The sequence below is a fragment of the Exiguobacterium sp. s143 genome, from assembly GCF_018618895.1.
Taxonomy (GTDB): Bacteria; Bacillota; Bacilli; order Exiguobacteriales; family Exiguobacteriaceae; genus Exiguobacterium_A; species Exiguobacterium_A abrahamii.
Map to the genome: position 1 here is coordinate 1,309,645 of NZ_JACSMX010000001.1, position 57,494 is coordinate 1,367,138.

Annotated in this window: 54 protein-coding genes and 2 riboswitches (1 of these 56 running past the window's edge); of the genes, 19 read left to right on the plus strand and 35 right to left on the minus strand. The window is 49.3% G+C overall.

Going from position 1 to position 57,494, the window contains the following annotated elements:
* Positions 1–73: 73 nt before the first annotated feature.
* Together KNQ03_RS06940 and KNQ03_RS06945 are read left to right on the plus strand one after the other, a co-directional pair.
* Positions 74–880: an SMP-30/gluconolactonase/LRE family protein gene (locus KNQ03_RS06940; RefSeq protein ID WP_214724002.1), complete on the plus strand. Its 807-nt coding sequence runs from the start codon at positions 74–76 to the stop codon at positions 878–880.
* A 126-nt stretch (positions 881–1,006) separates the two neighbouring features.
* Positions 1,007–1,744, plus strand: a complete 738-nt coding sequence (locus tag KNQ03_RS06945; protein WP_149427826.1) for an MBL fold metallo-hydrolase — start codon at positions 1,007–1,009, stop codon at positions 1,742–1,744.
* 264 nt (positions 1,745–2,008) lie between these two features.
* Here the strand turns inward: KNQ03_RS06945 and KNQ03_RS06950 are convergent, their stop codons facing one another.
* Positions 2,009–3,619, minus strand: coding sequence for an alpha-glucosidase (locus KNQ03_RS06950; protein ID WP_214724004.1), 1,611 nt, complete (start codon positions 3,617–3,619; stop codon positions 2,009–2,011).
* Between the two features lie 148 nt (positions 3,620–3,767).
* Between KNQ03_RS06950 and KNQ03_RS06955 the strand changes: the two genes are divergently transcribed.
* The 4 genes from KNQ03_RS06955 to KNQ03_RS06970 all read left to right on the plus strand — a co-directional run bounded on the left by KNQ03_RS06955 (position 3,768) and on the right by KNQ03_RS06970 (position 7,719).
* Positions 3,768–4,955, plus strand: a complete 1,188-nt coding sequence (locus KNQ03_RS06955) for an aminotransferase class I/II-fold pyridoxal phosphate-dependent enzyme (RefSeq protein WP_149427828.1) — start codon at positions 3,768–3,770, stop codon at positions 4,953–4,955.
* Positions 4,956–5,017: 62 nt separating this feature from the next.
* Positions 5,018–5,123: riboswitch (SAM riboswitch) on the plus strand.
* 84 nt (positions 5,124–5,207) lie between these two features.
* Complete coding sequence (locus tag KNQ03_RS06960) at positions 5,208–6,221, plus strand: methionine ABC transporter ATP-binding protein (protein ID WP_050678124.1); 1,014 nt, start codon at positions 5,208–5,210, stop codon at positions 6,219–6,221.
* The gene (locus tag KNQ03_RS06965; RefSeq protein ID WP_023469366.1) at positions 6,211–6,876 is read left to right on the plus strand and encodes a methionine ABC transporter permease; all 666 of its coding nucleotides are present in this window, start codon (positions 6,211–6,213) and stop codon (positions 6,874–6,876) included. The genes KNQ03_RS06960 and KNQ03_RS06965 overlap by 11 nt, the downstream gene beginning before the upstream one ends.
* 27 nt (positions 6,877–6,903) lie before the next feature.
* The gene (locus tag KNQ03_RS06970; RefSeq protein WP_029342601.1) at positions 6,904–7,719 is read left to right on the plus strand and encodes a MetQ/NlpA family ABC transporter substrate-binding protein; all 816 of its coding nucleotides are present in this window, start codon (positions 6,904–6,906) and stop codon (positions 7,717–7,719) included.
* Positions 7,720–7,778: 59 nt separating this feature from the next.
* On the opposite strand, the gene KNQ03_RS06975 is transcribed toward KNQ03_RS06970, so the two are convergent.
* Complete coding sequence (locus tag KNQ03_RS06975) at positions 7,779–8,276, minus strand: GNAT family N-acetyltransferase (RefSeq protein WP_214724006.1); 498 nt, start codon at positions 8,274–8,276, stop codon at positions 7,779–7,781.
* Positions 8,277–8,363: 87 nt separating this feature from the next.
* Positions 8,364–9,242, minus strand: a complete 879-nt coding sequence (locus KNQ03_RS06980; RefSeq protein WP_214724008.1) for a CAP domain-containing protein — start codon at positions 9,240–9,242, stop codon at positions 8,364–8,366.
* A 348-nt stretch (positions 9,243–9,590) separates the two neighbouring features.
* Between KNQ03_RS06980 and KNQ03_RS06985 the strand changes: the two genes are divergently transcribed.
* Complete coding sequence (locus KNQ03_RS06985; protein ID WP_064299344.1) at positions 9,591–9,947, plus strand: hypothetical protein; 357 nt, start codon at positions 9,591–9,593, stop codon at positions 9,945–9,947.
* 14 nt (positions 9,948–9,961) lie between these two features.
* Here the strand turns inward: KNQ03_RS06985 and KNQ03_RS06990 are convergent, their stop codons facing one another.
* Complete coding sequence (locus KNQ03_RS06990) at positions 9,962–12,709, minus strand: chitobiase/beta-hexosaminidase C-terminal domain-containing protein (protein ID WP_214724010.1); 2,748 nt, start codon at positions 12,707–12,709, stop codon at positions 9,962–9,964.
* A 129-nt stretch (positions 12,710–12,838) separates the two neighbouring features.
* Positions 12,839–13,018 carry a DUF2188 domain-containing protein gene (locus tag KNQ03_RS06995; protein WP_035396111.1) on the minus strand — a complete coding sequence of 60 codons (180 nt, stop codon included), beginning with the start codon at positions 13,016–13,018 and terminating at the stop codon, positions 12,839–12,841.
* 599 nt (positions 13,019–13,617) lie between these two features.
* Here KNQ03_RS06995 and KNQ03_RS07000 point away from each other — a divergent pair.
* Together KNQ03_RS07000 and KNQ03_RS07005 are read left to right on the plus strand one after the other, a co-directional pair.
* Entirely contained in the window at positions 13,618–15,648 is a 2,031-nt protein-coding gene (locus KNQ03_RS07000) for a thioredoxin domain-containing protein (RefSeq protein ID WP_251140242.1), read from the plus strand.
* Positions 15,649–15,849: 201 nt separating this feature from the next.
* Positions 15,850–19,434: an SH3 domain-containing protein gene (locus KNQ03_RS07005; RefSeq protein ID WP_214724012.1), complete on the plus strand. Its 3,585-nt coding sequence runs from the start codon at positions 15,850–15,852 to the stop codon at positions 19,432–19,434.
* Between the two features lie 694 nt (positions 19,435–20,128).
* Here KNQ03_RS07005 and KNQ03_RS07010 read toward each other — a convergent pair.
* The 6 genes from KNQ03_RS07010 to KNQ03_RS07035 all read right to left on the minus strand — a co-directional run bounded on the left by KNQ03_RS07010 (position 20,129) and on the right by KNQ03_RS07035 (position 26,392).
* Positions 20,129–21,217, minus strand: a complete 1,089-nt coding sequence (locus KNQ03_RS07010) for a universal stress protein (RefSeq protein ID WP_050678132.1) — start codon at positions 21,215–21,217, stop codon at positions 20,129–20,131.
* Positions 21,214–21,735, minus strand: a complete 522-nt coding sequence (gene kdpC / locus KNQ03_RS07015; protein WP_023469375.1) for a K(+)-transporting ATPase subunit C — start codon at positions 21,733–21,735, stop codon at positions 21,214–21,216. Before kdpC ends, KNQ03_RS07010 begins: the two co-directional genes overlap by 4 nt.
* 14 nt (positions 21,736–21,749) lie before the next feature.
* Positions 21,750–23,819: a potassium-transporting ATPase subunit KdpB gene (gene kdpB, locus KNQ03_RS07020; RefSeq protein WP_023469376.1), complete on the minus strand. Its 2,070-nt coding sequence runs from the start codon at positions 23,817–23,819 to the stop codon at positions 21,750–21,752.
* 17 nt (positions 23,820–23,836) lie between these two features.
* The gene (gene kdpA / locus KNQ03_RS07025) at positions 23,837–25,477 is read right to left on the minus strand and encodes a potassium-transporting ATPase subunit KdpA (RefSeq protein WP_214724014.1); all 1,641 of its coding nucleotides are present in this window, start codon (positions 25,475–25,477) and stop codon (positions 23,837–23,839) included.
* 23 nt (positions 25,478–25,500) lie between these two features.
* A complete protein-coding gene (locus KNQ03_RS17270) occupies positions 25,501–25,581 on the minus strand; it encodes a potassium-transporting ATPase subunit F (RefSeq protein ID WP_071908832.1) in 81 nt (26 codons plus the stop codon).
* A 221-nt stretch (positions 25,582–25,802) separates the two neighbouring features.
* Positions 25,803–25,956: riboswitch (cyclic di-AMP (ydaO/yuaA leader) on the minus strand.
* Between the two features lie 241 nt (positions 25,957–26,197).
* Positions 26,198–26,392, minus strand: coding sequence for a hypothetical protein (locus KNQ03_RS07035; RefSeq protein WP_029342614.1), 195 nt, complete (start codon positions 26,390–26,392; stop codon positions 26,198–26,200).
* Positions 26,393–26,562: 170 nt separating this feature from the next.
* Here KNQ03_RS07035 and KNQ03_RS07040 point away from each other — a divergent pair, with 170 nt between their 5' ends.
* Positions 26,563–27,042 (plus strand): glutathione peroxidase, encoded by a 480-nt coding sequence (locus KNQ03_RS07040; RefSeq protein ID WP_214724016.1) that lies wholly within the window; start codon positions 26,563–26,565, stop codon positions 27,040–27,042.
* 47 nt (positions 27,043–27,089) lie between these two features.
* Here the strand turns inward: KNQ03_RS07040 and KNQ03_RS07045 are convergent, their stop codons facing one another.
* Together KNQ03_RS07045 and KNQ03_RS07050 are read right to left on the minus strand one after the other, a co-directional pair.
* Positions 27,090–27,659, minus strand: coding sequence for a hypothetical protein (locus tag KNQ03_RS07045; protein ID WP_047392959.1), 570 nt, complete (start codon positions 27,657–27,659; stop codon positions 27,090–27,092).
* Positions 27,660–27,722: 63 nt separating this feature from the next.
* Positions 27,723–28,796, minus strand: coding sequence for a glycerate kinase (locus KNQ03_RS07050; RefSeq protein WP_214724018.1), 1,074 nt, complete (start codon positions 28,794–28,796; stop codon positions 27,723–27,725).
* 131 nt (positions 28,797–28,927) lie between these two features.
* Between KNQ03_RS07050 and KNQ03_RS07055 the strand changes: the two genes are divergently transcribed.
* Both KNQ03_RS07055 and KNQ03_RS07060 read left to right on the plus strand, forming a co-directional pair.
* Positions 28,928–29,617, plus strand: coding sequence for a hypothetical protein (locus tag KNQ03_RS07055; RefSeq protein ID WP_064299334.1), 690 nt, complete (start codon positions 28,928–28,930; stop codon positions 29,615–29,617).
* Complete coding sequence (locus KNQ03_RS07060; RefSeq protein WP_149427840.1) at positions 29,614–30,234, plus strand: hypothetical protein; 621 nt, start codon at positions 29,614–29,616, stop codon at positions 30,232–30,234. Before KNQ03_RS07055 ends, KNQ03_RS07060 begins: the two co-directional genes overlap by 4 nt.
* Before the next feature lie 66 nt (positions 30,235–30,300).
* Here KNQ03_RS07060 and KNQ03_RS07065 read toward each other — a convergent pair whose 3' ends face one another.
* A complete protein-coding gene (locus tag KNQ03_RS07065; RefSeq protein WP_149427841.1) occupies positions 30,301–31,212 on the minus strand; it encodes a Gfo/Idh/MocA family protein in 912 nt (303 codons plus the stop codon).
* 172 nt (positions 31,213–31,384) lie between these two features.
* Between KNQ03_RS07065 and KNQ03_RS07070 the strand changes: the two genes are divergently transcribed.
* Both KNQ03_RS07070 and KNQ03_RS07075 read left to right on the plus strand, forming a co-directional pair.
* A complete protein-coding gene (locus KNQ03_RS07070) occupies positions 31,385–32,638 on the plus strand; it encodes an SH3 domain-containing protein (protein WP_214724020.1) in 1,254 nt (417 codons plus the stop codon).
* A 146-nt stretch (positions 32,639–32,784) separates the two neighbouring features.
* Positions 32,785–33,390, plus strand: a complete 606-nt coding sequence (locus KNQ03_RS07075) for an AmiS/UreI family transporter (RefSeq protein WP_050678141.1) — start codon at positions 32,785–32,787, stop codon at positions 33,388–33,390.
* A 238-nt stretch (positions 33,391–33,628) separates the two neighbouring features.
* On the opposite strand, the gene KNQ03_RS07080 is transcribed toward KNQ03_RS07075, so the two are convergent.
* Genes KNQ03_RS07080 through KNQ03_RS07140 form a run of 13 tightly spaced genes read right to left on the minus strand, consistent with a single transcriptional unit; the run spans position 33,629 to position 48,072 of the window.
* The gene (locus KNQ03_RS07080) at positions 33,629–34,525 is read right to left on the minus strand and encodes an LCP family glycopolymer transferase (protein WP_149427843.1); all 897 of its coding nucleotides are present in this window, start codon (positions 34,523–34,525) and stop codon (positions 33,629–33,631) included.
* 29 nt (positions 34,526–34,554) lie between these two features.
* Positions 34,555–35,325, minus strand: coding sequence for a hypothetical protein (locus tag KNQ03_RS07085; protein WP_231681772.1), 771 nt, complete (start codon positions 35,323–35,325; stop codon positions 34,555–34,557).
* A complete protein-coding gene (locus tag KNQ03_RS07090) occupies positions 35,322–36,473 on the minus strand; it encodes an aminotransferase class I/II-fold pyridoxal phosphate-dependent enzyme (RefSeq protein WP_251133279.1) in 1,152 nt (383 codons plus the stop codon). The genes KNQ03_RS07085 and KNQ03_RS07090 overlap by 4 nt, the downstream gene beginning before the upstream one ends.
* Positions 36,470–37,543, minus strand: coding sequence for a lipid II:glycine glycyltransferase FemX (locus KNQ03_RS07095; RefSeq protein ID WP_149427844.1), 1,074 nt, complete (start codon positions 37,541–37,543; stop codon positions 36,470–36,472). The genes KNQ03_RS07090 and KNQ03_RS07095 overlap by 4 nt, the downstream gene beginning before the upstream one ends.
* Positions 37,524–38,144: a sugar transferase gene (locus tag KNQ03_RS07100; RefSeq protein ID WP_149427845.1), complete on the minus strand. Its 621-nt coding sequence runs from the start codon at positions 38,142–38,144 to the stop codon at positions 37,524–37,526. The genes KNQ03_RS07095 and KNQ03_RS07100 overlap by 20 nt, the downstream gene beginning before the upstream one ends.
* Before the next feature lie 15 nt (positions 38,145–38,159).
* The gene (locus KNQ03_RS07105; protein ID WP_149427846.1) at positions 38,160–39,269 is read right to left on the minus strand and encodes a glycosyltransferase family 4 protein; all 1,110 of its coding nucleotides are present in this window, start codon (positions 39,267–39,269) and stop codon (positions 38,160–38,162) included.
* Positions 39,257–40,600, minus strand: coding sequence for a nucleotide sugar dehydrogenase (locus KNQ03_RS07110; RefSeq protein ID WP_251133646.1), 1,344 nt, complete (start codon positions 40,598–40,600; stop codon positions 39,257–39,259). The genes KNQ03_RS07105 and KNQ03_RS07110 overlap by 13 nt, the downstream gene beginning before the upstream one ends.
* Before the next feature lie 12 nt (positions 40,601–40,612).
* Positions 40,613–41,962 carry a phenylacetate--CoA ligase family protein gene (locus KNQ03_RS07115; RefSeq protein WP_214724022.1) on the minus strand — a complete coding sequence of 450 codons (1,350 nt, stop codon included), beginning with the start codon at positions 41,960–41,962 and terminating at the stop codon, positions 40,613–40,615.
* Positions 41,952–42,986: an NAD-dependent epimerase gene (locus KNQ03_RS07120; RefSeq protein WP_149427849.1), complete on the minus strand. Its 1,035-nt coding sequence runs from the start codon at positions 42,984–42,986 to the stop codon at positions 41,952–41,954. The genes KNQ03_RS07115 and KNQ03_RS07120 overlap by 11 nt, the downstream gene beginning before the upstream one ends.
* Positions 42,976–44,262 carry a glycosyltransferase family 39 protein gene (locus KNQ03_RS07125; protein WP_149427850.1) on the minus strand — a complete coding sequence of 429 codons (1,287 nt, stop codon included), beginning with the start codon at positions 44,260–44,262 and terminating at the stop codon, positions 42,976–42,978. Before KNQ03_RS07125 ends, KNQ03_RS07120 begins: the two co-directional genes overlap by 11 nt.
* A 12-nt stretch (positions 44,263–44,274) precedes the next feature.
* The gene (locus KNQ03_RS07130; protein WP_023469399.1) at positions 44,275–45,534 is read right to left on the minus strand and encodes an oligosaccharide flippase family protein; all 1,260 of its coding nucleotides are present in this window, start codon (positions 45,532–45,534) and stop codon (positions 44,275–44,277) included.
* Positions 45,535–45,549: 15 nt separating this feature from the next.
* Positions 45,550–47,415 carry a polysaccharide biosynthesis protein gene (locus KNQ03_RS07135; protein ID WP_214724024.1) on the minus strand — a complete coding sequence of 622 codons (1,866 nt, stop codon included), beginning with the start codon at positions 47,413–47,415 and terminating at the stop codon, positions 45,550–45,552.
* 21 nt (positions 47,416–47,436) lie between these two features.
* A complete protein-coding gene (locus KNQ03_RS07140) occupies positions 47,437–48,072 on the minus strand; it encodes a YveK family protein (protein WP_231884634.1) in 636 nt (211 codons plus the stop codon).
* 338 nt (positions 48,073–48,410) lie between these two features.
* Here KNQ03_RS07140 and KNQ03_RS07145 point away from each other — a divergent pair, with 338 nt between their 5' ends.
* Both KNQ03_RS07145 and KNQ03_RS07150 read left to right on the plus strand, forming a co-directional pair.
* The gene (locus KNQ03_RS07145) at positions 48,411–49,679 is read left to right on the plus strand and encodes an O-antigen ligase family protein (protein WP_214724026.1); all 1,269 of its coding nucleotides are present in this window, start codon (positions 48,411–48,413) and stop codon (positions 49,677–49,679) included.
* A 28-nt stretch (positions 49,680–49,707) separates the two neighbouring features.
* Positions 49,708–50,466 carry a homing endonuclease associated repeat-containing protein gene (locus tag KNQ03_RS07150; protein ID WP_029342637.1) on the plus strand — a complete coding sequence of 253 codons (759 nt, stop codon included), beginning with the start codon at positions 49,708–49,710 and terminating at the stop codon, positions 50,464–50,466.
* 64 nt (positions 50,467–50,530) lie between these two features.
* Here KNQ03_RS07150 and KNQ03_RS07155 read toward each other — a convergent pair whose 3' ends face one another.
* Both KNQ03_RS07155 and KNQ03_RS07160 read right to left on the minus strand, forming a co-directional pair.
* On the minus strand, positions 50,531–51,526 hold the full coding sequence (locus KNQ03_RS07155; protein ID WP_214724028.1) for an ATP-grasp domain-containing protein: 996 nt from the start codon (positions 51,524–51,526) through the stop codon (positions 50,531–50,533).
* A gap of 16 nt (positions 51,527–51,542) precedes the next feature.
* Complete coding sequence (locus KNQ03_RS07160; protein ID WP_050678156.1) at positions 51,543–52,067, minus strand: VanZ family protein; 525 nt, start codon at positions 52,065–52,067, stop codon at positions 51,543–51,545.
* A gap of 208 nt (positions 52,068–52,275) precedes the next feature.
* Between KNQ03_RS07160 and KNQ03_RS07165 the strand changes: the two genes are divergently transcribed.
* Positions 52,276–52,695, plus strand: coding sequence for a helix-turn-helix domain-containing protein (locus tag KNQ03_RS07165; protein ID WP_064299317.1), 420 nt, complete (start codon positions 52,276–52,278; stop codon positions 52,693–52,695).
* Positions 52,696–52,734: 39 nt separating this feature from the next.
* On the opposite strand, the gene KNQ03_RS07170 is transcribed toward KNQ03_RS07165, so the two are convergent.
* The 4 genes from KNQ03_RS07170 to KNQ03_RS07185 form a co-directional block, all read right to left on the minus strand.
* Entirely contained in the window at positions 52,735–53,046 is a 312-nt protein-coding gene (locus KNQ03_RS07170) for a hypothetical protein (protein WP_064299316.1), read from the minus strand.
* A 141-nt stretch (positions 53,047–53,187) separates the two neighbouring features.
* The gene (locus KNQ03_RS07175) at positions 53,188–53,925 is read right to left on the minus strand and encodes a class I SAM-dependent methyltransferase (RefSeq protein ID WP_244290062.1); all 738 of its coding nucleotides are present in this window, start codon (positions 53,923–53,925) and stop codon (positions 53,188–53,190) included.
* Positions 53,918–55,123 carry a hypothetical protein gene (locus tag KNQ03_RS07180; RefSeq protein WP_214724030.1) on the minus strand — a complete coding sequence of 402 codons (1,206 nt, stop codon included), beginning with the start codon at positions 55,121–55,123 and terminating at the stop codon, positions 53,918–53,920. The genes KNQ03_RS07175 and KNQ03_RS07180 overlap by 8 nt, the downstream gene beginning before the upstream one ends.
* 76 nt (positions 55,124–55,199) lie before the next feature.
* Positions 55,200–55,346, minus strand: a complete 147-nt coding sequence (locus tag KNQ03_RS07185) for a hypothetical protein (RefSeq protein ID WP_156323178.1) — start codon at positions 55,344–55,346, stop codon at positions 55,200–55,202.
* Between the two features lie 147 nt (positions 55,347–55,493).
* Between KNQ03_RS07185 and KNQ03_RS07190 the strand changes: the two genes are divergently transcribed.
* Positions 55,494–56,369, plus strand: a complete 876-nt coding sequence (locus KNQ03_RS07190) for a helix-turn-helix domain-containing protein (protein WP_133207769.1) — start codon at positions 55,494–55,496, stop codon at positions 56,367–56,369.
* A gap of 23 nt (positions 56,370–56,392) precedes the next feature.
* Here KNQ03_RS07190 and KNQ03_RS07195 read toward each other — a convergent pair whose 3' ends face one another.
* The gene (locus tag KNQ03_RS07195; RefSeq protein ID WP_047392874.1) at positions 56,393–56,668 is read right to left on the minus strand and encodes a hypothetical protein; all 276 of its coding nucleotides are present in this window, start codon (positions 56,666–56,668) and stop codon (positions 56,393–56,395) included.
* 292 nt (positions 56,669–56,960) lie between these two features.
* Entirely contained in the window at positions 56,961–57,134 is a 174-nt protein-coding gene (locus tag KNQ03_RS07200; RefSeq protein WP_023469413.1) for a hypothetical protein, read from the minus strand.
* Positions 57,135–57,213: 79 nt separating this feature from the next.
* Here KNQ03_RS07200 and KNQ03_RS07205 point away from each other — a divergent pair, with 79 nt between their 5' ends.
* Positions 57,214–57,494: the 5' end (the start) of an LOG family protein gene (locus KNQ03_RS07205; RefSeq protein WP_214724032.1), read on the plus strand. Its footprint extends 301 nt past the window's final position; only the first 281 of its 582 coding nucleotides appear in the window; the start codon lies at positions 57,214–57,216; its stop codon lies off the right edge, out of view.

A 57,494-nucleotide genomic window follows, 5' to 3' on the forward strand; every position in this document is an offset into this window, starting at 1 on the left:
TCAAAACAGGTATACTAAATTGTTATTATCTGGACTGCTCGTAAAAGGTGTCCACTTAGGAGGAAGAGTACTTATGACCGTTTCCCTATTCATTGATGTCGCATGTAAGACAGGCGAATCTCCTGTTTACGACGCAAAAACAAAGCGCTTTTATTTCGTTGATATTCCGAATCAACTTCTCTTTTCATATGACCTCGTCACAGAAGCACTTAAACCGTACACGTTACCAAGCGCCATCACATCGATTGCCTTGACCGATGCACCGGATTTATTACGTGTCACGGCTGAACACGGATTCGGGACGTTTGATCTCAAAGAAGGACACCTGTCTCTTGAGCATCAACTGTCGCTCCCCGATTCCGACCGAATGAATGACGGAAAGCTTGATCCAACCGGTCAATATGTCGCTGGTAGCATTAATGAAGAAGACGGTAAGACCGCTGGATTGTTCCGTCTGCGTCACGATGGCTCCATTGATGTCTTACATGAAGACTTGACGAACTCCAATGGACTCGTCTGGTCAGAAGATGGCAAGACGCTTTATCACATCGATACACCGACGAAAAAAGTCTATGCCTTTGACTACGCTCCGGACGCACCACTTTCGAATAAGCGTGTCGCCGTTGATCTCGAAGAAGAAGAAGGGTTCCCGGATGGTATGACGAAGGACGCGGAAGGTCACGCTTGGATCGCGCATTATGCTGGATCATGCATCACCCGTTGGAATCTTACGACTGGTAAAAAACTCGCTCATGTCGACTTCCCGGTCGCAAATCCGACGTGCCCGATTTTCTACGAAGATCGATTGCTCGTCACGACGGCTGCAAACGGAGATGATGCGCCACACGCCGGTGCCGTCTTCGCTGTAACATTTGAATGATTCGTAGAGGAGGGATCATCTTTTTAGAGGTGATGCCTCTTTTTCCACACAATTCGTCTAGACGCCTATTCAAAAACAGACGATACTAAAGAAGAAGACTATTCATTTTTTGAAGGAGTGAAGCCGATGCGTGTCACGACAATCGAACGTTTACACCAATTGCAGACGACCCCATCCTTTTTCCCGGTCAACTGCTACCTGTTTGAAGAAGCAGACAGTTTAACATTGATTGATGCTGGACTCGGAATCAACGCAAAGGCGCTCTATCACTATATTCGAAAGCAAGAGAAACCACTCGGTGCGATCATCCTGACTCATGCGCACGCCGATCATGTCGGCTCACTGGACTTCCTTGCGAACGCCTTCCCTCTCGCTCAAGTCTGTATCAGTTACCGAGATGCTGCATTGCTCAGCGGGGATGAGACGCTACGAGAAGGCGAAACGACACCCTTAAAAGGGGGTATTCCGAAAAACATCAAAACACGACCAGATCGATTGCTCGAGAGTGGTCAACAAGTCGGAAGTCTCAGTGTCATCGCCTCACCCGGTCATACACCTGGTTCGATCTCGCTTTGGCATGAAGGAAGCCGGACGTTGATCGCCGGGGATGCTTTTCAGACACAAGGGGGACTTGCCGTCTCCGGTGATGTCCGTTGGCAATTCCCGTTCCCCGCACTCGCAACATGGGATCCGGACGTCGCCCTTCGTTCGGCTGATCAACTGACGGAACTATCTCCAGATATTCTTGCCGTCGGACACGGTCCCCTCATTCTCGGACCGAGTTACGAGATGCGCCAAGCTGTCGATCGATTCTCTCAGGTCTTACAGACGAAAAAATCATCTCCATTCAAATCACACACTTAAAACGGGACTGTATCATAAGTCAGTCTTTCCAAAGATAAGGGTGGCAGATTTTCATTCTGCCACCCTTATCTCATAACAAAAAGAATGACGCGTCGCACGCCATTCCTACAGGAATAAGCGCATTTATGCGCTTCAGAGACAAACAAGCCCCGTTTTCCTGCTTGAATGAAGCAGGAAAACGGGGCTTGTGTCTCGCCTGAGGAAAGGGCGTGAAAAGACGCGTCATTCTTTTTTTGAGTTAACCCCATTTTTTCGTCCAGTGGTTCAATTCTGTTCTGCAACAGAATAACGATAGACGCGTGCTTCATAGGGACGCAAGATATCCGGGCTATCCGGATAGTTTGATACGAACAATTTTTCATGCGGTAAAATGAGGGCGGTCTGCATCGGTTCATCATGTACGTTGAGGACGATCCGCCAGACCTCTCCCTCTAGTTCCCGTTCATAAATATAGAGATACGGATCATGGAGTGCCAAGTCTCGGTACGTGCCGTAAACCATGATCGGATGTTGCTTTCGCATCTGAATCAGCGACTTGTAAAAAGCAAGCACGGACGATGGATCGGCTTCTGCCTGCGCGACATTGATGTCCGTATAATTCGGGTTGACGGCTAACCATGGTTTCCCACTCGTAAAGCCAGCTGCATGTGTACCGTCCCACTGCATCGGTGTGCGGGAGTTATCACGGGCAAGTAACTGCATCGACGAGAGTACGACCTCTGGATCCTCTCCACCAGCGACGCGCTCCGCGTATCGATTTCGAAAGGCGACGTCTTGATAGAGCGACGGATCCGAGAAGCGAATCCCCGTCATCCCGATCTCTTCTCCTTGATACACGTATGGAATGCCCGGTAACGTATGCAACATCAAACCAAGTAGTTTCGCACTCTCAACGCGGTATCGTTCACTGCCGAAGCGCGTCACTTGTCGTGTATGATCATGGTTGTTGAGGAACTGTGAATTGACACCTAATGGATATAAGACGTCGTACCAGCGTTTTTGAATCTCCTTGAATCGTAAGAGATCCATCGCCTCCATGTCATCCGCGATCTCGAAGTGAAACAGCGTCCGGAGTTCTTCTCGGTCCTCACTGACATATAACAGCCCGTCTTCTGGACCGACGAACGGAATCTCACCGACTGTAAACAAGTCTTTACCAGCAAGAACATTCGCATGCATCTCCTGCAAAAAGTCATGCACGCCGGGCTGATTTCCAAGGTACGAGAGATCAAACGGATTGGCGACATCTTCAAACGACCGTTTTTTGATCAAGTTGATGACATCCATCCGGAAGCCGTCGATCCCTTGAGCGATCCACCAGTTCATCATATCGTAGATCGCTTGCCTCACAGCTGGGTGCTCCCAGTTTAAGTCGGGCTGTTCTTTGGCGAAGGAATGAAAATAATACTGCCCGCGTTCTTCACTCCACGTCCACGGGCTTGGCGCAAAGTACGAGCGCCAGTTGTTCGGAGGCGTCTCTTTCGTGCCGTCTTTCCAGATGTACCAGTCATCCTTATCGTTAATCCGCTCTCGCGACTGACGGAACCAGTCATGCTGGTTACTCGTGTGGTTCACGACTAAATCGAGAATGACCTTTAATCCACGGGCATGAGCGGTCGTGATCAACTCCTGGAGATCTCCCATCGTTCCCGCTTTTTCCATGATCTCGTAATAATCGGCAATATCATAGCCGTTATCGACGTCCGGGGAACGATAACACGGATTCAACCACACGACATCGACACCAAGTGAAGCGATGTAATCAAGCTTATCGATGACACCTCGTAAATCACCGATCCCATCCCCGTTCGAATCTTTAAAGCTACGCCAGTAGACTTGATAGACGACTGCCTCTTTCCAGTTAGCTCGCTTCATCTTCCCACTCCTCTCCCTACTCTTTATTCCCGCTCCACTTATCTGTACCTGTTTATCCGACAATTTTTTTGAATTTCGAAAAAGTTCTTTTCTTTTGACTGAATATTCGTTATCCTTGACGACAATACCACGAAGGAGGCATTCATCCATGAAACATTTCGCTCCATCCATCGCCATTGATCGGCTTCCTGCTCCTGTCTTCGCTGAACTCGCGAACCGAATCGGTGCTGTGAAAGCTGCCGGACACGATGTCATCACACTTGGTCAAGGAACACCCGACCAGACGACGCCTGTACATATTCTCGATGCCTTAAAACAAGCCATCGACGAGCCAACGAACCTTCAATATCCACCGTTTCGTGGACATGATTTTCTAAAGCAAGCCGTCGCGCGCTTTTATGCGACTGAGTTCGGTGTCACAATCGATCCGGCAACGGAAGTCGCAATTCTCCTCGGCAGTAAAGCCGGCATCGTCGCCTTACCGCAGACGATCGTCAACCCTGGAGAAGGTGTCATCGTTCCGGATCCAGGATACCCGGATTACCTGTCTGGCGCAGCACTTGCTGGCGCATTCCCGATTACGCTTCCGTTACTTGAGAAAAATAACTTCTTACCGGATTACGACTTACTTGATACGACGGACGTCGAGCGTGCCCGGATGTTGTTCCTCAACTACCCGAGTAATCCGACGGGTGCGACCGCGACGGCAGAAGCCTTCGAACAGACAGTCGCTTTCGCCGATGCCCATGATATCTGTGTCGTCCATGACTTAGCATACGGCGGCATCAGTTTCGATGGTCCGACGCGAAGCTTCCTGCAGACGGAAGGGGCAAAAGACGTCGGGATCGAGCTATTCTCACTCTCAAAACGCTTCAACATGTCCGGCTTCCGGATTGCCTTCGCGATCGGAAATCCGTCCGTCATCTCAAGCATCGAAACATACCAAGAACATCTCTACGTCAGTGCCTTCACACCGATTCAGCATGCGGCGACCGTTGCCCTCACGAGTGACCAAACGTGCGTCCGCGAGTTAAGTAGCTTGTATGAAACGCGACGCGATGCGTTGTTCGCAAAACTCGATGCGATTGGTTGGAGTGGACCACGCCCGGGCGGTTCCTTCTTCGTCTGGCTTCCTGTTCCAGAAGGTTACACGTCCCAAAGCTTCACCGATCACCTGCTTGACGAAGCACACGTCGCCGTGACCCCTGGATCATTCTTCGGCGAATACGGTGAAGGCTACGTCCGGATTAGCTTGATTGCTGACGTCGAACGTCTCGAAGAAGCCGTCGATCGAATCGGAACGCTCAACCTGTTCCGGACACCTGTTGCGGAATAATTCTGAAAAAACATTTGACAGATGGGAATCATTTCCGTTAAAGTAAATCCCAACAGCATAACTACTTATCGAGAGCGACCGAGGGATTAGGCCCAACGACGTCCGGCAACCACCTGTAAGGAACGGTGCCACATCCTACAGAATGATTTTCATTCTGAGAGATAAGTTACGAAATCTTACACTTTCGTCGCTTTTTTCTGGTTGCTCCGCTACTAGGAAAAAGCGACTTTTTTTGTATGAGGAGATGAGCGGATGATTGAATTCAAACACATTACAAAACGGTTCGTTCGAGATCGGACCCCGATTTTTGCATTACGGGATGTCGATTTGACGATCCAAAAAGGAGAAATCTTCGGGATCATCGGTGAGTCCGGTGCCGGTAAGAGTACGTTACTTCGCCTAATCAACGGACTCGAGCATCCGACACAGGGAACCGTCAAGGTCGACGGTGTCTCGCTTGGCGGAATGTCAAAAGCAGATTTGCGTCAACTTCGCTTACGGACAGGAATGATCTTTCAGCATTTCCAATTGATCCAGTCGCGCAACGTCGCGGATAACATCGCTTTTGCGCTCAAGGCTGCTGGAGTCAAACGAGCAGACTTCCCGGAGCGAATTCGCGAACTCGTCTCGCTCGTCGGACTTGAAGGATTTGAGACGAACTTCCCGAGCCAATTAAGCGGTGGGCAGAAACAGCGCGTCGGGATTGCCCGGGCACTCGCGAACGATCCGACCGTCTTGTTATGTGACGAAGCGACATCAGCTCTTGACCCCGTTACGACACTACAGATCCTTGAACTGCTGAAGGATTTGAATGAACGACTCGGATTGACGATCGTCCTCATCACGCATGAGATTGATGTCGTCAAACAGATTTGCCATCGCGTCGCGGTCATGTCGCAAGGTGAAGTCGTTGAAGTCGCCTCAACCTATGACCTGTTCAGTCAAGCCAAGCATCCAGTGACGCAACATTACGTCGATACGGCACTACAAATCGAATTGCCGGAACGCATCTTACAGGCAACTCCAGGCAAGATCATCCGCTTGCAGTTCACGGGCGAGAAGACCGGTGAGAGTACGTTATCAGAAGCAATCCGCCGTTACGATATCTCAGTCAGCATCTTGCACGGCAAGGTCGACTACATTCAAGACGTCGCCTTCGGTGTCCTGATTGTCAGCTTGACGGGATCATCCGACCAAATCGCTCCTGCCCTCGACTGGCTCGCGACGGAACTTCATGCACTCGAGGTGATTCAGGATGTGGCTTGATCGTATTCAAACGATGTTACCTGAGCTCTTGAAGGCACTCGGCGAGACGGCGTGGATGGTAGGAATTTCACTTGCCTTTGCATTGGTCGTCGGGATTCCGCTCGGGATTCTCTTGTTCGTCACCGACCGGGGATTATTTTTTCAAAACCTTGCCGTCCGCCGTGTCCTTGACTTCGTCGTCAACATCGTCCGGTCGCTACCGTTCATCATCTTGCTTGTTGCCCTCATTCCGTTAACGAAGTTCTTACTCGACAATACGATTGGTCCGACGGCAGCATCCGTCAGTCTCAGTGTCGCAGCGATTCCGTTTCTCGCGCGACTCGTTGAGACGTCACTGCGCGAAATTCCGCCTGGTCTAATCGAAGCAGCGGAAGCATGTGGGGCGAAACCATTACGGATCATCGTCAGTGTCCTCTTACCGGAAGCACTCCCTGGCATCATTCAGGGCATCACATTAACGACGATCAGCTTGATAGGCTTCTCAGCGATGGCTGGTATCGTCGGCGGTGGAGGTGTTGGTGACCTCGCGATCCGTTTCGGTTACTATCGCTACGATAATCTCATTATGATCGTGACGATCGTCGTGCTCATCGTCATCGTTCAAAGTATTCAAGCACTTGGCAATCAACTGGCGCGAAAAACAGATAAACGCTAATCATACATACAAAGGGAGAGTGGAATCATGAAAAAACGATATGCCTTTTTAGCAACAGCCTTACTCGGTGCAGGAGTTCTCGCGGGATGTGGAGACAGCAGTGCTGACGAAAAAGACAAGACGATCAAGATTGGTGCGACGAGCGGTCCGTATAGCGACATGGTCAAACAAGCGATCCAGCCGCAACTCGAAAAGAAAGGCTATAAAGTCGAAATCGTCGAGTTCAGCGATTACATCCAACCGAACATCGCCCTCGGTAGCGGGAACATCGACGCCAACTTGTTCCAACACTCGATCTATCTCAAGACGTTCTCTAAAGAAAAGAACCTCGATTTAAAAGGACTCATCACGGTTCCGACAGCACCGATGGGACTATACAGCAAGACAGCGAAGACACTTGACGACGTCAAGACAGGTGCTGAAGTCGCGACGCCGAATGATCCGACGAACCAAGCACGGGCACTGAACTTACTTGCGGAACAAGGCTGGATTGAACTGAAGCCGGATGTCGATCCACTAACTGTTTCAGAGAAGGATATCGTCAAGAATCCGAAGAAACTCGTCATTAAACCACTCGAGGCGGCTCAATTGCCACGCGCCGTCGAAAGTGTCGACATTTCAGCCGTTCCAGGGAACTTCGCACTTGCTGCGAAATTCGACTTACTTGATGCGTTAGCGCTTGAGACGATGGACGAACAATACCGTAACCTCGTCGCTGTCCAAACGAAAGATGCGGACAAGCAAGTCGCAAAAGACTTAAAAGCAGCCGTCGAATCGGACGCTTTCAATACAGTCATCGAAAAATCATTCAAAGGCTTCAGTAAACCTGAATGGGCAAACTGATGTAAAAAACGACCGGATTTCAAGGAGAGATCATCTCTTTGAAATCCGGTCGTTTTGTGTTAGAACCGATACCACATCAGTTCTTCATCATGATAGGTATCATCGATTTTCAGCGCCCGCGGTTCAATCGCGTATGATTCAAAACCAAGTGATCGATACAACGCTTTAGCAGCTTCATTCGTCCGGACGACCGAGAGATGGACTTGCTCAATCACAGGATGCTGCTTTAATGTACGTAATGCCTCTTCTACGAGTTGTCGTCCGACCTGTTGCTTTCGGGCGCGTGGCGCGACGTACATCGCAAATAGATTCGCTCGATGTCGCATCTTGAACGGCTCTAAGTTGACGATCGTGACGACACCGACGAGTTCATTTTCATGAAACGCACCGAACGTCATCGACTGTTCGCTTTCAAGACGAGTTGCGTACCGTTCGATGGGTCGATCTTTTTCTGCTTCATAATCAGAGCCGAATGCCTCAGGATGGTTTCGTAAGGCTTCTAACCGCAATGCTTTGTAACGAGTTGCATCTTCTGCCGTCAATTGACGTATTTTCAACTGCTCCACCCCCTGTCTGTAGTATAGTACAAACCGTTCCATGAAAAAGAGGACGACATCGAGCGATATCGTCCTCCATTCTTCTATTTAAGGTGTCCGGAAATTAATCGTAAAGTACGGTGCGTTGTCTCGGAATGCTACACCGACATCCGCCTGCTTGAAGCTCTTTTGAAGGATGTTATCGCGGTGTCCTTTCGAGTTCATCAAGCCCCAATGCGCCGCAAAGACATTCGGATAGCCCATCGAGAGATTCTCACCGGCTCCCATGAACTTGATACCGCCTTGTTTCATTCGATCGAACGGGTCACGCCCTTGTGGATCCGTATGCGAGAAGAAATTATTCTTCGCCATGTTTTCGCTGTGACCTCGTGTGACCGGCTTCAGTGCCGTGTACGGTGCTAACGGATTCAACTTATAGTCGCCCCGTTCCCAGTTCATCAACCGAAGCATGAGTTTCTCATCTGTCGTTCGTAACGCATTCGACGCCGTACCGTAGAAGCCTTTTTTCTTCGCTTCGACGTCTTTTGGAATCGCAAGCGTCGCTTTGACTTTATTGCCGTCATGTTGATCGAAGAAATATGTCACGTAATTGCCTTTCTTCTCATAGACGGCGGCATGATCCAGATTCAACATGTAGTTCGTATTGCCTTTACGGTAGGACTTCACTGCGGTCCAACCTTTTTTCTTCAAGGAAGATTCCGTATCCTTATTCAAGACCGCGCCTTGCGTCGTCACCCCGTTCTTGAAACGATACTTCCCATAATCTTTTCCATCCTTCGTCAAGGCGACGAATTCCTCCGTTGATGTCCGTCTGACTTCCCAGTCGTATCCCGGATACTCACTGCTATATCGATCAATCAGCTTGCCGCCGCTTTTCGGGTAATCGGCTTCTGCTTGTTCCATTGGAATGTTTTCGTAGCCGAAAAAGGCTACTGCTGCTACTCCGATGATTAGCCATTTTTTCATGCCCTCGTTTCGCCTCCTTCTATTTCATTACCTTTATTTTAAAAGAAAATCATTCCTTCGAACAGTCATCGGCTCTCATTTGTCTAAATCACATCTTTCGTCCACAAATCCGACATATTTCATGAGAGCGCTACCATTTCAAAAAAGCTTTTGTTTAAACGATTCTTGAAAGTATTTAATACACATACTAAATGATTTTCCCCTTTTATTAAAATGTGTGAACATTCTTTTATTTCATTCTAAACGATTTTTGATTGCTCTCCGATTCTCGACTCGGTATCATTAGAATTCGTAAGCCAAACTTTCAATGCTTTTCCAAATAACATAATGATATAAAGGAGTTGACCTATGGTTTTACTGTATTTCATTTATGAATCCATTGCTTTTTTACCGATTCAACAATACTTATTTTCCGGCTGGATGATTCTTGTCGCGTTGACCGTATCGTTTAGCTTGGCTAATGCACATGAAGATGTTCGGCTGAATCAACGGCTCGGTTTTGAGTTGCTCGTACCTGGATCAGGTATGCTGCTCTCTAAGAAATTCATTCCTGGTCTTGCTATCATCCTTTTTTTAATCTTGATCCACTTCACGTATATGTTCCGCGCCATCCCTCTACCGATTGCTTTAATTTCGACACTCTCGATCAGTACACTCTCACTTCTTTCGCTTTTTATACCAGCACGCAAAAAAGCGGACCGCTAAGTCCGCTTTTTAATTTATTGATATTTTGTTGTTTCAGTTAGTTTATATTTGTTCGACAGTTCGAGCCAAATCGTTTTGCCTTTTTTCGTTTTCACTTGAATGTACGGACGTCCTTGCGAAACACGAAGTGCGAGCAATTCGCCTTGTTGATCACCATGCGTCTCACTTGCTTTTAACCAATGACGACCTAATTTACGCTCAATGAAGATATGCTTCCCTTTTTGGACAGCACGCCAGATGCCGACTTCTGCTTTTCCTTTGACCGGTACGGCCGTCTCTGCACCTTGAATCGAGATGATCGCTGGATCGTGGTCACTCGCGCTACCGTCTGCTTCCATATACTCTGAGTTGATGTTGACGATATCTGAAGACGTATAACGTTTTAAGTTGTTCGAGATTAAGATATGGTCGAGCACTTGAGCGTTTCCGTTGTAGACGTACGAGTACCGCTCTGATTCCGGCAGATCGTCAACTGTGTTCCACAAGTTATCACCTTTTAAGATATCAAGCGTCTTCGAGAACTGGAAGTCGTTTAAGTCACCGAGAACGACAACGTTTGAGCCTTTGACTTCCGTCTTCAATTCAGAGACGAAATCTTGGACGATGTTCGCGATCGCATGACGCTGGACTTCACTTTTACGTACGACCGGTTGGTTCTTACCGAAGTCAGCTCCGTCGCCACCTTTTGAGTTGAAGTGGTTGACGATGACATGGTACGAATCACCGTTGAAGAGGAATTCCGCGACGAGCGGTTTCCGTGAACTCGCGAAGTTCGGATCCGTCGGTTGGATACGACCCGGGTTTTTCGTTAACTTACCATTTTCCACCGTAACGGCTTCCGTCGCGCCACCTTTTTCACCTGGTGCGAGCGATACACGTGCTGGATTGTAGAGGAATCCGACACGGATGTTTCCGCCCGGCTGTCCACCATCCTTCTTGTCTTCTGGTGCGATGTCCGTATAGGCATAGCGGACACCCGTTTTCGCTTCGATTGCTGCAATCAATGTCTCGAATGATTTCGAAGCATCGACTGTGCCGCTATCCGTTGCGCCATCGTTATCCTGCATCTCTGTCAAACCGACGATGTCCGGTGTCTTGAGGAATGTCGCAATTCCTTCTGAGACGCGATCGACTTTTCCTTCGTCTGCTGTTGAAGCAAAGTTCTCGACGTTGTATGAAGCGACGGTCAAACGAGATTTACCGGTTTCGATATTCGTTGGTTGACGATCTGCTTCGCGCGCGACGAGTGGCGGAAGATCCGCTGCTTTTGAAAGGACTTTATACGCCGAATAGTTATAGCTCATGACACCTTCAATCGTTCCATTGAACGTATCACCAGCTTTTGCACGGTACGACGAGCTTCCCATCTCGACGAAGAGACGCTCCGGGTTGACGTTGTCTTTCGTCAGGATCGGCGTTCCACGTTTCGTATAGACCTTATCCGCTGTCTGCGTCCGAACTGGAATCGTCCGGTTCGCTTGTGGTCCTGTAACGATTGCATTCGGTAAAGCGACACGCATACCTTCTAAGCTTTCGTATAAGTCAATTGCATCTTCTTTTGGATCAAACTGAGCAAACGAATCGTTGTCGACGACTTGTGTCGGAATCAAGACGCCTTTATCACCAAGAACGATGCTTGCTGGTAATCCTTCGTTGAGCGCACCCTTTACGAGATTGACCGTACTGATTTCCGTGACCGCTAAGTCTGTATCGAACTTATCGCTGTAGCCTCCAAGTAACCACTCTTTGACATATCCTGTCGTCGCGACTTTTTGTCCAACGGCAGCACCATGGTTTTTCGCATAGACGAGAATCCCTTCTGATGTCCGGCTGTCGTTATCCGGATTTGGATCCTGCATGTAGAAGTTGTTCGCATCGACGACGTACGTGACGACACCTGTCGTCCGGACGAGTTGATCTGCGTAAGGCGACGTATGCGCAACGCCTTGGATGTTGCTGATTTTCGTGATCGGTGGTGCGATATAATACTTGAATGTCGAAACCGCTGACGTTTTACCGTCCTTGACGGCAACTGCTTGAATCGTCACTTCATCGTTGATCGTGATCGGTGACGTATACACCGGACTGTCGGCAGTTGGTGTCGTGCCATCGACCGTATAATGAATCGTTCCTTCACCTGACAATGTCACTTGATCTCCACGTTCAACTTCACCGACTGGAGAAGCTGTAGGTGCTGCAAGAACGTCGCCCGCTTCTGTCTGATGACTACCGAGATTCGTCAGTGTATCGACCGGGAAGCTCGTCCACTGTGATGGTTCGTACGTTTTAGCACCAGACGTGACGCCCGCATTCCGCACGAGTGTCGTATCTTTTGCGAAATCCGTTGATGAACCGAGTGGTCCGATGATATCAAGAACGACGTCGCCCTTTTTCAGTGCAATTGGATCATTTCCGTTAAAGTTCAATGATCCCGTCGTCAATTGTGCTTTTGCTTTGATGTCCGCATTCGCACTCGAGTTCGCGATGACGAACGTCTTTCCTGGATCCACTTTCCCCGATAGTGTGATTTTCGCTTCTGATGGTCCACCGTTCGTATATTGAACGAGGGTATAGTCTGCTAAATCAATGATTTGCCCCGATCCATTGTACAGCTCGATTGCCTTGTTATTGCTTGTTCCTTCTATGTATTCAGACAAGATGACGCCTTCGCCTTCTGCCCCGACAAGACCCGCTTGTGGAAGGATTCCTGCAGTCAATACTCCGGCCAATGCCCACTTTCCAAACGTACTGCCGTATTTCATGATGAGACCCCCTATTGAATTTTCTGACACTTCTTAATAATATCAGATTATATTCTCAATAGTGTATGTTTTTCGTAAAAAAAGATACCATCCTTCGTAAATGAAAGAAATGGTATCGCTTACAACTTTTTATTGTTCGTCTTTGTGACTTTCGTACCATTTTTCAGCTTGCGATGTCGCGATCGGAATGGCGCGTCCCTCTTCATACCCGTCTTTTAATAACGCGTTCGCGATCTCGATTGCTTTCTTTCGAAGTGGCGGATCAAAGTTCTTGAATGACTCCGGATAGTCGTTCTCATTCCATGGCATATCGTCACCCCCTTCTTTCAGCATTACCCGAAAAAAGGCACAAAAAAAACGCCTCATCAGCGTGTCGTTGTTTTGGTTGTCATGAGAATCGAGGATTACAGGTGATCAAAACACCTGAAACGACGAAAGCCCTACCTCTCTTTCGTTGTTACGGCTCCTTGGCCGCGCCAGCTGAATCAAGCATTTTAGCAAGAATCGTGATGCGTCTGCAACGGACGCATGATACTGGGAATTTTAGAAATAGCTCGGGAATGAGCGGAAAAGTATCGATTGGAAGGTTTATCTTGCTGGGTCAACTTCTCCTCGTAGTATGAAGAAGGACAAAATAAAAGCGATGACTTATGTCTGACTCATTTGTCAGTAGCGGTCTAAAAATCCTGACCTGTCGATTTAATTGTATGATATGGATTGAAGATTCTCACATGAGTGATCATCCCCGATTCATGACTTATATTAATCTATCACACTTTCTTTTATAAAGTCAATCTTTCTTTTGAAAAATCGTTTTCTCCTGTCTCAGAATTGGAGTTGCACCTGCCGTAAAAGCCGAGTATCGTGAAGAGGACTCATTACTATAGAAGAAACGAGGGAAATCCATCATGTCGAATCGACTTATCCATGAAACGAGTCCCTACCTATTGCAACACGCTCATCAGCCTGTCGATTGGTACCCGTGGGGCGAAGACGCCTTCACTGCCGCTCGGGAAAGCGGCAAGCCGATCTTTTTATCGATTGGTTATTCGACGTGCCATTGGTGCCATGTGCTGTCTCACGAAAGCTTCGAGGATGAAGAAACGGCACGCCTCTTGAACGAACGCTACATCGCAATCAAGGTAGACCGGGAAGAACGTCCTGACATCGACCATGTCTACATGACGGCGGCTCAAATCATGAACGGACAAGGCGGCTGGCCACTGAGCGTCTTCATGACAGCGGACCAGCAACCGTTTTATATCGGTACGTATTTTCCGAAGACGCCTCAGTTCAACCGCCCGAGTTTTCGTCAGGTAACGCTTCAGCTCAGCGAGCAATTCCGCCGTTCACCAGAAAAAATCGCGCAAGCCGGTCAGAACATGTCGCAAACGCTTCGCGACGTATTGCAGCCTACGACGTCTACCCATACTTGGAATGAATCCATCATTCACGAGACGTTTGATCAAGCGATGCGCCAATTTGACCGTCAACACGGTGGATTCGGCGGGGCACCGAAGTTTCCGTCGCCAGCCCTGCTTCGTTTCTTGCTTGATTATTATCAATACGCGGAAGACGAAACAGCGCTCCATATGGTCATGCGATCGCTGATTGCTATGCGTGACGGTGGGATGACCGATCAAGTCGGCTACGGTCTATTCCGCTATACGGTCGATGCCAAGTGGGAAATTCCTCATTTCGAGAAGATGCTGTACGACAATGCTTGGTTTGCGACCTTATGCATCGAGACGTACCAAGTGACCGGACAGATCCGTTTCCGACGTTACGCGGAAGAAATACTTACATTCGTAGAGCATGAGTTGTCTGCACCGGACGGCACATTCTACGCCGCACTAGATGCAGATAGTGAAGGCGGCGAAGGACACTATTATACCTTCACGGCAGCTGAACTGACGGACTTACTCGGACCAGACGCACTGTTCCCGCGCTTCTATCATGCTTCACCATCAGGAAATTTTGAAGGACGAAACGTCTTTTACCGGACGGGACGAACACTTGAGGCATTCGCACGTTCTGTTCACTTGTCGCCTGCTGAGACAGCGGCGCAACTCGAACGCGAGCGCCAGCTTCTTCTTCGTGCGCGAAATGAACGTCCGCGTCCGTTTCGTGACGATAAGCGCTTGACATCGTGGAACGCGATGATGATCTCGACGTTCGCTAAATCCGGTCGTGTCTTTGATGAACCGCATTATACACGTGTTGCAACGCGTGCGATGACATCACTCGAACGATTCGTTCGTACCGAACAGCAGCTTGCCGTTCATTACCGCGAAGGACAAGCGACCGGACACGGATTCCTCGATGACTATGCTTATTTGATTGACGCACATCTTGAACTGTTTCAATCTACACGACGAGCGCTTCATCTAGAGGAAGCTTTAGTACTTGCAGATGTGCTACAAGATCAGTTCCAGACAGTAGATGGCTATTTTTATCTGACATCTTCACGCTCCGACGAGCTACTCGTTCGTCCACTTGATCTGTATGATGGGGTCACACCGGCTGGAAACAGCGTTGCCTTGCATGCCTTCTTCACGCTCAGTCGCCTCACCGGGCGTCTCGTCTATCAGGAAAGTGCCGAACGGGCTCTTACGGCATTAGTAGAAGAAGTCGAGCAACAACCAACGGGCTTCGCCTCACTTGTCAGTACGTTCACCTATCGGCAGATGGAACCGAAGGAATTGATCATCTTGATTCCTGAAGAGTCGGAAATCCCAATCGAAATCAATCAACTGCAACAGATGCGCTTACCGGAAGTCGCCTTATTGATTGGGACGAAGCGTGACCTTCTACCGCTTGTACCATTGATCGCAGATTATCCTGAACCAAACGTACCTACCGCTTATCTCTGTCATGATTTTTCGTGTGAACGACCAACGACGAATCTGACAGAACTCCTCGCTCGTCTCAACATCTGATCATTTCCCCTCTTGTTTAAACAAACAGGAGGGTTTTTCAAAAAACCAGACCCCTTTTTTCAAAATAATTCAATATCTTATTCATAAAAATCCGATATTGTCGATAGTAAGGATAGGCAATAGATTCCACAACTTAGACTTAGACATCCTAGAAGCCGATTCCGTCCATCCGGACGAATATCTACTAGGAGGAAAGATACTTTGAACACGACATCATTCTCGAAGACCTTGAAGGTGTTCGCGAGCTTTCTCATCGTTTTCAGCATCGTTTTAACATCTTTACCCGTAGCTGAAGCAGCGACGACGAAAGCGACGACCTACCGTCTGTCTACCGATAGTTATCTGTACGACAAGACGGCATCTTCTCGGAAACGCTTGTTGACGATCAAGACCGGAACTGTCGTTTCATCCACGTATGCTTCTGGCGCATTCAGAAGAGTGACATACGCTGGAAAAACGGGATATGTCGCGTCGAAATACCTCACGCTGTACGAAAAGAAACAAACCGTTTCTGGACAGCGCTACCTCGTCCTCAAAACAACACCGATCAAAAAAACGGCAGTGGATACTGCAGTGACGATCGGTACGTTGAACGAAGAGGATGTGTACTACACGTCACAACGTGTGACGAATCCATATGGCGAAACATGGTACCGCGTCAAATATGACGGGAAGACGGGCTATGTCGCTGCTGGTGCAAAAGCAGTTGCCTATAAAAAGGTGACGAACACGACGTCAAGAACGGTCGACGCTTATATCTTGCGCCAATACGCTGGAACCGGTTATCCAAAAGTTCAGACCATTCCATCTGGAAAAGACGTCAAAATCGTCGGTCGGATCGAGGACTGGGTCAGCGTCGAGTACGATGGGAAAAAAGGCTACATGCATCAAGATGCGTTCGCCTCTTCTGAAAAGCAAAGTGTGACCCTGATCCCACAAACACGGTATCAGACGAAAAGTGCGACACCCCTTTACAATCAAGCGGAACCGAAGAACAGCTTAGCCAGTCTTCCGAAAGGCACGATTGTCACATCAAGCGCTAAGACGGCAACGTATCATCAAGTCACATACGCTGGTAAGACGGGTTATGTCTTATCCGCTACATTGGCAGAGTACACAGAAAAGACGAAGCTTCCGTCTTCACGCTTCCTGTTGACAGCATCACTCGCCATCAAGACGACACCTGCAACAAACGGAAAAACACTTGCGACACTAAGTGCCGGAAACGTCTACTACACGAAGACACGTGTGACGAATCCACTCGGTGAAACATGGTATCAAGTATCGAAGGAAGGTAAAACCGGCTTCGTATTAGCGAATCAGGCAACACCTATCGCTTACGAGTCACAATCAAACCTTTCATTGAAAACGACAGCCGCAACAACGATCCGCTCGTATGCAGGTCCATCATATGCAACAGTACAAACGATCCCGAACAATACAGTCATCAAGATTTCTGGACGGATCGGCAATTGGTACCGGGTCAGTTATAACGGTAAAACGGGATATGCTGCTTCTAGCACCTTTACGACGCTTGCAACGAAGCAGAAAATTGCAGGTGCACGCTTTGAACTTGAAAAAGCGGTTTCGATCAAATCTTCACCAGATGCAAAAGCATCCACGCTTGCAACACTTCAGAGCGGTGACATCTACTACACGACACAACTCGTCACATCAAACGGTCAGCAATGGCATCGTGTGAGCAAGGATGGAAAGACAGGCTACATTCCTGTCGGTCAAGGCAAGAGTGTTCGTTATCAATCGGACCGGATCGTCATGCAGACGACGACTTCGACTCCCCTCCGTTCATATGCTGGAAACACTTACGCGACCGTCAAAACGATTCCTTCTGGTACGAGCATCACGGTCACTGGAATGATCGATGATTGGTATCGTGTGACGTACAACGGGAAAACAGGTTATATCGCTTCACGTTACGCTAAGGAAAAAGTCATGACGCAATCGATTCCATCTTCTTCTTATCGCCTTGGACGTACCGTCGAAGTAAAAACGTCGCATCAAGCGACAGCTGACACTCTCGTTCGCCTCTCTTCTGGAGACGTCTACACGACGAATCAAGTCGTCACGACTGGTCGTTCGGAGCAATGGCATCGCCTGACGGTTGACGGGAAAACCGGTTACATTCAAATCAATCAAGGTTCACCTGTCACATACGAAAGTGTCAATAACCACCGCTATCAAGCAACGACGGATACGACACTCCAGTCGGATGCCGGTTCAGCTTATGCGACGGTGACGAAGCTGCCAAAAGCAGCCGTCGTTCAAGTAACAGGTAGTCTCGATCAATGGTTAAAAATCAGCTACGCTGGTAAAAACGGCTATGTCTTAAAATCAACACTGACACCGTACACGGAAACGAAAAAGATTACGGGTGCACGCTTCTTGGCGAACCAATCACTTGTCGTCAAACAAGCACCGGACGATCAAGCAGCAACTGTAACGACACTCTCGTTCGGAAATGTCTATTACACATCTTCTTTGATCACGTCCTACACGAACACCTCGTGGCATAAAGTGACGATTGATGGCAAAACGGGTTACATCCGGACGGGACAAAACACGTCATCAATCAAATACGAAGCAAAACAAAAATTGTACGTACGGGCTACATCAAACGTTGCGTTACGCTCTTACGTCGGTAGCTCATACAATGTCATCAAGACGATTCCTCAAAATCTCGTCGTCACTGTCTCTGGTCAAATCGGTGATTGGTATAAGATTTCCTACGATGGCAAAAGTGGATATGCATATAAGGGGGCGTTCGTGACGACTTCTTCTAAATTAAACGTCTATAACTCCGTCGCGACACCGTATACGTTCGATAGCTTCATCAGCGCACAGATGAAACTGAATCCACCACCGCAAACGGATATCTACAAAAACAAATTGATGTACGTCAGTACGGGTTACGTCCGTCTCGGTGGTGCACTCGATCCAGTCAATGGAACGATTGCGACTGTCACAGCGACGACACCGCTCAACATTCGTTCAGGCGCTTCGACAGCAAGTCACGTCTACGGTCAATTCCAGCCTGGTCGGATGATTCGTGTCTATCAATCCGTCAGTGGCTTCTATACGACGTACCCACGTGTCTATTCGAACGCAACGAATTACTCGACGATCCAGTGGCTGAATGCACTCGAAACAGACGTCCGTAACGCTGCTGACCCACTCAAGGTCGACCGAAATTCTTCAGACTTCTATCAGTTCCTTGATCTATCGAAAACAACAGGTGCGACACCTGCGACACTCGATAAGATGTTAGCGAACGTGACGAAAGGCGAAGGAATCTTTAACAAGTGTAGCAATGGTAGTTGTGGTCAAGCGTTCATCGATGCTGGTCAAAAGTACAGCGTCAACGAAGCTTACTTGATCTCCCACGCTTTGCTTGAGACAGGTAACGGAAAATCGACACTCGCAATGGGTGTGACATGGAATGGACGCAAAGTCTACAACATGTACGGCATTGGTGCGTATGATTACGATGCAATCAACACCGGCGCTGCTTATGCGTACAGCCAAGGTTGGTTCACTCCGGAAGCCGCGATTGTCGGTGGTGCTGAATTCATCAGCACGAAGTACATCCACAATGCCTATGGACAAAATACGCTTTACAAAATGCGTTGGAGTCCGATGCGCCCTGGTAGCCATCAGTACGCAACAGACATGGGATGGGCGGTCAAACAGACGTCACGGATCTATTCACTCTATCAACAGATGGATAGCTATACGGCAACCTTCGATATTCCGGTCTTCGCTCGCTAAGAGATAGTTAAAAGCATACACATAAAGGAGTAGTTCTTCTCTTGATAGAGAAAGACTACTCCTTTTTCGTAATGTTGATCCATTTAAAATTCTTCAAGAGTGAGAATCGAAAATAAATGACGTCACTCTCGTTTTTATGACAGACGTTCCCGACATCCTCGCTTTCCACAGGCGGGAGGTAAGCCGCGACATCTCGCACTCCATGCGATTTGTCGGGTCTCACCCATCCCTGACGGAAGCGCTAACCGCACTTCCTTTTCCTGTAGGAGTCAAGGATGTACGGTTGCGTCCTACTAAAACATAACGAAATGAAATCGATAAGCGCATCATTTTTACGGCTAAAGTGGTCCTACAAAACAAGGTGTGCTGATGTGATGATGATCTCTCTTATCTATCAAAAGAAGTCCTTCTCCTTCTTCGTTTCTACTTTCTATACCCGGAAGAAAAAACGCGATTTGTTCACTCGACATCGCTTCCTAGGGAAAAACAAGCAGGAGCGACCCTGCAACGAAGTGAAGCGGCGCGACGCTTGTCCCAGGAAAACGATGCGAGGTAAACAAAAAAGTGCAATCTTTCTCACTAAGAGAAAAACTACACTCTGCCTTCAGTATGAACAATGCTCCGAGATACTACGAAGCACTGTTACCTTTGAATGATACGAAGAGAACCCCTGCATTTACGCGGAAGGGCTCCCCTAGCGTTCCATGTCATCGGCAACGATTTGAATATCGATCCCGCGGACATGACGCATGATTTCATTGATGATCGATCCACGCCGGACTTCCTGCCAACGGGTCCGTGCAGATTGACCGAGGACGATTTGGGTGATGCGATGATGCTTGGCAGCTGCCGTGATCGCTTGGGCGATCGAGCGCTCCCCTTGGATTCGGATCAGCACCTCTGCTCCGAACAAGGAACCACTCTCGCGTACCATCGCTAAGACTTCTTTTTGTTTCGCATTCAATTGATTCTCTGCCGTCGGTAAAATCGTCAGCACATAAAGATCCGCTTTTAGACGACTCGCCATGCGAAAGCCGCGATAGATCAACTTCCGCGCGTTGTCGTTGAGCTGGATGCAGACGAGAATCCGTTCTTGTAGCGACGCTGGATCCTTTTCAATCAACAAGCGTGATTGATAGACTTGATCGTCGACTTCGTCCGCGACCTGACGTAGCGATAACTCACGTAAGCTCGCAAGATTCTGAAGCGAAAAGAACGAATTCAAGCTCTGTTCAATCTTTTCCTTCTTATAGATCTTTCCTTGCTCGAGTCGTTCCCGTAACGTTTGTGGCGTGACATCGACGAGTAGAATCTCATCGGCTTCACCGAGAAACGGATCCGGGATGCGTTCCCGCACTTCGACACCCGTCACTTCTTTGACTTTAAAGAGCAAGCTTTCGAAATGCTGGATGTTGACGGCCGAATAGACATTAATTCCTGCTTCAAGCAATGCTGCGACATCTTGATAGCGTTTCTTTCGTACCGATCCTGGCGCATTCGTATGCGCCAGTTCATCGATCAGTACGATATCGGGGCGACGGGCAATGATCGCGTCCACGTTCACCTCGGGGAATGTCTTGTCCTTATAGACGACTTCAAGTAGTGGAACTTGTTCGAGTTGCCCGACCATCTCCGCCGTCTCTTTTCGACCATGCGTCTCAATCAGACCGATGACGACATCCTTGCCTTCAAGCGTCAATGTTCGTGCATCGGCAAGCATCTTATACGTCTTTCCGACACCAGGAGCTGAGCCGATGTACAGCTTCAGCTTTCCTCGTGTCATGATTTACTCCGATCAAGTGCTAAGTTCAAGCGCAGGACGTTGACGTAATCATGTGTTCCGGCTTCCTTCGTGATCAACTTCCGTACTTCTTCACGCGACAGGTCGCGCGCGGTTGCGATACGCTTCGCCTGAACCAAAGCATAATCGACTGAGATGTGCGGATCGAAGCCAGAACCGGATGTCACGAGGGCATCGTCCGGAAGCGAAGCGCCGTCCACTTGGTTCTGTTTCTGTAATTCCGCCATCTTCGTGCCAAGCTCCGGGTTCGATGCTGCTAGGTTATCCCCAGCAGACGCTCCCGCTAATTGATCGACCGCTGATGGACGTCCATGAAAATACTGTTTCGACGTGAACGGCTGGGCAATCAATTCCGATCCGATGAATTTTCCGTTTTCTTGTACTAAAGAACCTTCAGCTTTATCCGGTACGAGTAGTTGACCGAACAGGGTCAATAAAGCGGGAAAGACGATCCCGCATAACGCCGTGACGAAGACCGTCACACGAATGGCTTGTTTCATGATTCGTTTTCTCCTTAGAGGATGCTTGCAAGCAAGACATCGATGATTTTAATCCCAATGAATGGAACGACGACACCGCCAAGACCATAGATCAGTAAGTTACGACCGAGTAATTGATCCGCCGTCATCGGTTTATAGGTAACTCCTCGCATCGCAAGCGGAATCAACATCGGAATGATGATCGCATTGAAGATCAAGGCAGATAAGATCGCGCTCGTCGGGGAATCAAGACGCATGATATTGAGTACTTCCATCTGCGGGATTGCGACCATGAACATTGCCGGGATGATCGCAAAATATTTCGCGACATCGTTTGCGATCGAGAACGTCGTCAAGGCACCCCGTGTCATCAAGAGCTGTTTCCCGATTTCGACGACTTCGATGATTTTCGTCGGGTTCGAATCAAGATCGATCATGTTCGCCGCTTCTTTTGCGGCTTGCGTTCCGCTGTTCATCGCGAGTCCGACATCGGCTTGAGCGAGTGCTGGTGCATCATTCGTTCCGTCTCCTGTCATGGCGACGAGGTGACCGGCTGCTTGTTCCTGCTGGATGACACGAATCTTGTCTTCCGGTTTACATTCCGCGACGAAATCATCGACGCCTGCTTCGCGGGCGATCGTTGCTGCCGTCAATGGGTTGTCACCCGTACACATGACCGTCTTGATACCCATCTCACGCAACCGATCGAATCGTTCGCGCATACCCGGTTTCACCGTATCTTTCAAATAGATGACGCCAAGGATCGTTGCGTCGATCGCAACGACGAGTGGTGTGCCGCCAAGACGAGAGACCGCATCTACTTTCTCTTGCAAATCATTTGGAATGGTGCCGCCTTGTTCCTTGACCCATTCTTGAATCGCTTGCCCCGCCCCTTTACGCACACGGCGTCCATCTCTTAAGTCGAGTCCGGACATCCGTGTCTCTGCTCGAAACGGTACGATTTCCGCGCCATCTAACCAATGTTGTTCAACCGGCATCGCGCGAAGTTCCGCGAGCTCTAAGACCGATCGTCCTTCAGGTGTCTCATCAGCGAGTGAGGCGAGGATCGCCCCCTCGAACGCCTGCTCGGCAGTACGTCCGCCGACTGGCGTGATCTCCGACGCCATCCGGTTACCGAACGTGATCGTTCCTGTTTTATCCAGGATGATCGTTTGGATATCGCCTGCTGCTTCGACCGCCTTCCCGCTCATCGCGATGACGTTGAAGCGGGTAACGCGGTCCATTCCGGCGATTCCGATCGCGGACAGCAAGCCACCGATTGTTGTCGGAATCAAACAGACGAGTAAGGCGATCAAGATTGGACCCGAAAGATCAAATCCAAGATAGTTCGTAAAGACCGGTAGTGTCATGACGACAAGTAAGAAAATCAACGTCAAGCTCGTCAAGAGCGTTGATAACGCGAGTTCGTTCGGTGTCTTCTGACGACTTGCGCCTTCGACGAGGGCAATCATCTGATCGAGGAATGATTCACCTGGATTACTCGTGATCCGGACTTCGATCTCGTCACTGACGACGAGTGTGCCGCCGATGACCGAGGAGAAATCACCGCCCGCTTCCTTGATGACGGGTGCGGATTCACCGGTGATCGCCGATTCATCAATCGAAGCAAGTCCTTTGATGATTTCACCATCACCCGGTACATACTCCCCTGCTCGGACGAAGACGATATCGCCCTTCCGGAGTGTCGCGGACGAGACACTTTGAATCAGTTGCCCGACACGTTTACGTGCCATGACGTCTGCTTTTGAAGCTTTCAGTGAGTCCGCTTGTGCTTTCCCGCGTCCTTCGGCGATCGATTCCGCGAAGTTCGCGAATAAGACCGTCAAGAAAAGAATGATACTGACCGTCAAGTTAAAGCCCCGCATCTCGTCAATGAAGATCGTGTAACCGATCGCGAGCAAGCAACCGATCCAGACGACGAACATGATCGGTTGTTTGACCATGTTGACGGGATTTAATTTTTTAAAGGCATCGATCGTCGCTTGACGCGCGATCGAGCCATTGATTGCTGATTTGGATTGGTGTTCCGGCTCCCCGTTCGGTTGGTGTTCCTCGGGCGTCGGATGCATGATTCGTTCCATCATATGCTTTTATCTCCTGTTCACATCGTCAGCCAATCCGCGACTGGTCCAAGTACGAGCACTGGCAAGAATGTCAATGCACCGACGAGTACGACCGTACCGAGGAAGACTGTTCCGAAGAGTGGTGTGTCTGTCTTAAACGAAAATTCATCTTGCGGGACGGATGGCTTCGCTTTAAGCGAACCAACGATTGCAAGCATCAAGATCAATGGGATGTAGCGTCCGAAGAACAACGCGAATGACGTCGAGACGTTCCAGTAGACGTTTGCGTCGCCGAGTCCTTCAAAACCTGATCCGTTGTTCGCCGTCGCGGACGTGAACTCATACAAGACTTGCGACAGTCCGTGATAGCCTGGGTTCGAGATGCCGGCGACGCCTGGTGCAGCGTACATCGAGATTGCCGTTCCGACGAGAATCAGGAATGGCGGCACGAGTAGCGCAATCGCGATCATCTTCACTTCGAACGTCTCGATTTTCTTCCCGAGGAACGTCGGTGTCCGACCGATCAAGAGACCTGTCAGGAAGACGGCGACGAAGGCATAAAGTAAGACGTTCAGGAATCCTGCACCTGCTCCACCGTAAACGACGTTGAGCATCATATTGCCGAGTTGGATCAATCCAGCAAGTGGATGCAGTGAGTCGTGCATAGCGTTGACCGCACCAGTTTCAGCTGCCGTCGTGATTGAACTGTAGAGCGCCGTTCCGATTTGACCGAACCGTAGTTCCTGACCGTGTGCCGTTGGATTCGCAAGCAAGCTCCCTGCCATCCCGACCGTCATCATGATGAAGAGAAGCGTCATGACACCAAGGAACAGTCGTCCTTGTTTCGCTGAACCGATGATTTTTCCGTAAGCGATTGGAAGTGACATCGGAATCAGCAACATCAAGAACATCTGGATGAAGTTGACGAACTGGTTCGGGTTCTCGAATGGATGAGCACCATTGACACCAAAGAAACCGCCACCGTTGTTCCCGAGCTGTTTGATGACTTCAAACGCAGCAACCGGTCCACGGTAAATCAACTGCTTCGCTCCTTCGAGCGTCGTGACGCTGACCGCCCCTCCGAACGTCTGTGGTACACCGAAGACGATCATGACCATCCCGAACACGAGTGAAATCGGAATCAGGATTCGCAAGATGAAGCGAACGAAGTCGGCATAGAAGTTACCGAGTGGTTTGTTCGCAAGACCACGAATGACAGCGATACAGACCGTGAACGCCATCGTTGGAGCGACGAACAACATCGTTCCAAGGACGAACGTTTGCGAGAGATATGAGAGTGCCTCGCCTGAATAGTGTTGTTGATCGGTGTTCGTCATGAAACTGATTGTCGTATGCAACGCTGTCGACCAATCGAGATTCACAGCACCGTTCGGATTCAAGGGTAGACTGCCTTGGAAACGAAGTAGCAAATAACCACCGATGAAGAAGAAAATATTTACAAGCAACAAACTTTTCGAGTAACCGACCCACGATTGATCGTGTTTCTTTTCATCGACGCCGAGTAACAAAAGAAGTCGTCGTTCGACCTTACCGATTTTATCGACCCGACGCTCTGCGACAGGTGCGAAGTATATCCCGATGTAGCGACCAAGCAAGACCGCCGCGCAAAGTGCGATGACGAGTAGGATCCAAAATTGGATCATGAATTGAGTCCACATGTTTTTCTTTTCTCCCTATGCGATTAGAATTTTTCTGGATACATCAGACAATAACCGAGATACAAGAAGACGAGGCAGCCCGTCGCTAGTAAAAACCATGTCATTTACGGTCACCTGCTCTCCACTGGACACGTTCGATCAGATGAATCATCCCGAACGTCGTACCGAAGAAGAAGGCAAGCAATACGATACTCCACAGCTCTCCCATTATGAAATTACCCCCATATTATTCAATATTTTTACAATTAGACACGACAAAAAGACGATGTGAGGCAATAAACGGCCCCAGCATCGCCTTTATACTTTGGCATACTGAAAAAGAGTCGTTCCCTCCTAAAAACGCCTGCGAGGTTAGCTGTCGGATTCGGGCATACCTAGGAATTCGCCCTACCTTTCCCGTTCGGAAAGGATTCACCCCGTGTCACGTGTCGTGACGGTTGGGTCCCCCGCTTCAATCATGAATTCGGCGTACTTTGAGATCGAAGCATTAACATGTTAGTGTTCGTTGATGAGATGGATATTACTCCGATTTTTTCGGGTTGTAAATAGAAAAGTTGAAAAAAAAATAGTCTGATTTTTTAATGACTTACTTTCGAAAAATAGCGTTTTTCACCTCTATGCTATAGAAGAAAAAAAACCGCAGAAATCGATTCCTTCATCTAAAATGGAGGAGCTCCATTTTAGCGAGAATCGTTCCGCGGTTTCATGAACGAACAATGATTATGATTGCTGATTCATTTTGGCATGGACCGTCAAAGGAGCTAGCATCGTCACCCATAGGGCAACCACTCCAGAAACAAGAATCACAATATCGCGTTCGAACCCAAGCGTCAGTAAGGTAATACAACTACTGACCAGGACGAGACAAAGCGTCGCGATCATAACGAACCGCGATTGTTTCAACATTTTTCTCATGTGGCATCTCTCCTTTCCTTCCATATTCCTTTTCATCGTAACAAAGATTCATCGAAAAAGCGTCGCTGACACCCGATTGTGATGTTTCTGTCATCTCGCAAGTAACGATAGAAGACGACGAGAAAACGGATTTGTTACACTGGAGAAGTACTTAAAAAGGGGGAATCGATATGTTACAAGATCATTCATTTCAACGCGTCGACGGAACGTCGGCATCCTTAAGTGACTACCCAGCTCAAGCATGGCTGATCGTCAATACAGCCAGCAAATGTGGCTTGACGCCACAGTTCGAAGGACTCGAGCAATTGCATCAAGACTATCGTTCGCAAGGGTTGACCGTACTTGGTTTCCCATGTAATCAGTTCGCGAATCAAGATCCGGGAACGGACGAGGAGATCCAGTCGTTCTGCCAAGTCAACTACGGCGTGACATTCCCCGTCTTCTCAAAAATTGATGTCAACGGTGAGCAAGCGCATCCGTTATTTGAGGAACTGAAAGCACAAGCACCAACGACGGACGGTGCAACAGACGTCGAGTGGAGTTTCACGAAATTCCTCGTGACCCGTGATGGAGAAGTGACGCGGTTCTCACCAAAAACGAATCCAACTGATTTGACGGCTGCGATCGAACGATTGCTCGTTCAAGTCTAAAAAAATAAGCTTCCTTCCTTCTCTCTTGAAGGAACGGAAGCTTATTTTCATGTTGTTCCCGGCTCAAGATGACGGCTGATCATCTCTTCCGCCAATCGTTTGACGTCATCGATGTCGCGCATTTCCGTGAACGGATGTCCCCAGACGATCAGCTCTTCGATTTCTTCAATCGGTTGCGTCGTATAGCGTGTACCATCGGCAACGAACTCTTGCGCAATCGTAGATTCAAAAGCTGCGTATTTCAGGAGCCACGGCTTTTCACTTAAGATTTTTTGCGCATGTTTTGCTTGCTTGAACGCAACATCGCCGACGAGGACGACCGGATCGAATCGTTCATGGAGCGGATGCGTATATTGAACAGAGATCAGCAATCCATGTTGGTTCGTTTTTTCTTGTTGCCGGACATACGTCCGTGTTAAAAAGTGCGGCACGAGTGACTCCGCACTCTCCTTCGTCTGATGGATGCTCAAACCATGTTCCGTTTGGACGACTTCCGGGAGAACCGGTTCGTATCCACGGTTTGCTAATTGTTGATCGAGCTCTTTGAATAATAGCAGGGTATGTTCGACCAGTGCTCGGACTTGGCGAAACGATAATTGAATCGATTGATTGATCATACGATGACCTACCTTCTCTAAAAGTATGGCAATATACAGTTATTTACCCAAACTTTTCCGACTTCATCCCTGTTTCAGTGAAAGTTCCTCGAGCCACTTACGTGCTTGCTCGCTCATACGAGCCATCGTCTGTTCTCGCTCCAGCGTGATTGCTTGTCCGGCATGGATCGAGCGACAATCGAGTGCGTGCGGCATGTTTTCTTCGACGATTCCGGCAAGGATCAGACAAGGAACGTCAGCTGCTTTCGCCATCCGCGTGACCTCACCTGGTAACTTACCGATTTGACTTTGACGGTCGACGCGTCCTTCTCCTGTCCAGACATAATCGGCTTGCTCCATCCGCTCTGCTACGCGAAGATGTTGCAGGATCGTCTTGGCTCCCGGAACGATCGTGCCGCCCAGCGCATAGACCGCTCCCCCGAGTCCACCGGCTGCTCCAGCTCCTTTAACATTCTCTAGTCCAAGTAACCGCCCGATCCGTTCAAGTTGCTGATCGAACTTTACGATGTCTTCTCGAAGCAGTCCTTTTTGGGGACCGAACAGATACGCTGGACCATCTGGACCATGATAAAGGGCTGTCACATCGACGAGCGCTTCCAGTTGAACAGGATACGCCGGGCATTGAATAGCATACGTCTCAAGTAACGGATTCGTTTGAAACGAAATCGGATCACCAGACGCATCTTCAAGCCGACAACCGACTTCCGCGAGTAAACCGAGTCCGCCATCCGTCGTACCAGTCCCGCCTAAAGCCAGTCGGATATGCGTGATTCCCTGATCGCGTAACTGAGCAATCAAACGACCGACACCACGCGTATTCATTCGAACGGGATCATCCTCGCTTCGCCGCATCGGCAGTCCACAAATACGCGCGACTTCGATGACGGCATCTGTCCCCTTGACAGCGTACTCTACTTCACACGGACGACCTGCTAGATCGATCGTCATCGCCGTCTTCACGTCATATCCGAGTGCAAGATAGACATCGAGCGTTCCCTCCCCGCCGTCCGCAACAGGCAAGGAATCGATGATCGCTGTCGGATCATACGCCCGGATACCGGAGGCGACAGCTTCTGCCGCCTCGCTCGAAGAAATACTCCCTTTGAATGCATCCATCAAAATCAAGTGACGTCCCATCTGTACGTTCCCCCTAAAAAACTCATATCAAGTTTTGATTGCGTTTCCAATTAATGTTACGATGATACTAATTTTAAATTACCATTACCTTATCTGACATTTCATTTTACATACACAGGAGGTCTTATTTCATGGAACGCTGTTCGTTATGTGGTACACCACTTCGTCAACACGATACGACTTGTTCTCATTGCCAACATCCTGTCATCAAGAAAGAACGACCAGCTGAACCACCCGCTCCGTCCTCTTCACGCACTTGGCTCATTAGCACCTGTCTTTTGCTCTTTCTCGTCGGAGGAGCCGGTTTCCTGTGGTATTCGTTAAAAGATCCCGTTTCGCCGGAAGCCAATCAGACGCCTAGCGTCGAAGCACTCGCTCTTTCTGAATGGTCCGATGAACAAACGGCTTACAATCAAACGTATTCGAAAGATCGGCCTCCGACGTCCTATGATGTCCTTCGTTTCGTCCGCCAATACACACGAACGATTCCAGAACTAGCGACGTATTCGAAGAAATACGATTCCATCGAGACATTTTCCGCCATCCAGTTTACGACCTTGAAGGTGTTCGAATCCGAGTTCGACCATCTCGAGCGATTGACGAATGCCGCTGATGCCCCTGTCGCTCCAAGTGTTCTTGCCGTGACATTCCAAAAATTTACGTCAAAAGGTACCACGTATCACTTGCGTACACAGGAAACGTACCAAATCGCGACAGCAACGGGTTCAAAGCCTGTGACCTACCGCGTTCATTATCGTTTGAAAGTGCATACGGATCATCTGCAAATCATTGATGTCAATCGAACGGAGGTGACCTCATGAAACGAGTGCTCCTCTGTCTGCCCCTTTGTCTCCTGATGGCGTGTTCGCCCGAAACATCCAAGATTCAAGATCAGCTTGAACAGCAAACTTACACCCGCGCCGTCGAACAATCGAAACAAGACATCGACGAACCGGCTGCTCGGCTAATGGTTCAGCTTGAGCGACAGCTTGCCGGTTATCAACTGCGTGATGTCTTAAAAACGGCGGAGGCGATCGAACGTCTTCAACTCGCAACGGATCACCCTGTCCGAAAACGAGCAGAAGCCATTGCCCTCAGTGCAAGAGAGACGTTGCAACAGGTCAAACAGTTCGAAGGTACGTATGAAGTTGAACGAAGCACGCTCGAAGATGAGCCGTTCGACGGAACCGGGCGCATCCATGTCTCTTTTGATGAGCAAGATACGTTCATCGCGACGCTTCGCTTTGATCAATTCGGTCTCCCGGACGCGCTCCGAAACGATGAAGAAATCATTCGTTTTGAACCCGATCTCTCCGCTCGTGTCAGTTTATCTGGAGGACAAGTCAGCTATCGCTTCGTCCGTTCGACACTCCGCGTGACGTTCGAAGGACCAGGCGGTAAGCGAATCTATCAACTCAAACAACTGTCAGATAAATAACCAGTAAAATGCCGCTTCACTTGAGACAATCCTCGAGGGAAGCGGCGCTTTTTTTATGATTTGAATTTAACGTGTTGCTTGAACCTGCTCATACACCTGTTGGCATAATTCATGTGTCGCGAGGCTGTCAGAAGCTACGACCGACTCGGACGTTTCCCCCTTGACTGTCCGGAGGAACGCGTCCAGCATATCGACGAATCCACGGCGCTTTAATGTCGCTTCCCAGTTATCGAGCGGATATCGAAGCGTGCCTTGTTTCGTCAATTGATCGAGTGTCGTCACGTCCGTTGCGATTCGTTTTTCTTCCGGTCCCATCACTTCGACGCGTTCTTCCGTAATGCCGTTATTGCGGTTCATGACACCGATTGCCGTGATTCCGTTTGAGACGAATTGAATCGTCACGTGATGCAGACCGCTTGCGTCTTGCTTACTCTTGACGTGTAGGTCTTCAATCTCGCCGCACCCTGTCAAGAAACGAAGCGTATCTGCGACATGGATGAAGTCGTCGAACAGAAACGGCTTAGCATCTTCGATGAACGACGTTCGATTCTTTTGCATGAGGACGAGATTTGGATCGTTCACCTCAAGCAAGCGCTGATGCGCCGAAGCGAAGCGTCGATTGAATCCCGTGATGAACGGTAACTGTTTCTCCTCTGACAGACGTGTCAATTCACGAATCTCTTCGATTTCCATCGAGACCGGCTTATCAACATAGACGGCGATTCCTGCTTCTAACGCTTGCCGTGCTTGCTCCGCATGGACGATCGTCGCTGAATGGATCATGACCGCATCGATTCCCTCCTGTACGGCGTCAGCAAATGTCGCGTATGTTCCTGCAAAGCGATACGCCGCTTGCAATCGTTTTGCTTTCTCTTCATCTCGCGAGATCAGATACACCTCGATATCGGATCGTTCGGCATAGACGGGTAAGTAGGCTTTTTGTGCGATGTCCCCTAGACCAATGACTGCTAATTTCATGTGAACTCCTCCTTTTCCTCTGTTGCTTACATTCCCTATGATACGTCAATTGACACGAAAAGATGGAAATTGGCTCGTTACAGGATTCGAATTCCTTTTTTTGAAAAGAAGTGAATTTCCTTTTTTTGTTTTATGATAAAACCATATTTGAACAAGGAGGGAATGAGTTTTTATGAAGCGCTTGCTCCGTACTAGTCTTACGCTCTTATTATTGTTCGCTTTATGTCTTCCTGCCATACCTGCAAAGGCAGCCAGTTACCAAGTCGTCGTCACTTCGACGATTGGGGCGAACATCCGCTCAAAGCCGAGTACAGCCTCGTCTGCGACAATCGTCCGACGTGCCGCGTACAAGGCAAAATTCACAGCCGTCTCGTATACGAATGGCTGGTATAAGATCAAGGACGGAGGTACATATCGTTATCTATCGAACCAAGTCGCTAAAAAAGTGTCGAGTAGTTCCGTGAAGACGTACAAAATCGTCGTCTACTCGAAAGCTGGAGCGAACGTCCGGACATCACCAAGCACGGCCTCATCAAAGAACATCAAACGACTCGCATCCTACAACTCGAAGTTCAATGCAGTCTCTTACTCAAACGGTTGGTATAAGGTCAAAGGGAAAGTCAATTATTATTACGTCTCTAGCCAAGTCGCCCGAAAAGTGACGACGAGCAGCCCTAAACCGTCAAGCGGGAGTTATCCGGTTGCCTCGATGCGGTATTTCAAGCTTGGATCGTCAAGTTATCAATTGACGAAAGAAAGCTTCGTCCGCCGTTATCCAGCGAGTACGACTAAACTGTTGACGGGAATCGTCGCGTATGACGAAGCAGCACGTAAAGGCACGCTCGATCAAACGTTCACCCTGACGTCTTCGATGTTATCCGTTCCTGCAGGTAGCAGTGTCGCTGGCTTCCGTGCTGGTGATAAAGTCACGATGCGTCAACTCTTGAACGGGATGCTGATCCGTTCTGGTAATGATGCAGCAAAAGCGATCGCTGTCCGGACAGCAGGTTCTGAATCGAAGTTCGTCTCGTACATGAACAGTCGCGCCCGTTCGATCGGGATGAGTGCGAGCCATTTCATGAACCCACATGGCTTCTATCATCCAAGTCATTACACGACGGCTGCTGATATGCAAAAACTCGCGAATACATATGCGAAGTACAGCGCGCTCATGACGATCAGTGGACGAAAATCATACCAGACGACCGTCAAAGGACCGTATGCACGGACGTTGACGTGGTATCACACGAACACCTCACTTCCAGGTGATACACGTGTTTATGCGAGCAAGACCGGTTACACTCCGGAATCTGGCTACACACGTGTCTTCTTCATCAAAAAAGGCTCGACGCGATATGGTCTTGTCACACTGAAAGGATCGTTGTCTCAAACCGAGACGACACTCCGTTCTGTCTTGAACCAATGATCTTTTAATCAACAACCTGATTCCCTTTCCAGGAGTCAGGTTGTTTTTCGTTTTGTCTCTAAAATTATGCTTGCGCTGAAAACGAATTCATCTTAGAGTTAAGTTTAGAATCAGACGTCTGACGTCTTAATGAAGGAGAGTTTTACGTGGGAAATGTCAGTTTGTTATTTGGGGGCGTCGCGCTCTTTTTAAATAGTTTGACCTTGTTCGGAAAAGTCGATCTCCGTAGCGCGGGTGTCTTCAGTCTCATCACCGGTTTATTGCAGACGTTCATCGCGACCTATCTCGTCATCGGTGCCGCTGGTGATCCGGCGTTGACGTTCGGATACGCGAGCATCTATCTGTTTGCCTTTACGTACGTTTACGTCGGGATCACGTTCTTGTTCAATCTCGACGGGAGCGGGGTCGGTTGGTTTTCCTTGTTCGTTGCGATTGCCGCATTGTTTTATGCGTTCGTCAGTTTCACGACGAATGACATCATCGGTGGTGTGACCTGGTTGTTCTGGGCATTGCTCTGGAGCCTGTTCTTCCTCGGCATGGGAATGAATCGTCCGATTGATGCGATCACTGCCCGTGTTGCTCTCGTCTTGAGCTGGTTGACGTTGATCGTACCGGCACTGATAGGGCTTCGATTCGGCTACTTCAGTTCGGCATACCAGTGGTTATGGAGCGGCGCTGCTGTTCTGACTGCTGTCTATTTCCTCTATACGATGATGAAATTCTCGATGCTTCGGACGATTCGGTCGTCGTGATACGCTAATCGATTCATCAAAAAAAGATGTCCATTTTCGGTTATGAATCGGAGATGGACATCTTTTTTGTTCTATTTGCAGTACACGTCAAACGAAAAGCAAAGTAATTTGTTCGCTCGACATCGCTTCCTAGGGAAAAACAAGCAAGAGTGACCCTGCAGCGAAACGAAGCGGCACGATGCTTGTCCCAGGAAAACAATGTGAGACGAACAAAATGTACGTTCGTTCTTCCCTCATGTCATTTCAATGCTTCCTGCAGTTGAGCCTGAACTTCTTTCAATGACTTATCCGTCGGATGCCAATAGTAGATGCCATCCGATTCGATGCCACCTTTTCCGTCGAGTGATAAGGTCTCGACATTTCGTAAAGCATCCCGGTAATCTGTCGCGACGGTCCGGGCAACGGAAAACGGTACGTTCGTCTTAACGTTTTTCCCGAGTGCTTCCAGGACAGCATTGAAGCGACGAATCGAAAAGTCCTCCGTCATCTTATCAGCGACCGCCTGAACGACTTGCCGTTGACGAATCTGTCGTCCGAAATCTCCGCGTGGATCATCATAGCGCATCCGCGCATAGGCGAGTGCTTCCTTCCCGTTCAACGACAGTTCCCCTTTTGGAAATTGCATCTCATAGTACGAGAAATTGATATCGTTCTCGACGGTGACACCATCGACGGCATTAACGAGATCCGTGAAACCATCTAGATTGATTTCTGCGAAATAGTCGAGTCGGATATCAAGTAGATGACTGACCGTATCGAGTGCCATCTGTGGACCACCGAAGGCATAGGCATGATTGATTTTATCGTTCGAACCATTGCCGATGATTTCTGTCTTTAAATCACGTGGGATACTGATCATCTGGCTCTTATTCGTCTTCGGATCAATCGTCACGACGATGATCGTATCACTGCGTCCCGTTTCGTTTTTTCGTTGATCCACCCCGAGTAAGAGAAACGAGAGTCCTTTTTTCTGTTCGACGGCCTTCTCTGTCTCGACGCTTGCCTTGACGGGCACCTGTACTTGGACTTCTTGCATCGTCCGACTCGCTTTTTGATAAACGTATCCGCCTGAACCGAAGAGAAGGAGCAGGCATATCCCCGTCAGTGTCAACACGATCCATTTCCACTTCTTCATCATCCATTCTCCTTTTCTTCGATCTGAATTCAGGACGGTCTCTGCGCTTCAAGTACGAGCAAAGCATTGCGCCAGCTACCGAACAAGGCGGTGATGACACCGATGCTGGGTGCATCACGACCGATGCTGAACCGTTGGTAACTTGCGATCGTCAGATTTTCCGTTTCTTGCGCGGCTGTAGCAAGTACGTCGAGTACTTCCTCTTCTCGCCAGCGTTTCCGCGGGAATTCGATGCCGATGATTTCAAGGGCGTTTGACCAAGAGCCGTACCGGCGGGCAATCGTTGCGACGGTCGGACGATTTTGACCAGCCGCCCACTTCGTGTAGGTCTGGCTCGTCAAGACCGGCAAGGCACCTTGCGCTTCAAGTAATGACTCGATGATCCGCTGTTCCATTTCCTGGACGCGTTCCTTCAAGATATCTGCTTCTGACAATGCCTGCTGCCACGAGTTGAATTGATGGACGATATCCGTCAGGCTTGGTGCTTGCTTTTGTTGCGCCCATTCGCGGTACGTCGCGCTCGTGAAAGGATCGAGTTCCTCCCGTGCCTGACGCAAGGCGTCAATGATTTCCGACTTCGTGAACGTCAAGCGGGCATGTCCGATGCCAGCTCGTTCCAAGGCGATCTGCCACGACCCAAACAGCATCAGGATTTCCGCGACGCTTGGATGAGTGGTGTTTAGTTGCCAGCGGAAATAGGTATTGGCCGTCAATTCATTTTTCCCGTTCGCAGCGAGACGGAGTGCGTGGATCGCTTCCTCCATATCGCGCATGACGATGTCCCCTTCCCATATATTCATGACTGGACGTTCCGGCGTACGGTCGTCTGCAAGGCGTGACGAACGTTTCGGATGACGACGGCTTGTTCGGTGAACGTCATTTGTGAAGCAGACGGAAGGCAGATTCCGTCTTCAAATAGGCGACGACTGATATCATCTCCTTCTGCTGTGACGAATGGTACGTCGCGATAGACGGGCTGTAAGTGCATCGGCTTCCAGACCGGACGGGATTCGGCATTCGCTTGTTGGAGCGTCTGGATCATTTCGTCGCGTTGCACTTGACCGCCTGGTAAGAGAAAAGCACTGAGCCAACGGTTGGCGAATGTTCCGGTCTGCTCGACTTGCGACGTGACGCCGTCCGGTGCAAAGGCACGATCGTAACGATCAAAGATTTTTCGCCGTGCGTCGACGCGTTGATCGATCACTTCGAGCTGTCCGCGTCCGATCCCAGCAGCGACGTTGCTCATCCGGTAGTTATAGCCGACTTCCGTATGCTCGTAATGGATGACCGGTTGCCGTGCCTGTGTTCCGAGATAGAAGGCACGTTCGATCAAGGCTGGATCATTTGCGACGAGCATCCCGCCGCCTGACGTCGTGATGATCTTGTTGCCATTGAAGGAATAGATCCCGAACGTCCCGAACGTTCCCGTCATCCGTCCGTTGACGCGTGTTCCGAGTGACTCTGCCGCATCTTCGATCAACGGAACATCGTATTCTTCACAGAGCGCAGCGATCTCCTCAATCTGCGCTGCAACGCCGTACAGATGAACGACGATGACGGCTTTCGGAAGTTTTCCTCGTGTTGCCGCCTGGATCAACGCGCGTCGGAGTGCGACGGGTGACATATTCCACGTCTCTTCTTCCGAATCGATCAGGACAGGACGGGCACCAACGTAGCGAATCGGATTCGTCGAAGCGATGAACGTCAAGGACTGACAGAAGACATCATCCCCCGTCGTGACACCAAGCGTCGCGAGTGCCAAGTGAATGGCTGCAGTACCACTGCTCGTCGCAAGCGCTGCGCGAGCTCCCGTGTAGGCGCGCATCTCTCGTTCGAAGGCGTCGACGTTCGGTCCAAGCGGTGCGACCCAGTTCGTCTCGAGTGCTTCCGTGACGTAACGTGCTTCTTGACCACTTAAGTGCGGGATGGAGAGCGGGATGTGTTTCATGATGTTTCCTCCCTTCGAGGTGACAGCTGACGGAGCGGCGTCCGGTAGATCGGGAACCACTGTCCTGTCTCGACTTCCGGATGTTGTCGTTTGATTTGTCGTGCGAGCCGGTCATAAATCGTCGGATCAAGAATCGATGTCCCGAGTCCGAAAAACGTTCGATTCGCTTCACCAAAAGATCGTTTGTAGGCGAGTAAGCTATCCTCATCGGATCGTGTCGTTCCGCCACCGAGATGCAGCGCTTGAAGACCAGCTTGTTTTGCCCAACGAATCATCTCCGCAAATAAGAGGTGATTCGGGCGAAGCGACAAGTAGGCAGGATCTGAAGCACCGAGATGATAATGTGCAAACTGGCGACCCGTCAAGACGATGCATCCAGCGATGATCCGTCCCTCTTGTTCGGCAAGCAACAGGACATTTTTGATCCGTCCTTCGGCGAAGTGATCGAAGTAGGTCTGATTAAAGTAATACCGCGCATCGGCTTGGTGTTTATCCATCGTCATCTGGTAAAGACGGGCGAAGTCCGAGTACTCTTCCGGACGTCCGAGGCGAATCGTGACCCCTTCGCGGCGCGCCTTCCGGATGTTACGGCGTGTCATTTGCGAGAATCCACCTTCGATCGTCTCGAACGGATCCGTCAGCTCAAGGGTCACGGTCGGCTGCAGGATATCCGTTTGATGACACCAGTGTTGACCAAGTTCCTGGTTGTGTAGCAAGGGGTGGAAACGAACCGTCTCGGTGACGATTCCAGTTTCACTACAGTATTGTTCGAATCGCTCACGGGCTTCGCGAATCTGATCGAGTGACCAGATACCCGTGAAATAAGGACCACCGTAGCCGTACGGTGTCGTGATGTCTTCAAAGCGTGTGCCTGGAATCGGTCGCCGCAAGTACGGATAGATCAACGTTCCGAACTCCGTCGGATAATAAAATAATTCAGGAATCTCACCTTGCTCTTTTGCGAGTTCGAAGTAAGCATGTTCGTAGTAACAATCGAGTTGATAGGTTGCGACGAGCGCGTCCCATTCGCGCGGATCCCGAATCAATCGTTCATCGCTTAGCGACATCATGGGGAACACCTCCGTCGAGACCCTTGAACTCACCCATGCCGGTCTGGTGAGCTGTTGAGTTCCCTTCTGACGAGATGACCATCTTAAACGTCTTAAACAGGATGTAGAGATCGAGTCGGAACGTATGATTCGCCGCATACCATTGATCTTGCTCGAGACGTTGTTGCCACGTCGTTGCGTTGCGGCCGTGAATCTGCGCCCAGCCTGTCAGACCAGGCAGGACATCATGCCGTGTCATCTGCTCCTTCGTATAGTGATTAAGATAACTGACGAGCAACGGACGCGGTCCGACGAAACTCATCTGTCCGCGGAGGATATTAACGAACTGCGGAATCTCATCAAGGCTTAAGCGACGGATCCACTCGAGCGATGCTGGAATCCGGTCCGCATCCGGAAGGAGATTCCCCTCGGCATCTGTTTCGTTCGTCATCGTACGGAACTTGTAGATTTTAAATAACTCGCCTTTATAGCCAGGGCGGACTTGATTGAAGAAGATCGGTCGTCCGAGTTTCGTATAGATGACTAAGGCGACGACGGCATACACAGGAAGTAGAATGAGGATGGCGATAAGACTAACCGTGAAGTCGAATAGGCGTTTCATGATGACGTCCTCCTTTTACATGGCTGAAAAGAGATCAAGTTGTCGTTTGATGACGTCGGCTTCGTTGAAATGTTTCATGGCACGGTCAAATCCATTCCGCCCCATCTCATTGGCACGGTCCGGATGTTCGACAAGCGTGTTCATTCGTTTGGCGAGCTTCGCGATGTCGCGGACTTCGACGAGATAACCTGTTTTCCCCTCGACGACCTCTTCGCGGCAGCCACGAATGTTTGTCGCAATGACGGGCTTTGCACTCGCCATCGCTTCAATGATCGATCGTGGGACACCTTCGCGATGCGACGGTAAGACGAAGGCATCGACTTGTTGGAACAAGCTCGGTACATCTTCGACGAATCCGAGGTAATCGATATTCGGAATCTCACGGATCCGCCGTAAGAAGAGATGTTTCGTCGTCTGATCGCGCTCGCTTGCCATCATCTCACCGGCAATGACGAGACGGGCTTCCGGATGACGATAGACGACATCCTCGAACGCATCGAGCAGTTCGAGAATCCCCTTCTCTTCGACGATCCGACCGATGAAGAGGAACGTAAACGGTGCGCCTGCTTCACGCGGGCGTGGATAGAAGCGCGTTAAGTCGATCCCATTTCCAAGGTGCATCAGACGCGTATTTGCTTTGAAGCGTTTGCGCTGGGCGAGTTGATAATCTTCCTCGCTTTGAAGGAGCAGATAATCGGTTGCGAAACGCGCAAGCCACTTCTCGACGGAGTATGTCAGCTGATACGTCATCCGCCCCATCTTCTCGTGGAAGTAAAAGCCGTGTGCCGTATAGACGATATGCTTCGTTCCGGCCCGTTTCGCGGCAACGCGTCCGAGGGCGGCTGCGACCGGTGTGTGGACATGGACGGCGTCGTAGCCGTCCTCCTTCAAGATTCGCGTGATTTCACGGATCGTCCGCCAATTACTCGTCCAGTCGATCCGGCGCTCGATCGGAATGTCATGCATCCGGAATCCCTTCGCTGCGAGTTTTACTGAGGTACCGGTGTCGGCACAGGCGATACCGACGTCGTGCCCGGCGTTTTGTAAAGCGAGTAAGAGCGGCTGCAACATCGTCTCTGCCGTCGTATCAAGAGCACAGACTTGAAGGATTTTTAGAGGCGCCATACGTGGACCCCCTCTGGCTGTTCTGACCGTGGCAACATCCCTTTGATGTCGACGACGATGCCGCGTCCGACTTTGAGTAGATGTTGTGCAAGATTCCAACCGCCTTCGACGTATTCTTCGTGTGAGACAGCGAAGATGACGACGTCGGCTGGTTTGAGTTCGCTCATCTCGAGTAGATCAATCCCGTACTCACGTTTCGCTTCACTCTTTTCGACGAGTCGATCCGTCACCTGGACGTCGATGCCGAACTCTTCGATTTCGCGGACGAGGTTCGCGACTTTCGAGTTCCGGATATCGCTGACGTTCTCCTTGAACGATAAGCCGAGGATCGTGACACGGGCGCCGAGGACCGGCATGTTTTGTTTAATCAAGTTCTTGACGAGCGCTGTTGCGATGAAGCGTCCCATCGTATCGTTGATCCGGCGTCCGGCAAGGATGACTTCCGGATGATAGCCGAGTGACTCGGCTTTCATCGTCAGATAGAATGGATCGACGCCGATACAGTGACCACCGACGAGACCTGGACGGAACGGAAGGAAGTTCCATTTCGTACCGGCGGCTTCGAGAACTTCGAGTGTATCGATGTCCATCCGGTCAAAGATGATTGCTAGTTCGTTCATCAAGGCGATGTTGAGATCGCGTTGTGTGTTTTCGATGATTTTTGCCGCTTCCGCGACCTTGATCGACGACGCACGGTGGACTCCGGCTTCAACGACCGCTTCGTAGACTTCTGCGACGATGTCGAGTGTCTGTTCATCCTGGGCAGATACGATTTTTTTGATCGTCTTGAACGTGTGCTCATGGTCGCCCGGGTTGATCCGTTCCGGTGAGTAGCCGACGAAGAAGTCAACGCCAGCGCGTAAGCCGGATGCTTCTTCAAGAACGGGGATGCAATCTTCTTCCGTCGCTCCCGGGTAGACCGTCGACTCGTAGACGACGATGTCGCCTTTATTGAGCTGGCGACCAACAAGATGTGAGGCCCGCAAGAGTGGCGTTAAGTCCGGCTGGTTCTGCGCATTGATCGGTGTTGGAACGGCGATGATGATGAAGTCGCTTGCTTGAAGAGCAGAAGGATCCGAGACGTAATCGACGGTTGCGTTCTTCAACGTAAACGGACTCAGTTCGAGTGTTGCGTCGATGCCTTCTTGCAGTTCTTGGATTCGTTGTTCCTTGATGTCAAAGCCGACGACGCCTGTTTTTTCACCGAACGCGACGGCGACGGGAAGTCCGACATACCCGAGTCCGACGACGGCAATCGAACGGTTGGCAATGGGAAGTGAACCAGTTTGGGCTGCTGTCGTATCTACGATGTGTTTGACTGCCTTGTTCATGGTGGGTTCCTCCTATTTCATCGACTGTTTGACGATCAACGTTTTTCCGTTTGGCTCTTGTTTCACTTGTTCGACCGGCTCAAGGACGATTTTCATCTCGGAGCCGAGTAGCTTGCGCATCTCGTTTAAAAGAATCTGTTCGTGTTTCGGATGGAAACGTTTGGCGTCTGGAATATACCGGAGTGTCACGTGATTCAGCGCGTGCTGCTCGACTTGAAGTCGCAAGACTGAGTTCGGTAGTTCGCGGGCAATCGTCGTGATGTCCCCTTCGAACACTTTGCCCCGCTTTTCGCTGACGATGTAACTCGTTCCCCGACCATCAATTGAAGCGATGACCGGTCCGTTTAGTCCACAACTACATGTCTCGTCACTCAGTGTCATCCGGTCACCGATCCGGTAACGAATCAGTGGCGTGCCGCGTGTCGTAAAACACGTGACGACGACTTCGCCGTCCTCTCCATACGGTTCGATGATGCCCGTCTCGTGGTGGAGATGTAGTTTTCGATGACTGCATTCTGAGATGATCGGTGCGCCTTCTGAGGAACCGTATTGATCGAAAACTGGAACGCCGAACGCTTCCTCAAGGATTGAGCGCATCTCCTCCGTCACCGTTTCCGATGTCGGGAAGATGGCGATCAGTGGAATATCCAGTCGAATGTGATGCTTTAGCATATAGCGGGCGATTTCGACCATCGCCGTCGGTGTGCCGTCGAGCGCTCGTGGCTGAAAGCGATTCAGCTCCTCGATATAAGCTGGGAAGTTTTCTTCCTTCATGTGAAAGATGGAAACGAGCAACTGATTGAGTGGTCGGTTCATCCGCCAGAAGATTGGTTTCTTTTGATCGACGGCCGTCAGTGTCCGACCGGTGAAGCTCGCTCTGCGCATCCCGGCATGGAAGCCATGACGTTCCTTGAAGTAGTCGAGATGAGCCATTCGTTCCTGGACGTCCTCGCGCATGAACGCGACTTGGAGCGACTTTCCGCTCGTTCCGCCCGTCCGTCCTCGAACCGGCGCATCGACGCGGGACATGAACGCATCGTTTTTTTGGCGAAGCGTCTCTTTTTCAAGGATCGGAATCGTCTTCAGCTGCTCGAGTGACGTCAACGGTAACTGGATGTCATGTTCGTGAAAGAGTTGCGTGTAGTACGGTGTATGCGTCACGACGAAAGCGAGAAAGGCATTCAGGCGATCGAGTTGTTCCGCTTTATAATCCTGCGTCCGATCCTTCATCCGAAGTTCCTTCATCTTCTGTTCATAGAAGGGACCGTATCGTTCTTGCATCAACTTGCGTCCGTATAACGATGTCAGCCAATTTTGGATGAAGATCGGAGAGCGGTAGTAGAATTCCCCCTTAAGCGCCATCTTGGATTTCCTCCTTCAGCAAGTAGTGACTCTCATACCAGTCGATGAATGCGTTGACGCCGGCTTCGACCGTCGTCTGTGGTCGGTACCCGATCGTCTCGAATAGCGAGGAGACGTCGGCGAAACTTTCCGGGACATCCCCCGGCTGTAACGGCATCCCATTCTTGATCGCGGTCTTACCGAGACGTCGTTCGATCAAAGCGACGAATTCATTTAAGCGAATCGGGCTATGGCTACCGATGTTGTAGACACGATACGGAACGTTACTGCGATCCGGTAAGGGATTCGAGGCATCGAACGCTTCGTCGACTTCCGGTTCAGTCTGGAACAGGCGATAGATGCTTTCGATGATGTCGTCGACGTAAGTGAAGTCCCGTCCCATCTCGCCGTAGTTGTAGAGATCAATCGGTTCGCCCTTCGCAATTGCCTCCGTGAACTTGAACAATGCCATATCCGGGCGTCCCCACGGACCGTAGACGCTAAAGAAGCGAAGTCCTGTCGTCTTGATCCCGTAGAGACTACTGTAGGTGTGAGCCATCAGTTCATTCGCTTTCTTTGAGGCGGCGTAAAGACTTAGCGGATGATCGACGGCATCCGTCGTCGCGAACGGCATCTTCGTATTTGATCCGTAGACGGAACTGGAGGAAGCGTAAATCAGTTGTTCGACTGGGTAATGCCGACACGCTTCTAGAATCGAGAGAAAGCCGACGATGTTTGACGTCATGTAGACGTCCGGTCGATCGATGCTGTACCGTACCCCTGCTTGTGCTGCCAGGTGGAGAACGAGATCGATCGATTCCTGTTCGAAAATCTGCGCGACGGCTGCCGTCTCTTCGAGTGAGACTCGGTAAAACGTGTAGTTCGTTCCGAGTTCAGCGAGCCGTGCTTCTTTTAACGTCGGGTCGTAATAATCGTTCACTTCATCGAGTCCGATAACCCGGTAACCCTCCCGGATGAAACGACGTGCGGCGTGAAATCCAATGAAGCCTGCGATACCTGTAATTAAGATCGTTTTATTCGGCACGGTGTTCGACCTCCTCGAAGTAGTGGCGCGCTTGCCAGCGCAAGTAGTGAACGGATGTGTAGACGATGAGTAACATCGGGAACAACTTATACCGGTGTCGGATGGCCGTTCCGACATTGCCGGTTCCTAGACCGAAGATGACGGCGTTAAGCGCAAAGAGAAGGAAAAAGAAGAAGAGGACGCTGCCGAACGGATGCTGACGGATCAGTTTAAAGGACCGGACGATCGCAAAACAGGCGATGAAGTAGAAGATGGCGTCAAGGAAGAAAATCAGAATGTTCATGACGCTCGACCATTGCCACGGGAACGGTGAGAACAAGAAGTAAATCGTCCGAATCGGCGAGTAGAGAATCATGTCAGCTGGACCTGTCACCATCAATCCGTTCAGATAAGCGGAGCCGCCACGGTCGTAACTCATCCCGCTGAATAACTGTCCGTTTTCTGAGACGTGAGTGAACTTCGCGAACAAGACGTCCTGGAAGCTGTAGACGATGAAGCCGACGATCAGTACTTGAAAGATCAGTCGCTGTACCTTAGTCGGTTCAAAGTCCATTCGTCGTGTCTCATGGCTATAAAATGAGAAATAGACGAGTAAGACGATAATCCCGACAGCAAGACCGGAGTGGAACATCGTACTGACGAAGTAGCCGAGATACGCGAGCGCCATATACCATCCGGACTTCTCTTCCGTCCAGCGCACCATGTAGTAAAGTGTGTAGACGATGCCAAGGGCGACGATCTGGTCACGCAAGAGAATCGGTGAGAGCAACAATCCTTGTGGGAAGAACGCGAAGATCAGTGTTGCTGCAAACACGTAGCGTTCCGGTAAGCGTAACCGTTGCAGCGTCTTCGCTAGGATGACGACAGCGACGACACCGAGGATGACGTTCAAGAACTGAGCGAGAATCCGTTCCGGACCGAACATCAAGTAGAAGATTCCGAGAAACTTGGAATAGGTGCCGCGAACGACATCATTGAAGGTCGACGGATCGGTGAAGATTTGGACACCTTCGAGATGAAAGGCTTCCGTGTCGTCACCACTGTGTGGCGGTAAGCGGAACAGCTCGAGATCGATGAACATCAGGACCAATCGGACGAAGAAAGCTGTGATGAAAACGAGAAAGAGTGGCGTCGTCTCTGCCTGACGGAGCAGATAATACAGAAACAACACCGCGTTGATGAGCAGCAAGGCGGTCACGTAGGTGTCCGGGAAGAGCGACCGGGCAAATTGGCAAGCAAGCGCTTCGAGAACGATGAGTAGTAGGATTGGTCGCATCTTCTTCCCTCCTTAACTGCTTTGTTCGACGACGAGCGTAACGTCCCGTGGATATAAAGACCGATACAGTGCTGGTAATAGCAGGACGATCTGAGTGACGGCGCAGAGGGTGTAAGCGATCGTCGCACCGTATAGACCATACAGCGGAATCAACAGGCTACAGGCGATGAGATTGACGACGACACTGCCGAAGATCGAGATCGTCTGGATCCGGAACTGCTGGAAGCCGGTCAAGAGTGCCTGAATGACGGTCGAGTTGTAGAAAAAGAGTGAGGCGACCATCATCAAGACGAAAATCAGATGATATTGAACGAACGACGCGTTATAGAAAATCGTCAAGCCCCACTTACCAAAGAAGATTGCTCCGATGATCAACAGGATCCCGACGACGTTCGTCATCAGTAACATCGAACGAGTCAGCTTGCGCAGTTCCGGTAAACTTTGGCGTTCACCCGTCTCAGACGAGAAGTTCGGTAGCAAGACGGCAATCAAGGAGTGAATGAACAGACTACCAAGTACGAGTAGATAGGCGATGCTGGCGTAATAACCGAGCTCTTCCGTTCCGATTGCGTGACCGACGAACAATCGTGGGATGTTTGCGTTCAAGGCGATCAGGAGAGCGACGAATCCGAGTGGCATCGCCTTAAGGAACAGCTCCTTACCTGATCGGTACCGTAAGTCGAGTGCTTGATTGTCAAAGCCGCGACCGACGCGGCGAATCGTCGGTAAGTCGTATGCGAGTAGCATGATCAAGTTTCCGGCGATCAAGGCGAGTACGAATCCATGAATCGAATGGGTCGTAAAGAGGACGAGTGCTGCGCCCGAGACGTTCAAGAGACTCCGGAAGATTTTCGAGACGGCGACTTCCTTGAAGGCAGTGTGTCCTTGCAGGAAACCATAAGCGAGATCAGCGAATGACTCCATGTATTTATTGAGGTAGACGAGCAGTGTCAGGAGTAAGATGTCCGCTTCACCGAAGAAATAATAGACACCAAGGAGGACGAACACACCTGCCGAGAGGAGTGAAAAACGAGTCTTGATGAAGAGCCAGAAGTTCGTCAGACCAGCCCGTTCTGCCGTCAGGATCGTACTGGCGTTCAGCCAACAGAACATGACGATCGGTGCGGTGATGGCAAGGGCGTAGTTGAAATAACCGATGTTGAGCGGTGTACTCCATTTGATCAGGAGCGTCAAAATCATCCATTGATGAAGCGAATACGCCGTATCGGCAATGAAGATGAGATTGAAGCGGGACAGCCGGGCCGTTTTCATCGTTCTCCCTCCTCTCTATTCGCGAGCGATCCGCATCGTCGGTGCGACCGGGTCGGCATCGGTTTCGTTCGTGACGTCTAACAAATACTGGCGAAGTACCTCGTCCTGTCCGAGCGCTTGGGCGATCTCACGCAAGTACGGGTCGACGGATCCGAAGGGACGTGTCTTACCGACAAGAATCTTGTCGAAGACGAGTTCGTCATGCACTTCATCGCGAGCGAGCAGTTCCTCGTATAGTTTCTCGCCTTTTCGAATGCCGCTGTAGACGATTGGGATCTGCTCTTCCGTGAATCCACTCAAGTGAATCAAGTTCTTCGCTAGTGTCGTGATGTGGACCGGTTCACCCATATCGAGGACGAACACTTCGCCACCTTTCGCGAGGACACTCGCTTGAATGACGAGACGACTCGCTTCCGGGATCGTCATGAAGTAACGTGTCATCCGGGGATCGGTGATCGTAATCGGTCCGCCTTTCGCGATTTGTTCTTTGAAGAGTGGAATAACGGAACCGCGGCTCCCGAGGACGTTGCCGAATCGGACGACAGCGAACGTCGTCTCGCTGTTACGCGCCATCTGCTGGATGACCATCTCGGCGATTCGTTTCGTCGCCCCCATCACACTCGTCGGATTGACGGCCTTATCGGTCGAAATCATGACGAAGCGTTTGACACCGGCTACTTCCGCCGCTCGAGCGACGTTGCGTGTTCCATAGATGTTGTTCTTGACGGCTTCGCTTGGGTTATCCTCCATCAGCGGTACGTGCTTGTGGGCTGCCGCGTGATAGACGAGATCTGGTTCGAACCGTCGCATGACTTCAAGCATCCGGTCACTGTCCTGAACATCGGCGATGACGGATTCGAACTGGATGTCTCGACTGAGACACTCGAGCTCCCGGCGGATCAGGTAGATGCTGTTTTCGCCGTGTCCGAGAAGGATGAGCCGTTCAGGACGGAAGCGAATCAGTTGCCTGCAAATCTCGGAACCAATCGAACCACCAGCACCGGTGACGAGGACGGTCGCGCTATGAACGCTTCGTTCGATTTCCGTAATATCGAGTTCGACCGGTTCTCGACCGAGTAAATCGGCGATTGAGACTTCACGGATTTGTTTGATCGAGACCTTTCCGGACGCCAGTTCGACGAGCATCGGTAACGTATGCGCTTCGACTTGGGTTTGTTTGATCCGGTTCAGCAATTCAACCCGCTGCGGATAAGGTAACGATGGGATTGCCAGGACGACCGCTTCAATTTTTTGTTCCTCGATGATGCATTCGAGTTGGTCGATTGCTCCGATGACGGGAACACCGTGAATCCGCATCCCGCGTAGTTCAAGCGAATCATCAAGTAAGCCGACGACGTTTAAGATGTGCGACTTCTTTTGCTTCAGTTCTTTTGTGATCATCTGACCGGAAGCACCGGCACCGATAATGAGTGTTCGTTTGCCGAGCGTCTTATTGTCAGGAACGAGTCTTAAGCTACGTCCACGAATCAACAGACGGACGAATAAGATACCGTTCAAGACGAGTCCGGTCTGCAAGAAGATCGCTCGTTCGACCGCGAAGTCGAACAACGCGTATTCAAGACCAAGTAAGACGAAACTGCTGGCGAGAACGACGACGAGGAGAACGGCGAGATCACGAAGACTCGCGTAACGCCAGATGATTTGATAGAAGCGCATCCAGTGTGCAACGAACGTAAGGGCGACCCACTGGATGAGAGCGATTTCGAGTGCGTCCTGCAACTCGAAGTTGACGGTGAGATGGAGCGGATTAAAGAAGTAGAACGTAACGACAGTCGCGAGTGCGATGATTCCGGCGTCGATCAGGCGAAGGAGTCCGATCTTCAACTGCCGACGGTACGGGGTGAGCGGGGAATGCTGCATGACGGTGTCTCCTCTCCTCTCTCATGAATGACTGCGGGGAATCGCTTTCGGATAACTATCAGTGGATTCGCGTGTCGCTTCCTTTTTGCTTAACGAGCGAGAATAAACGATCAAGAGTCCGAGCATCAGACCAAGGACGCCACCGATGCCTGTATTCATCAGAATGTTCGGTGACACGGGTTTCGTTGGAATCCGTGCGCTCGAGAACACTTCCGTCTTACTCGTGTTGATCAGTTGCGGGAGGTAATCCTGGAAGACTTCCGTCATCGTATTCGCCTGGATAGCTGCCTGCTCCGCTGAACGATCCTTGACGGATAAGGCGATGACTTGCGAATCGAGATTGCTCGAGACCGTCAGACGATCCGTCAAATCGAATAACCGCTTGTCGGTGACGTTCATCTTTTGGGCGACCTGATCGACGACCTCTGGGCTTCGTAGGATATCTTGATAGGTACTGACGAGTGTCGGCGTCGATGTCGCCTCTGCGTTCGCTTGAGGAACGACGAGGATGTAGGCTGTCGCCTCGTATGTCTTCGGGATGACATACGTGCTAAGCGCATATCCGGCTCCCGCAAAGAGAATCATGAAGAGTGCGAGTAACCACCAGCCGCGTCGGAGCGTCGTCAAATGATCTCCGAAGGTTTTTCTTTGATGCATCGAGCTCACTGTTGTTCACCTCTTTCTGACTTGACCGAATGGATGGACATTGGTTATGTCTACACCTTATTTCCAATCGGTTCCTAAAACAATTAGAGCTTGGTGGAAATGATTATATTTTTTTCGGTAGCTATCTCGCTTGCGTGACACTAGTTCACAGCATGAATTCATATCACAAAAAAAACGCGATTCACGAAAAAATGATCACGGTTTCCTTAATATTTTTTCATTTATCTGCATGATGTTTTGAAAGATAAGGGTAAATACCAATTTGATGATTAAAAAGTGCTTAAATCGGTAATAAGTCCTATATGAAGGGTGGATAGTCTTTAGAAATCATGTTAAAATCAGCCAATATACCCATATCGTTTGCCTTATCCATCCTAGTCGTTTGGATCATGCTCGATGCTTGGATTCGTCCCTTATCGTTTACGGACGAAGTGTTGCCGAAACAGTGGTCTCTTTGGTTGCTTCCCATCTATATCGTTCTGTTCAGCGTCTGTTGGTTCATCTTACGACCGTTCTATCGTGCCAATCGAGCGACTGGGCATCAAATTGTAATCATTTTTCTGATTTATCTGACATTTCATATCATTTTTTTCTTTTTTAACGCGAATACGGATCGTGTTCTCGCTTCGCTTTACCTCATCTCGACTTGGCTATTCGTTGGCATCGTCTCTTCGCTCTCGCGTACATCGATCGAACAATGGCAACGGCTTTTGTGTCACTTTCTTTATGGACAGGCCGTCTTTCTCGCTTCCTATGCCCTCATCGTCTCATTTGGTTCAGAGTATATCCCGGTCGAAAACCTGCAATGGCTTCGGATCGGTCCCTTATCGTTTCCACAATTGTACGTCGGGGAACAAGGCTCATTCCTTCGCCTCGCTGGTCTGATGAACAATCCGAATACGTTTGCAGCGTGGCTTGTTCCAGGCGGACTGTTTGCTTGGTTCTATCTACTCAAACAGTTCCCACGTCGGCAAAGCTTTCTACATGCTGTTCTCCTCCTTCTCATCACCATCGCCCTACTTCGAAGTGGTTCGCAGACAGGAATCTATTCTTTTCTCCTCCTTGCTCTCTTGACGAGTATTCGAATGGTTGAAGGGACGAGACGCAGGATGCAGGTGACAGCATGTTACGTAACGGGAAGCTTGATTCTCCTAGCTGTCTTTGTGTTTCAAGGACTGCTTCCCCGTTTGCTCAGTCTCAACGGACGATTTACGCTTTGGCAAGCAGGATGGCGCGCTTCCACTGATTCGCTTTGGTTCGGACACGGGATTGGAAGTGCCCCACGCGGTCTGCAGGAACAACTGAACGAACAAGTTCTCTATACGTTCCACAGCACACCGATCACCCATCTTTATGAATTCGGACTCATCGGTTGTTTGCTGTACGGTGCAGTCTTTCTGTATCTGTTCTATCGACTGTTTCGGATTCAGACGACGGATCTCACTTTTCTCGCCCTGTTGCTTACTGGCTGGCTCGGACTACTTCAATTCACGGAAAGCATTCTCGTAAGACCGAGTGGATTTTATTTCATTTGGCTCAGTCTTCTCGCTTATACGTCGCTTCGTCGACTTCCACCTCACGACAGTACCCACACCTAGAGCACCTACACGAAAGGGGTATGACATCATGAAGAAATGGACAGAACAACAAGTCATCGATAGCCTAATCGAAGCTAGTATCGAATATCCCGCTCTCGACGCAAAGACGTATGCACGTTGGTCGATTGGAAAAGATATTCCGTCGATCACGACGATCATCAATGTATTCGGCTCTTGGCGTGAAGCACTCCAAGCGGCCGGTCTCTCATCGATTCGTCCGTACTTTTCAGATGAAGAGATCCTTGCTTTCATCAAGGAAGCATCGACACGCTTACACCCGTTCCATAGCAACAGCTACCGGGAATGGGCAAAGGCGAAACATGGACCATCCTTGACATTGATCAACTTACGTTTCGGTTCTTGGTCACGTGCGCTCGAAGAAGCACAAATCGAGATGACACGTTCCATCTCGATGACCGAAGAACGCATCATCACCGCCTTACTCGAAGCTTCTGATGTCCTCCCCCGTCTGACGACACAGACGTATGCGATTTGGGCACAGGAAAATGGTCATCCGACAGTCGCGACGATTGCCCGTAAATACGGTTCATGGGCAGATGCCCTCGCTTGCCTCGACATCGCACCGCCTCGTCGGAAATGGGTCGAAGAAGATGTTCTTGAAGCACTGCGGCAAGCACAAGAAGAATTACCTTCCCTCAGTATCATTCATTACCGGAAATGGGCAGAAGGGCGCTCGGTTCCGAGTACCTCGACGATCAACGCTCTGTTCGGTAGCTGGACCTCCGCCGTGCAATGCCTCAAGCGTGCACGCGTCTCTCTTTCTTAATTCTGCTCTTCTACCTAAAAGGAGTGACCCGGTATCACTACCGAGTCACTCCTTTTTCGTGCGCTTATGGTTTTTTGATTTGCTCAAGCAAAGCTGCAGGCAACAGCGTCACCGTGTCGTGCTTCAACAAATAGATGTCTTCCGCATAAGCTCCGATGCGTCGGGGATTACGCCGTCCCTGCAGATTGTTTCGAATCGCTTTCGGAAAATTGACGCCGCATTCATAAGCATGCGGATACCCACCACCGAATCGCGGATTGATTTCCGATAGGTAGAGCGTTCCGTCGACATCGAACAGGTCGAAATCAAGCGGTCCGACGAGACCGGTTCCATGTAAGACCTGCTCGACCAGTTCAAAGACATCGTCGCGTTTAACGGAGCGACTCTTATCCGTTTCCCCTGCACGCATGACGAGTTTCTCTTTGATGAAGATATCGGTCACTTCATGCGTCAGCCAGTCGACATAGACATCGACACCGAATTCCTGACCTCTTAAGTATTCTTGAATCAATAAATCCGGATGAACGGCGAACAATCCTTCAACGACTTCAAGGGAAGATACTGCCTGGACATGGAGACTAGCACTCCCATTGCGTGGTTTGACGAAGACCGGGAACTGGACCTCCCCTTGCGCAAGCGCGCTCCGGAATGCTTCGAGCGTCACATATGTCCGCGCATGCGCAATCCCTTCCGCGACACAATACGTATACATCGCGTACTTGTCGAAACAGAGACGACAGGCATCCATCGGTGAGACGAGGACCGTGACACCGATGGCTTCAAACCGTTCCGTCGCCGCTGCGAGCAATTCCAGTTCAGGATCAATCAATGACAATAGCGCCGTCACCTGTTCGCGCTGACACAACTCTAGCAAATGATCGATATAATCCGGTGCATCAATGCAGGGAACGAGATGATGGCGTTCTGTCATATAGAGACCCGGTGCGAGTGAACTACAATCCGCAGTACTGACGTGACCGTCCGGCATCTCACGGACGAAATACTCGACTAGCTTCGTCCGGCGACCGACGCTCGTCATCAACAAATGGGAAGTCTTCATAGGGCAGTCTCCTTCGTTAAAAGTGATGCCTGTTCTTTTCGTGCTGGAAGGAAACACTTCCTGCTTGGCGTCGTACTTTTTTCCTATAGATGAGTAAATAACATCCGATTCCAATCAAGGCGCCAGTTCCATCGAGTAAGACGTCTTGGATGAGTCCCGTCCGGTCCCCTGTCAAGATTTGATGAAATTCATCAAAGACAGCGACCATGATCGCTAACGAATAGGCGAACAAGACGGCAAGTCCTGGTGTCAGACGACGACGTGTCAAATCAATCAATCCGATCCCTAATACGAGAAATGTCGAGACATGGGCAGCTTTTCGGATGAAAAACTCAATGAAGCCACTTCGTCCAAGGGCAGCGACACTAACTTCTCCATGATAGGAAAAGGAGATGAAACGCAGATGATCGACGAATCCTAACGGAATGAATCGCGATAACCCTGGTTTGATGGATTGCGCTTGATACGGCATCGAACTTGAGATGAAGAGGATCAATAGAACGGCAAGGACGACGTAGCCGGACCACGTGATTTTTTTCATGAAGACACTCCTTTTTTAATATCATTTTACAATAGCATAGACCCCAGAAAATTGGCGGATTCTTTCTAAAATTCAATTTCTAGTTTAACCCATTTCATTTTTTTAGTTTCCTTGAAAAACGATATTTTACATTTCACAGGTTTCTTTTATAATGAAAGTGGTTAATTAGTACTATACACGATGACCTGAAGAATAGGAGTGGAGTGCCATGAATCGTGCACTAGGTAAAAAAATCATGCAATTGCGCAAACAACACAAGTATACTCAAAAGTTTTTAGCTGAACGGTGTGGGGAAACAGCAACGGACATCTCCGCTTACGAACGTGGTCAGCGCATGCCCTCTCCTCAAGTCCTAGAACGATTAGCTCTTGCTTTAGACACGACGGTCATTGATCTCATCGATCCGAAGTATGTACAGCATCCTTCGTTGAATGAATTCATGCAACAAGCGCTTGAACCCTCGCAACCGCTTGATCTGAAGCTCATTCTCGAGGACTTACTCGTTCACCTGAGTTTATCGAAGGAAATCTATTTTGATGGTCGCCTCGTCTCAGCGGACGTCCGAGATGAGATGGCGACGTCCATTGATCAGGCATTAAAACGAGGGCTTTCCTCCATCGAGGCGTAAAAAAAGGAATCAAAATCAGCAGATTTTGATTCCTTTTTCTTATTCCGTTTGAACGATATGGTCAATGTACAATTGTCCGTCTTCATATGTCGCTTCTAGTAACTGACGAAAAAACGTATTCTCACTTGTTTTCTCGGATACGAATACGCGTGCGTAGCGCTGATGCGCCTGCGCGAGTACGCTGAATTTCAGGGTACGGACCGGTGAAGAGAAGAACAATTGTCGACCGGGATGCCCAAAGGCGTCCGTTGCTTTCGATTCTTCTAAGAAGTAAAAAGATTCATCTGGAAACAAGGTCTCAATGAACGATAAACAGCTTTGCTGAAAGGTACTTCCGCTCTGATTTTCCATGATGTGTCCGGCTCCTCTTTCTCATGATGTACTTCGAATCGTGAAAAGGAAACTACTGTATCCAATTACCCAGTCTTTAGACCTATTCAAACCAGTATATTACATATATTTTTCTTTTTATTATCACATTATATTTTATACTTATTGTTTTTCGAACTCCAGCACGAGTGTCGTCTTTCCTTCGTACAAAAATTGTCCACGATAGCGCGATAGCGTCGCAAATTCAAACAGCGTGTTCGGTTCATACAAATATTCGACCGCATAACTGATTTTTTCCTCATTCCCCGATTTGAGATAGGCGTTGAACAATAAACGTTCACCGTCGACTTGATAGCCATAGAACAGCAAAGTTTTTTGAAAACGTCGCGTCGCGATCGGATGAGCGATCGATTTTAGATGATCGACGCGATACAAGGACACGAGCAAGCGTCCACTTGGTCGCAGCAATTGACGGATGTTTCGAAAGAACAACAGCAGTTCCCCGCGCGTATAACGTAAAATCGTCGTTCCCGGTAAGATGATCCGGTCAAAGTACTCCGGCCCGACGACGTCCGTCACGTCATGACTCCAGCCGTAAATCTTATGTTGATACTTCTCCGCAATCTGTTTCGTCCGGGCTGCTTCCGGTTCGATCAGGTAAAGATCGTATCCTTCATCCGACAAAAGATTAAAGAGCGCCGGATCAAACGTTCCATGAAACAGGATTCGCTCGCCTTTTCGTAAATAACGCCGATACAGCATCAGCTCATCGACTTCATTTAACTGTTGCGCTTCCTGATACAGTTGACCGAATCGTTCATCTGCCTGAACATGATTCAGTACCTGGACGCGCGAGTAGCTCCCTTTACGCAAGAATGGACCAAATAAGACATCACCCATGATACATCAACTCCTTGTAGTGCTGAATCGCTTCTGCATAATCTGCGCCGAGTCGCTCCGGTAATACGTCGAACTGTTCCTTTTGATCCGCTTCGAGAATCCAGAGAAATGCTTCGTTCGTCTCAAATAAACGTAACGTCGTCCGGTCAAAAGCAAAACAGCCTTCCTCGTTTTGAATACCGATTAACGTCAATGGTCCGATTCGCCCGGACGTCCGAGGCAATTCGAGATCAGAGTACGGTGTGATGAAACGGCTCGTTCCCTGAAACGTTCCTGCCAGTTGATACAGTAGAGGAAACAGCTCCAGTTCAGTTTGTGATGCAAGCGCTTCAGGTTGAGGTTGCTGTTCTCGGAATGACTCGATATCAACGGAGATATCTGCACTCAACTGAATCGTCTTCTGTCGATCGGCGTAAATCCCGTCCGCAAAGAAGAACAGTCGATGCGAAACACGTATTCCACTTAACGTCGCATAGTCGAGGATTCCCATCGACTGATCGTTTTGAATCCGTCCCGTTTGTTGCCAGTCCGCTAGTCGCTCTGCTAGCGCGTCACGCGATAAGACCGTTAGTTGCGAATCAAGCGAGGGAGAAAGACGATCGGAAAACGTCAACAGAATCGGTGTCCGACTCATCAGTTCGATGATCGGTAGATCGTGGCGCATCGGATGATCAAAATAGATGACGCTGTTGATCGTCATCGCATGAAAGCTACTAGCTGGAATCCGCTCTAGTAATGAGCTGTCCTCGATGTAGACATGACGTAACGGTTGCGGATGATGTGGCACCGACGCTGGGTACACACCTGTCATCAACGAGAGGAGCGCATGATGGACAGCTGGAACGGATGCAGAATCAGGCATGTCTTCCTGCGGTAAGAAGAGACCATTCAGGAAATCCGGTTGGCCAAACAGGACTTCTCCATTTGGACGAATCAAGTGGAACTGAACATGCAACATCTCGTGTTGCAAATACGCAACGAGTCGTAACGTCCGTTCGCCTTCCCCTTGGAGGACGAAGACGTAATGCTCATACTCCTGAAAATCCATATAGTCGAGTAAATCATGGAACGTATGTGTGTCGTAATCAAACGCGTCGAGCGAAATACGGTGCGTCTCACAAAACGTTTGCAGATCAAGCGATGGTAGAGAACGTTGCAGCCAGCCGTCTTGTTCCGATAAAAGCGATAATCCGATCATGTCCTCTCTCCTTTCTCATCAAATGATTGAAAAAAGGGCTTCATTCTAACATCCGAATGAAGTCCTTTTGTGTGGATTAAGCCGATTTAACGTTTGCCTTAGGTTTCGTAGCAGTCCGGTCCATTTCCCGATGAGCGAGGGGGGCGACGGAGACGGTAGCAGGATTGAGACACCAAGCGCATGAAGTCATGTTACGTCGCGTTTCTTTTAAGATGAGTGTCATGGTTGTACCCCTTTCTGAATCAAGTGTGATGGTCTTTGAAACATTGATACGAAATCAAGTAAATCAGTAGTATCTCGTCTTGTTCGCTTCTATAATAGAAGTTGATACCCTATACCAGTTCAATCTCCACGAAAGGACGAGGAGCCGATGGATCAATTCATGTCACCGCAAATCGGCTTAGCATTACGCCGATTGCGGAAGAAACACAATCTGACCCAAAAAGATTTAGCAAACGGAATCTGCAGTCAAGCAGAGATCAGTAAGATTGAGAGTGGCACACATTCACCGACAGTCGAATTGCTGTATGCTTTATCAAAGCGATTACAAGTTCCATTATCAGCGTTCTTAGACCCTACAAATCAACAAACGAATTTACGAACGATTGACGAAGAATTACTTTATAAATTTAGAAATCAGGACTTTGAAGGCATTTATAAACAAAGTAAAGTCGCACTATCTAATGCTAATACTTCATTTGAACATTCATTATTGTATAAATATTACTTCTTCATTTGCTCATATCGTCTAGGAAAAATCGATTACCGTACATGTATAGTAGAACTTCAAAATCTATCTAATGAATACTCCACTTCATATTATTCACCAAATATGCTAATTCGAATTAAATCTGCGATTGCGAATCTATATTCTGAAAATAGAAGTTTTCAATATAGTATCAATGTTTATGAAGAAATATTAAATCTCAACTTTGACAATGATGATTTAATCGTCGATCGAATTAGAATTTCGTATAATTTTTCAAAGATTCTTTTAGAATTCCAAAAACATAATCGAGCACTTACTATAATTGATGAAGCAATTGAAACAAGCTTAAAATTTAAAGATATGTCGTTACTCGGACAATTATACTCTCAAAGAGCTGCTTGTTTAGATAAATTAGGTGCTCCATCACAAGAAATCATTAGAACTTTTGATAAATCATATTTTTTGTTTGAATTATTAGGAATGAAAGAGTATCAAAAAATTATCACAACGATGAAAGAAGAATATCTAGCCAAATAGCTGTATCAGTGTATGAATTTCAATTAAGCTCGTTTTACTGCGTACTCAAGTGGAATTCCATCAATAGCCACATCTGTTTTTTGTGAATATTCTAAAGGCAATCCTTTAATCGCTACATCGAAAGCTGGAGCATACTCAAGTGGTAATCCTTTGATCGCTAGGTCTGTTTTTTCTGAATACTCGAGTGGCAATCCTTTAATCGCTACATTAGTTTCAAGCTGACTAGCAACGCCAGCACCAACAGTAACAGATAATGATAAAGCTGCAATCGCTAAACCTAATTTCTTTTTCAAGTTCATTTAAATAACCTCCTATTATTTTTCGTATGGCTTCGTAACAACATCATATAACCTTAGACCCCCTCTGAATATTCGAATACGAATAATTATGGTATTTTACACATTATTTTCACTTTGTATGACTTTTGACTCGAGTCATATGTCCTGATTACTGCTTGTTTTTTACAAATCATCCATCAATGTGTCGAACTTGTGTATGAAAATAGATTTTTTTGAATATTCCATCATGATGAAATTCCGTAACAGACAAAAAGAGAGCTCATCCAACTCCTACGAGTCGAACGAGCTCTCTTTATTTTGAGGATTGTCGTAACGCGATGACGTAAAAGATACCGAGGACGACAATCACACCTAGTAGTATTGAACTAATCGTCGTTCGCGTTGACGTATCCGGCATCCATATCCCAAGTCCTAAATTGATTGCTGCGATAATTAGGACGAGCCAAACAATCGTACGTGGTCGCATATCAATCTCCTTTCTGATCTACTCTGCCGTCCGATCACCGAATATGCTATGGTGAAGATAACGAAGGAGGTTCTGTTTCATGAATAGACTTGCTGTATTTTGTGGTTCCAAAGATGGTGCTAGCCCAGTCTTTCGCGAGGCAGCGGGTACGCTTGGTCAAGCGCTCGCCGCGCACGGTATCGGACTCGTATACGGCGGTTCCCGCGTTGGAACGATGGGGGCTGTCGCGGACGCTACGCTTGCTGCTCAAGGTCAGGCCATCGGTGTCTTACCTCATTTTCTACAAGAAAAGGAACTTGCTCATCCAGGATTAACTGAATTACATCTCGTTCACTCGATGCACGAGCGGAAAGCGAAGAT

What these genes read in the sequence shown, in the direction of transcription:
- KNQ03_RS07095 (WP_149427844.1), bottom strand. Translation starts at nt 37,543, where the DNA reads ATGATGTCGCTAAGCGATGAACGATTGATTCGGGATCCGCGCGAATGG.
- kdpA (WP_214724014.1), bottom strand. Translation starts at nt 25,477, where the DNA reads ATGTGGACTCAATTCATGATCCAATTTTGGATCCTACTCGTCATCGCA.
- KNQ03_RS17270 (WP_071908832.1), bottom strand. Translation starts at nt 25,581, where the DNA reads ATGACATGGTTTTTACTAGCGACGGGCTGCCTCGTCTTCTTGTATCTC.
- KNQ03_RS07055 (WP_064299334.1), top strand. Translation starts at nt 28,928, where the DNA reads ATGGAACGCTGTTCGTTATGTGGTACACCACTTCGTCAACACGATACG.
- KNQ03_RS07115 (WP_214724022.1), bottom strand. Translation starts at nt 41,962, where the DNA reads ATGGCGCTTAAGGGGGAATTCTACTACCGCTCTCCGATCTTCATCCAA.
- KNQ03_RS07170 (WP_064299316.1), bottom strand. Translation starts at nt 53,046, where the DNA reads ATGGAAAATCAGAGCGGAAGTACCTTTCAGCAAAGCTGTTTATCGTTC.
- KNQ03_RS06970 (WP_029342601.1), top strand. Translation starts at nt 6,904, where the DNA reads ATGAAAAAACGATATGCCTTTTTAGCAACAGCCTTACTCGGTGCAGGA.
- KNQ03_RS07000 (WP_251140242.1), top strand. Translation starts at nt 13,618, where the DNA reads ATGTCGAATCGACTTATCCATGAAACGAGTCCCTACCTATTGCAACAC.
- KNQ03_RS07160 (WP_050678156.1), bottom strand. Translation starts at nt 52,067, where the DNA reads ATGAAAAAAATCACGTGGTCCGGCTACGTCGTCCTTGCCGTTCTATTG.
- KNQ03_RS07150 (WP_029342637.1), top strand. Translation starts at nt 49,708, where the DNA reads ATGAAGAAATGGACAGAACAACAAGTCATCGATAGCCTAATCGAAGCT.
- KNQ03_RS06955 (WP_149427828.1), top strand. Translation starts at nt 3,768, where the DNA reads ATGAAACATTTCGCTCCATCCATCGCCATTGATCGGCTTCCTGCTCCT.
- KNQ03_RS07195 (WP_047392874.1), bottom strand. Translation starts at nt 56,668, where the DNA reads ATGAACTTGAAAAAGAAATTAGGTTTAGCGATTGCAGCTTTATCATTA.
- KNQ03_RS06995 (WP_035396111.1), bottom strand. Translation starts at nt 13,018, where the DNA reads ATGCCATGGAATGAGAACGACTATCCGGAGTCATTCAAGAACTTTGAT.
- KNQ03_RS07175 (WP_244290062.1), bottom strand. Translation starts at nt 53,925, where the DNA reads ATGGGTGATGTCTTATTTGGTCCATTCTTGCGTAAAGGGAGCTACTCG.
- KNQ03_RS06945 (WP_149427826.1), top strand. Translation starts at nt 1,007, where the DNA reads ATGCGTGTCACGACAATCGAACGTTTACACCAATTGCAGACGACCCCA.
- KNQ03_RS07085 (WP_231681772.1), bottom strand. Translation starts at nt 35,325, where the DNA reads ATGAATATATGGGAAGGGGACATCGTCATGCGCGATATGGAGGAAGCG.
- KNQ03_RS06965 (WP_023469366.1), top strand. Translation starts at nt 6,211, where the DNA reads ATGTGGCTTGATCGTATTCAAACGATGTTACCTGAGCTCTTGAAGGCA.
- KNQ03_RS06990 (WP_214724010.1), bottom strand. Translation starts at nt 12,709, where the DNA reads ATGAAATACGGCAGTACGTTTGGAAAGTGGGCATTGGCCGGAGTATTG.
- KNQ03_RS07070 (WP_214724020.1), top strand. Translation starts at nt 31,385, where the DNA reads ATGAAGCGCTTGCTCCGTACTAGTCTTACGCTCTTATTATTGTTCGCT.
- KNQ03_RS07200 (WP_023469413.1), bottom strand. Translation starts at nt 57,134, where the DNA reads ATGCGACCACGTACGATTGTTTGGCTCGTCCTAATTATCGCAGCAATC.
- KNQ03_RS07180 (WP_214724030.1), bottom strand. Translation starts at nt 55,123, where the DNA reads ATGATCGGATTATCGCTTTTATCGGAACAAGACGGCTGGCTGCAACGT.
- KNQ03_RS07040 (WP_214724016.1), top strand. Translation starts at nt 26,563, where the DNA reads ATGTTACAAGATCATTCATTTCAACGCGTCGACGGAACGTCGGCATCC.
- KNQ03_RS07090 (WP_251133279.1), bottom strand. Translation starts at nt 36,473, where the DNA reads ATGAAACACATCCCGCTCTCCATCCCGCACTTAAGTGGTCAAGAAGCA.
- KNQ03_RS06985 (WP_064299344.1), top strand. Translation starts at nt 9,591, where the DNA reads ATGGTTTTACTGTATTTCATTTATGAATCCATTGCTTTTTTACCGATT.
- KNQ03_RS07185 (WP_156323178.1), bottom strand. Translation starts at nt 55,346, where the DNA reads ATGACACTCATCTTAAAAGAAACGCGACGTAACATGACTTCATGCGCT.
- KNQ03_RS07140 (WP_231884634.1), bottom strand. Translation starts at nt 48,072, where the DNA reads ATGCATCAAAGAAAAACCTTCGGAGATCATTTGACGACGCTCCGACGC.
- KNQ03_RS06980 (WP_214724008.1), bottom strand. Translation starts at nt 9,242, where the DNA reads ATGAAAAAATGGCTAATCATCGGAGTAGCAGCAGTAGCCTTTTTCGGC.
- KNQ03_RS06960 (WP_050678124.1), top strand. Translation starts at nt 5,208, where the DNA reads ATGATTGAATTCAAACACATTACAAAACGGTTCGTTCGAGATCGGACC.
- KNQ03_RS07035 (WP_029342614.1), bottom strand. Translation starts at nt 26,392, where the DNA reads ATGAGAAAAATGTTGAAACAATCGCGGTTCGTTATGATCGCGACGCTT.
- kdpB (WP_023469376.1), bottom strand. Translation starts at nt 23,819, where the DNA reads ATGATGGAACGAATCATGCATCCGACGCCCGAGGAACACCAACCGAAC.
- KNQ03_RS07135 (WP_214724024.1), bottom strand. Translation starts at nt 47,415, where the DNA reads ATGCAGCATTCCCCGCTCACCCCGTACCGTCGGCAGTTGAAGATCGGA.
- KNQ03_RS07100 (WP_149427845.1), bottom strand. Translation starts at nt 38,144, where the DNA reads ATGAAACGCCTATTCGACTTCACGGTTAGTCTTATCGCCATCCTCATT.
- KNQ03_RS06950 (WP_214724004.1), bottom strand. Translation starts at nt 3,619, where the DNA reads ATGAAGCGAGCTAACTGGAAAGAGGCAGTCGTCTATCAAGTCTACTGG.
- KNQ03_RS07165 (WP_064299317.1), top strand. Translation starts at nt 52,276, where the DNA reads ATGAATCGTGCACTAGGTAAAAAAATCATGCAATTGCGCAAACAACAC.
- KNQ03_RS07050 (WP_214724018.1), bottom strand. Translation starts at nt 28,796, where the DNA reads ATGGGACGTCACTTGATTTTGATGGATGCATTCAAAGGGAGTATTTCT.
- KNQ03_RS07110 (WP_251133646.1), bottom strand. Translation starts at nt 40,600, where the DNA reads ATGAACAAGGCAGTCAAACACATCGTAGATACGACAGCAGCCCAAACT.
- KNQ03_RS07060 (WP_149427840.1), top strand. Translation starts at nt 29,614, where the DNA reads ATGAAACGAGTGCTCCTCTGTCTGCCCCTTTGTCTCCTGATGGCGTGT.
- KNQ03_RS07065 (WP_149427841.1), bottom strand. Translation starts at nt 31,212, where the DNA reads ATGAAATTAGCAGTCATTGGTCTAGGGGACATCGCACAAAAAGCCTAC.
- KNQ03_RS07190 (WP_133207769.1), top strand. Translation starts at nt 55,494, where the DNA reads ATGGATCAATTCATGTCACCGCAAATCGGCTTAGCATTACGCCGATTG.
- KNQ03_RS07125 (WP_149427850.1), bottom strand. Translation starts at nt 44,262, where the DNA reads ATGCGACCAATCCTACTACTCATCGTTCTCGAAGCGCTTGCTTGCCAA.
- KNQ03_RS07130 (WP_023469399.1), bottom strand. Translation starts at nt 45,534, where the DNA reads ATGAAAACGGCCCGGCTGTCCCGCTTCAATCTCATCTTCATTGCCGAT.
- KNQ03_RS07045 (WP_047392959.1), bottom strand. Translation starts at nt 27,659, where the DNA reads ATGATCAATCAATCGATTCAATTATCGTTTCGCCAAGTCCGAGCACTG.
- KNQ03_RS07155 (WP_214724028.1), bottom strand. Translation starts at nt 51,526, where the DNA reads ATGAAGACTTCCCATTTGTTGATGACGAGCGTCGGTCGCCGGACGAAG.
- KNQ03_RS07080 (WP_149427843.1), bottom strand. Translation starts at nt 34,525, where the DNA reads ATGAAGAAGTGGAAATGGATCGTGTTGACACTGACGGGGATATGCCTG.
- KNQ03_RS07145 (WP_214724026.1), top strand. Translation starts at nt 48,411, where the DNA reads ATGTTAAAATCAGCCAATATACCCATATCGTTTGCCTTATCCATCCTA.
- KNQ03_RS06940 (WP_214724002.1), top strand. Translation starts at nt 74, where the DNA reads ATGACCGTTTCCCTATTCATTGATGTCGCATGTAAGACAGGCGAATCT.
- KNQ03_RS07105 (WP_149427846.1), bottom strand. Translation starts at nt 39,269, where the DNA reads ATGGCGCCTCTAAAAATCCTTCAAGTCTGTGCTCTTGATACGACGGCA.
- kdpC (WP_023469375.1), bottom strand. Translation starts at nt 21,735, where the DNA reads ATGAAACAAGCCATTCGTGTGACGGTCTTCGTCACGGCGTTATGCGGG.
- KNQ03_RS07010 (WP_050678132.1), bottom strand. Translation starts at nt 21,217, where the DNA reads ATGACACGAGGAAAGCTGAAGCTGTACATCGGCTCAGCTCCTGGTGTC.